This window comes from Pseudomonas sp. JH-2 (assembly GCF_036231725.1).
Taxonomy (GTDB): domain Bacteria; phylum Pseudomonadota; class Gammaproteobacteria; order Pseudomonadales; family Pseudomonadaceae; genus Pseudomonas; species Pseudomonas delhiensis.
Window position 1 is genome coordinate 57,672 of sequence record NZ_JAZAQP010000011.1, and the last position, 57,671, is coordinate 115,342.

At 70.3% G+C, this 57,671-nt stretch carries 40 protein-coding genes (3 of these 40 running past the window's edge); 29 read left to right on the top strand and 11 right to left on the bottom strand.

Annotated elements, in window-relative coordinates:
* From VV867_RS10310 to VV867_RS10350, 9 genes are all read left to right on the top strand, one after another.
* Positions 1-4,127, top strand: partial view of a VCBS domain-containing protein gene (locus VV867_RS10310; protein WP_328566297.1) — the end only. It extends 7,219 nt beyond the left edge of the window; the window shows 4,127 of its 11,346 coding nt (coding positions 7,220-11,346); its start codon lies off the left edge, out of view; its stop codon occupies positions 4,125-4,127.
* A gap of 44 nt (positions 4,128-4,171) precedes the next feature.
* Positions 4,172-5,743: a TolC family protein gene (locus VV867_RS10315; protein ID WP_328566298.1), complete on the top strand. Its 1,572-nt coding sequence runs from the start codon at positions 4,172-4,174 to the stop codon at positions 5,741-5,743.
* The gene (locus VV867_RS10320; protein ID WP_109932248.1) at positions 5,727-6,512 is read left to right on the top strand and encodes an efflux RND transporter periplasmic adaptor subunit; all 786 of its coding nucleotides are present in this window, start codon (positions 5,727-5,729) and stop codon (positions 6,510-6,512) included. The genes VV867_RS10315 and VV867_RS10320 overlap by 17 nt, the downstream gene beginning before the upstream one ends.
* A 6-nt stretch (positions 6,513-6,518) precedes the next feature.
* Positions 6,519-7,859 (top strand): efflux RND transporter periplasmic adaptor subunit, encoded by a 1,341-nt coding sequence (locus tag VV867_RS10325; RefSeq protein WP_328566299.1) that lies wholly within the window; start codon positions 6,519-6,521, stop codon positions 7,857-7,859.
* Positions 7,859-9,958: an HlyD family efflux transporter periplasmic adaptor subunit gene (locus VV867_RS10330; protein WP_328566300.1), complete on the top strand. Its 2,100-nt coding sequence runs from the start codon at positions 7,859-7,861 to the stop codon at positions 9,956-9,958. Before VV867_RS10325 ends, VV867_RS10330 begins: the two co-directional genes overlap by 1 nt.
* A 712-nt stretch (positions 9,959-10,670) precedes the next feature.
* Positions 10,671-11,204: a cytochrome b gene (locus VV867_RS10335; RefSeq protein WP_275630345.1), complete on the top strand. Its 534-nt coding sequence runs from the start codon at positions 10,671-10,673 to the stop codon at positions 11,202-11,204.
* A gap of 195 nt (positions 11,205-11,399) precedes the next feature.
* Entirely contained in the window at positions 11,400-12,167 is a 768-nt protein-coding gene (locus VV867_RS10340; RefSeq protein ID WP_328566301.1) for an SDR family oxidoreductase, read from the top strand.
* Positions 12,168-12,444: 277 nt separating this feature from the next.
* On the top strand, positions 12,445-14,262 hold the full coding sequence (locus VV867_RS10345; protein WP_328566302.1) for a DUF1302 domain-containing protein: 1,818 nt from the start codon (positions 12,445-12,447) through the stop codon (positions 14,260-14,262).
* Positions 14,263-14,279: 17 nt separating this feature from the next.
* On the top strand, positions 14,280-15,644 hold the full coding sequence (locus VV867_RS10350; RefSeq protein ID WP_109932430.1) for a DUF1329 domain-containing protein: 1,365 nt from the start codon (positions 14,280-14,282) through the stop codon (positions 15,642-15,644).
* 817 nt (positions 15,645-16,461) lie between these two features.
* Here the strand turns inward: VV867_RS10350 and VV867_RS10355 are convergent.
* The 7 genes from VV867_RS10355 to VV867_RS10385 all read right to left on the bottom strand — a co-directional run bounded on the left by VV867_RS10355 (position 16,462) and on the right by VV867_RS10385 (position 24,608).
* Positions 16,462-17,889, bottom strand: coding sequence for a DUF1254 domain-containing protein (locus tag VV867_RS10355; RefSeq protein WP_328566303.1), 1,428 nt, complete (start codon positions 17,887-17,889; stop codon positions 16,462-16,464).
* A 52-nt stretch (positions 17,890-17,941) separates the two neighbouring features.
* The gene (locus VV867_RS10360) at positions 17,942-18,892 is read right to left on the bottom strand and encodes a SphA family protein (RefSeq protein ID WP_328566304.1); all 951 of its coding nucleotides are present in this window, start codon (positions 18,890-18,892) and stop codon (positions 17,942-17,944) included.
* The gene (locus VV867_RS10365) at positions 18,889-20,421 is read right to left on the bottom strand and encodes a DUF1254 domain-containing protein (RefSeq protein WP_328566305.1); all 1,533 of its coding nucleotides are present in this window, start codon (positions 20,419-20,421) and stop codon (positions 18,889-18,891) included. The genes VV867_RS10360 and VV867_RS10365 overlap by 4 nt, the downstream gene beginning before the upstream one ends.
* Positions 20,422-20,486: 65 nt before the next feature.
* Positions 20,487-21,311 (bottom strand): SDR family NAD(P)-dependent oxidoreductase, encoded by an 825-nt coding sequence (locus tag VV867_RS10370; RefSeq protein ID WP_328566306.1) that lies wholly within the window; start codon positions 21,309-21,311, stop codon positions 20,487-20,489.
* Positions 21,308-22,348, bottom strand: coding sequence for an NAD-dependent epimerase/dehydratase family protein (locus VV867_RS10375; protein ID WP_328566307.1), 1,041 nt, complete (start codon positions 22,346-22,348; stop codon positions 21,308-21,310). Before VV867_RS10375 ends, VV867_RS10370 begins: the two co-directional genes overlap by 4 nt.
* Position 22,349: 1 nt before the next feature.
* The gene (locus VV867_RS10380; protein ID WP_328566308.1) at positions 22,350-22,883 is read right to left on the bottom strand and encodes a 2,4'-dihydroxyacetophenone dioxygenase family protein; all 534 of its coding nucleotides are present in this window, start codon (positions 22,881-22,883) and stop codon (positions 22,350-22,352) included.
* Between the two features lie 81 nt (positions 22,884-22,964).
* Entirely contained in the window at positions 22,965-24,608 is a 1,644-nt protein-coding gene (locus VV867_RS10385; RefSeq protein ID WP_328566309.1) for an arylsulfatase, read from the bottom strand.
* Positions 24,609-24,734: 126 nt separating this feature from the next.
* On the opposite strand from VV867_RS10385, the gene VV867_RS10390 reads away from it, so the two are divergent.
* The 6 genes from VV867_RS10390 (at position 24,735) to VV867_RS10415 (ending at position 35,776) form a co-directional block, all read left to right on the top strand.
* Positions 24,735-25,667, top strand: a complete 933-nt coding sequence (locus VV867_RS10390; protein ID WP_328566310.1) for an AraC family transcriptional regulator ligand-binding domain-containing protein — start codon at positions 24,735-24,737, stop codon at positions 25,665-25,667.
* Positions 25,668-25,951: 284 nt separating this feature from the next.
* Positions 25,952-29,461, top strand: a complete 3,510-nt coding sequence (locus VV867_RS10395) for an indolepyruvate ferredoxin oxidoreductase family protein (RefSeq protein ID WP_328566311.1) — start codon at positions 25,952-25,954, stop codon at positions 29,459-29,461.
* 13 nt (positions 29,462-29,474) lie between these two features.
* On the top strand, positions 29,475-30,866 hold the full coding sequence (locus VV867_RS10400; RefSeq protein WP_275630355.1) for an FAD-binding oxidoreductase: 1,392 nt from the start codon (positions 29,475-29,477) through the stop codon (positions 30,864-30,866).
* Positions 30,863-32,086: an alpha-hydroxy acid oxidase gene (locus VV867_RS10405; RefSeq protein WP_328566312.1), complete on the top strand. Its 1,224-nt coding sequence runs from the start codon at positions 30,863-30,865 to the stop codon at positions 32,084-32,086. The genes VV867_RS10400 and VV867_RS10405 overlap by 4 nt, the downstream gene beginning before the upstream one ends.
* Positions 32,083-33,531, top strand: a complete 1,449-nt coding sequence (locus VV867_RS10410; RefSeq protein ID WP_109932410.1) for an aldehyde dehydrogenase family protein — start codon at positions 32,083-32,085, stop codon at positions 33,529-33,531. The genes VV867_RS10405 and VV867_RS10410 overlap by 4 nt, the downstream gene beginning before the upstream one ends.
* A 121-nt stretch (positions 33,532-33,652) precedes the next feature.
* A complete protein-coding gene (locus VV867_RS10415; RefSeq protein ID WP_328566313.1) occupies positions 33,653-35,776 on the top strand; it encodes a PQQ-dependent dehydrogenase, methanol/ethanol family in 2,124 nt (707 codons plus the stop codon).
* A gap of 10 nt (positions 35,777-35,786) precedes the next feature.
* On the opposite strand, the gene VV867_RS10420 is transcribed toward VV867_RS10415, so the two are convergent.
* Positions 35,787-36,506, bottom strand: coding sequence for a Crp/Fnr family transcriptional regulator (locus tag VV867_RS10420; protein WP_328566314.1), 720 nt, complete (start codon positions 36,504-36,506; stop codon positions 35,787-35,789).
* Positions 36,507-36,711: 205 nt separating this feature from the next.
* Between VV867_RS10420 and VV867_RS10425 the strand changes: the two genes are divergently transcribed.
* From VV867_RS10425 to VV867_RS10485, 13 genes are all read left to right on the top strand, one after another.
* Positions 36,712-37,479: a class II aldolase/adducin family protein gene (locus tag VV867_RS10425; RefSeq protein ID WP_328566315.1), complete on the top strand. Its 768-nt coding sequence runs from the start codon at positions 36,712-36,714 to the stop codon at positions 37,477-37,479.
* 11 nt (positions 37,480-37,490) lie between these two features.
* Positions 37,491-38,468: an NAD(P)-dependent oxidoreductase gene (locus VV867_RS10430; protein WP_328566316.1), complete on the top strand. Its 978-nt coding sequence runs from the start codon at positions 37,491-37,493 to the stop codon at positions 38,466-38,468.
* Complete coding sequence (locus tag VV867_RS10435) at positions 38,465-38,767, top strand: Dabb family protein (RefSeq protein WP_328566317.1); 303 nt, start codon at positions 38,465-38,467, stop codon at positions 38,765-38,767. Before VV867_RS10430 ends, VV867_RS10435 begins: the two co-directional genes overlap by 4 nt.
* 417 nt (positions 38,768-39,184) lie before the next feature.
* On the top strand, positions 39,185-40,885 hold the full coding sequence (locus VV867_RS10440; RefSeq protein ID WP_208604365.1) for a long-chain-fatty-acid--CoA ligase: 1,701 nt from the start codon (positions 39,185-39,187) through the stop codon (positions 40,883-40,885).
* Positions 40,886-40,912: 27 nt separating this feature from the next.
* Positions 40,913-41,716 carry a lipase family alpha/beta hydrolase gene (locus tag VV867_RS10445; protein WP_328566318.1) on the top strand — a complete coding sequence of 268 codons (804 nt, stop codon included), beginning with the start codon at positions 40,913-40,915 and terminating at the stop codon, positions 41,714-41,716.
* A 128-nt stretch (positions 41,717-41,844) separates the two neighbouring features.
* Positions 41,845-43,461 carry a wax ester/triacylglycerol synthase family O-acyltransferase gene (locus tag VV867_RS10450; protein WP_328566319.1) on the top strand — a complete coding sequence of 539 codons (1,617 nt, stop codon included), beginning with the start codon at positions 41,845-41,847 and terminating at the stop codon, positions 43,459-43,461.
* Positions 43,462-43,548: 87 nt separating this feature from the next.
* Positions 43,549-44,904 (top strand): MFS transporter, encoded by a 1,356-nt coding sequence (locus VV867_RS10455; protein WP_328566320.1) that lies wholly within the window; start codon positions 43,549-43,551, stop codon positions 44,902-44,904.
* Positions 44,905-44,921: 17 nt separating this feature from the next.
* Positions 44,922-46,025: a M14 family metallopeptidase gene (locus VV867_RS10460; protein WP_328566321.1), complete on the top strand. Its 1,104-nt coding sequence runs from the start codon at positions 44,922-44,924 to the stop codon at positions 46,023-46,025.
* A complete protein-coding gene (locus tag VV867_RS10465; protein WP_328566322.1) occupies positions 46,022-47,458 on the top strand; it encodes an amidase in 1,437 nt (478 codons plus the stop codon). The genes VV867_RS10460 and VV867_RS10465 overlap by 4 nt, the downstream gene beginning before the upstream one ends.
* Before the next feature lie 58 nt (positions 47,459-47,516).
* Entirely contained in the window at positions 47,517-50,102 is a 2,586-nt protein-coding gene (locus tag VV867_RS10470; protein WP_328566323.1) for a LuxR C-terminal-related transcriptional regulator, read from the top strand.
* 687 nt (positions 50,103-50,789) lie between these two features.
* The gene (locus VV867_RS10475; protein WP_328566324.1) at positions 50,790-51,737 is read left to right on the top strand and encodes an alpha/beta hydrolase family protein; all 948 of its coding nucleotides are present in this window, start codon (positions 50,790-50,792) and stop codon (positions 51,735-51,737) included.
* Between the two features lie 151 nt (positions 51,738-51,888).
* Entirely contained in the window at positions 51,889-53,556 is a 1,668-nt protein-coding gene (locus VV867_RS10480; protein ID WP_328566325.1) for a methyl-accepting chemotaxis protein, read from the top strand.
* Positions 53,557-54,886: 1,330 nt separating this feature from the next.
* Positions 54,887-55,057 (top strand): hypothetical protein, encoded by a 171-nt coding sequence (locus tag VV867_RS10485; RefSeq protein WP_009622326.1) that lies wholly within the window; start codon positions 54,887-54,889, stop codon positions 55,055-55,057.
* On the opposite strand, the gene VV867_RS10490 is transcribed toward VV867_RS10485, so the two are convergent.
* Positions 55,033-56,247: a CynX/NimT family MFS transporter gene (locus VV867_RS10490; RefSeq protein ID WP_328566326.1), complete on the bottom strand. Its 1,215-nt coding sequence runs from the start codon at positions 56,245-56,247 to the stop codon at positions 55,033-55,035. The two genes, VV867_RS10485 and VV867_RS10490, sit on opposite strands and share 25 nt — an antisense overlap.
* Positions 56,244-56,699 (bottom strand): nucleoside deaminase, encoded by a 456-nt coding sequence (locus tag VV867_RS10495; protein WP_328566327.1) that lies wholly within the window; start codon positions 56,697-56,699, stop codon positions 56,244-56,246. The genes VV867_RS10490 and VV867_RS10495 overlap by 4 nt, the downstream gene beginning before the upstream one ends.
* 116 nt (positions 56,700-56,815) lie before the next feature.
* Between VV867_RS10495 and VV867_RS10500 the strand changes: the two genes are divergently transcribed.
* A protein-coding gene (locus tag VV867_RS10500) for a LysR family transcriptional regulator (protein ID WP_328566328.1) crosses the window boundary here: on the top strand, positions 56,816-57,671 show its 5' portion. The gene runs 8 nt beyond the window's last position; only the first 856 of its 864 coding nucleotides appear in the window; the start codon lies at positions 56,816-56,818; its stop codon lies beyond the right edge, outside the window.
* On the bottom strand, positions 57,663-57,671 hold the end of the coding sequence (locus tag VV867_RS10505) for a putative bifunctional diguanylate cyclase/phosphodiesterase (RefSeq protein ID WP_109933474.1). 2,058 nt of this gene lie beyond the right edge of the window; the window shows 9 of its 2,067 coding nt (coding positions 2,059-2,067); its start codon lies beyond the right edge, outside the window — the gene reads right to left on this strand; the stop codon is at positions 57,663-57,665. The genes VV867_RS10500 and VV867_RS10505 overlap by 17 nt on opposite strands.

Consider the following 57,671-nt stretch of genomic DNA (forward strand, 5'->3'; position numbering starts at 1 on the left):
GCGCCTACGACAACCCGGTGGCCAGCGACGACCAGGCCTCGGCCCAGGCCGCCGCCACCAACGACCCCACGCTGGAAAGCAACCCCAGCGGCAACGTCATCCTCTTCCCCAGCCGCCCGGGGCCGGCCACCCAGCCCGGCGGCAACGGCGTGGACAGCGACGTCGACCGCGTCGACCGGCCCAACACCAACCTGCACGTCACCGGCATCAGCTCGGCCACCGAGCTGTCCAACCCCGGCATGACACTGGTGGCCGCGGACAGCACCTCCACCAGCAACGGCACCGTGATCCAGGCCACCTACGCCGAGCAGAACGGCGCCCAGATCACCGACCCGGATTCCTTCGGCGCCCTCACCATAGGTGCCGACGGCTCCTTCACCTTCGACGTCAACAGCGACAACGCCACCATCCAGGGCCTGGCCGCCGGGCAGACCATCCAGGTCATCTACACCTACGAGATCACCGACACCGAGGGCCTCACCGACCGCGCCCAACTGGTCATCACCATCCGCGGGGTGAACGACCCGCCGGTAGCCCAGGTGGTGGTGGCCACCGCCGTGGAAAAAGGCGGGGTGAACAACACCTCCCCCGGCAGCGACCCCAGCGGCGACATCACCCTCAACGCCACCGACCCGGATGGCGACCCGATCAGCGTGGCCACGGTGAACGGCACCCCGCTGTCGAGCACCGGCCCCACCATCATCGACGGCACCTACGGCACCCTGACCATCAACGTCGATGGCACCTACAGCTACGCCCTGAACAACGCCAACCCCGACGTCGAGGCGCTGCGGCTGGACACCGACCGCCTGTTCGAGGGCTTCACCTACACCCTCACCGACGGCGAGGGCGGCTTCTCCGAGCCGTCCTTCCTGCTGATCGTCATCCACGGCCAGAACGACAACCCCGTGGCCCGCGACGACAGCGCCGCCGCGGTGGAGGCCGGCGGCATCAACAACAACCAGCCGGGCGTCGACCCCACCGGCAACGTGCTGCTCACCGACCCGGCCGGGCCGGGCAACGACAGCGACGTCGACGCCCCGGCCAACGGCGAGACCACCAGCGTCAGCGCCGTGCGCACCGGCGCCGAGTCCGGCAGCGGCAGCGCCGGCAGCCTGGGCGTGGAGCTGCGCGGCCAGTACGGCTGGCTGACGCTCAACGCCGACGGCAGCTACCGCTACCGCCTGGACAACAGCGACCCAAGGGTGCAGGCCCTGCGCAGCAGCGCCGACCAGCTGGTCGACACCTTCACCTACACGGTGATCGACACCGCCCAGGCCACCGACCAGGCCACCCTCACCATCACCATCAGCGGCGCCAACGACACCCCGGTGGCGCAGAACGACAGCGCCACCGCCATCGAGGCCGGCGGCCTGAACAACGGCACGCCCGGCAGCAACCCCAGCGGCAACGTGCTGGGCAACGACAGCGACGTGGACGCCGGCGACGTGCTCAGCGTGGCCGGCTTCCGCCAGGGCGTCAGCATCGGCACCGTGGGCAGCGCCTTCGCCGCCACCTACGGCACCCTGACGCTCAACGCCGACGGCAGCTTCAGCTACGTGCTGAACAACGCCGACCCGCGGGTGCAGGCCCTGCGCACCGCCGGCGACACCCTGCAGGAAGTCTTCACCTACACCCTGCGCGACCTGGCCGGCGCCACCACCACCGCCACCCTGACCATCACCATCCAGGGTCGCGACGACAACCCCCTGGCGGTGGACGACAGCGCCGAGGCCATCGAGGCCGGCGGGGTGAACAACGGCACCCCGGGCAGCAACCCCAGCGGCAACGTGCTGACCAACGACACCGACGTGGACGCCGGCGACAGCAAGACGGTCGACGGCATCCGCACCGGCACCGAGGCCGCCAACGGCACCTTCACCGCGGTCAACGGCAGCCAGGTGATCGCCGGCCAGTACGGCGTGCTGACCCTCGGCGCCAACGGCGCCTTCAGCTACGTGCTGAACAACCAGGACGCCCGGGTACAGGCGCTCAAGGCCGGCGAGACGCTGGTGGAAACCTTCAGCTACCGCATGCACGACACCGCCGGGGCCACCGACATCGCCCAGATCACCCTCACCATCCGCGGCGCCTACGACACCCCGGTGGCCAACGACGACCTGGACCTCGCCCTGGCCGCCAAGCCGGACATCAGCGACGGCTTCGACCCCAGCGGCAACGTGCTGGACAACGACACCGACGTGGACGCCGGCGACAGCAAGAACGTCAGCGGCATCCGCAGCGGCCAGGAAAGCGCCGGCGGCACCCTGCAGGCGGTGAGCGCCGGCACCAGCAACGCCAACGGCACCATCGTCAACGGCCTCTACGGGCAACTGATCATCGGCGCCGACGGCACCTACACCTACCACGTCGACAACAGCAACCCGGCCGTGCAGGAGCTGGGCCTGCTGGAAACCCTCAGCGACTACTTCACCTACGAAGTGCGCGACGGCGGCGGCCTGGTGGACCTGGCGCAACTGCACATCGTGGTGTTCGGCCTCAACTCGCCACCGGTGGCCAACCCCGACAGCGGCGACGCCACCGAGGCCGGCGGCCTGAACAACAACGTCCCCGGCGTGGACCCCGGCGGCAACGTGCTGAGCAACGACACCGACCTGGAGAACGACCCGCTGACCGTCACCGAGGTACGCACCGGCACCGACACCGGCACCCCGCCCGACGGCCTGGTGGGTGTGCCGCTGCCGGGCCGCTACGGCACCCTCACGCTCAACGCCGACGGCAGCTGGAGCTACCGGGTGGACAACGCCAACCCCGAGGTGCAGGCCCTGCGCATCGCCGGCCAGACATTGTCCGACGTGTTCACCTACACCATCGCCGACCGCTGGTTCACCACCAGCAGCACCCAGCTGGTGATCGTCATCCACGGCGCCAACGACACCCCCATCGCCCGGGACGACAGCGCCATCGCCGTGGAGGCCGGCGGGGTGAACAACGGCACCCCGGGCGTGAACCCCACCGGCAACGTGCTGGACAACGACCAGGACGTCGACGGCGTGGCCAACGGCGAGACGCGCCAGGTACTCACGGTGAGCAGCGAAACCGGCGCCGCGGCGAATGCCGGCAGCGTGCTGCAGGGCCGCTACGGCACCCTGCTGCTCAACGCCGACGGCAGCTACCGCTACGAGGTGAACAACGCCGACCCCGTGGTCCAGGCCCTGCGCACCGCAGGCCAGACGCTGCGCGAGGTCTTCACCTACCGCATGCGCGACACCGCCGGTGCCACTTCCGATGCGCGCCTGACCGTGGTCATCCAGGGCGCCGACGACAACCCGGTGGCGCGCGACGACGGCAACGTCGCCAGCGACCAGGTGGTGGCGCCCCAGGCCAGCGGCAACGTGCTGCCCAACGACAGCGACGTGGACGGCGGCGACGCCCTCACCGTGGTCGGCGTGCGCACCGGCGCGGAAAACGGCAGCGGCAGCGCCGGCGCCATCGGCCAGGTGCTCGCCGGGCGCTACGGCTTCCTGACCCTCAATGCCGACGGCAGCTACACCTACAGCATCGACATGACCAACCCCGAGGTGCTCGCCGCCGCCGGCCTGGGCCAGGTGCTGCAGGACATCTTCACCTACACCGTCGCCGACCTCGCCGGCGCCACCGACCAGGCCCAGCTGACCATCACCCTGGACATCGCCTCGCCGTACATCCAGCCACCGGCCGGCCCCTACTTCGGCGGGCGCTCCGGCGACCGCGCGCCGACGCCCGTCAACCTCGACCTGCAGCCGGCGATCTTCGTGCTGCCGGAGGTCGAGCGCATCGAACAGCGCCTCATGCAATCCATGTGGCACGTGGATGGCAACCGCGCCGACCTCTTCCTCACACCCGAGGTCGAGTCGCAGTCGGTCGGCGCGGGCCTTGGCCTGGTGCCCGGCCAGTACGTGGCCCAGGCAGTAGCCGAAAGCCGCAAGGCCAGCGAGCAGGAAATGGCCTGGATACTCGGCCGCCACGGCCGGGCCAACCTCAGCGCCGACGGCCTGCTCAGCGAGCCTTCGCTGTGGGCGCCGCGCGCCAGCGACCTGGTGCCGGCCGAGAAGCCCGCGCAGACCGCCCGCGGCTTCCGCGAGCAGCTACGCCAGGCCGCGCAACGCCGGGGCAGCGCCAACTGAATCAGGACCGACAGAGAAAACCACGCATGGATCAAGGAACGCTTATGCCGGGACATCGCCTCAAGGCCTTGAGTGCCATCATCGCCGTCAGCACTGCGCTCGCCGCCTGCTCCTCGCTGATGGAGTCCAAACCCTACGACGAACAGGAAATGCGCCAGCGCGTCATCGACGACCAGGCGCGCATGTACCGCGAGCAGGAAGCGGTGACCGCCCCCATCACCTTCTACGAGGCCGCCGCGCGGGCCCTCAAATACAACCTCGACTACCGCCTGAAGCTGCTGGAAAGCGCCCTGGCCGCCGACCTGCGCGACGTCACCGCCCACGAGATGCTGCCGCGCCTGGTGGCCTCGGCCGGCTACGCCGGGCGCAACAACGACTCCGGCGGCACCTCCATCGGCATCCAGGACCGTCAGGTCTCCCTGCGCCCGTCCACCTCCGAGGAGCGCTACCGCGACATCGACAGCCTGGGCCTGTCCTGGAGCCTGCTGGACTTCGGCGTGGCCTACTACCGCACCCAGCAGAAGGCCGACCAGATCCTCATGGCCGAGGAACGCCGCGAGCGCGTCGCCCAGAACGTCCTGCAAGACGTGCGCAACGCCTACTGGCGGGCCCTGGGCGCCCAGCGCCTGCTGCCGGAGGTGGACAACCTGCTGATGCGCACCCATCGCGCCCTGACCGCCGCCCGCGAGGCCGAGAACCAGGGCCTGCTGCCGCGCCAGGACATCCTCGCCTACCAGCGCGCCCTGCTCGACTCGGTGTACATGCTCACCGTGCGCCGCCAGGACCTGGAGTTCGCCCGCGCCGAGCTGGCCGCGCTGATGTCGCTGCCGCCGAACTCGAAGATGGTCCTGGCCGACACCCGCGAGCAGCCGCTGCCCATGGTCACCGGCAACGTCGAGAAGCTGGAGCAGCTGTCGCTGCAACACCGCCCGGAGATCATGGAGGAGTGGTACCGCAAGCGCGTCGACGAGAACGACCTGAAGATCGCCAAGGCCCAGCTGTGGCCCAACGTCAGCGTCAACTACGGCTACCAGTACGACTCCAACAAGTACCTGTACAACAACCACTGGAACGAGACCGGCGTGCAGGTCTCCATCAACCTGCTGCGCCTGCTGCAGTACCCGGCGCTGAAGACCGCCCAGCAAACCCAGGCCAAGACCGACGACATGCGCCGCACCGCGCTGTCCATGGCCATCCTCACCCAGGTCCGCGTCGGCCTGTTGCGCTACCAGCTGGCGCGCCAGGAGGTGGAGTTCGCCGACGACAGCCTGCGCGTCGACAAGAGCCTGCTGGACTACGCCCAGAAGGCCCGCAGCGCCGCCCTGGGCACGGAGCTCGAGCTGATCCGCGCCGAGGGCCGCTACCTGCTCTCGCGCTACCAGCGCGAGGCCGCCTACTCCGACGCCCAGGCCGCCTGGGGCCGGCTGTACAACTCGGTGGGGTTCTCGGTGCTGCCGGACAAGGTGGAAAACCACGACGTGAAGACCCTGGCCCGGGAAATCCAGCGCACCCTGGAGCAGGAGACCGGCAGCAACCTGCTGACCGCCAGCAACAGCACGGGCAACAGCACCCTCTCCAGCAGCAACGAAGGAAGCGCCAATGCCGCACAGCCGTAAGCCGTACCTGTCGTTCCTGCCCTGCCTGTTCCTCGCCCTGCTGCCGTCGGCGTTCGCCGCCGACGGCGACCCCGCCCTCCCGCCGCCGGCCGCCGGCGACGAACCCAACGCCATCCGCGTGCTGCTGGTGTCGGACCTGGAGACCACCCTGTCCAGCCAGATGAACGGCACCCTCGGCGAGCTCAAGGCCAGCCTTGGCCAGAAGGTCGCCAAGCAGGCCCTGCTGGCCCAGCTCGAATGCGTAGAGGTGCAGGCCCGCGCCAAGGTCGCCAGCGCCGAGCTGGGCATGGCCCGGCAGAACCTGGCGGCCAAGCGCAACCTGCAGAAGCTCGACGCCGCCGGCGAACTGGAAGTGGCCATGGCCACCACCGAGGTGAGCAAGGCCGAGGGCGCCCTCACCCTGGCCCGCGCCCAGGCCGGCTACTGCCAGATCCAGGCGCCCTTCGCCGGGCGCGTGGCCAAGGTCTACGTCAAGCCGTACCAGACCGTGCAGGCCGGCGCGCCGCTGTTCGACCTGGTCAGCGACGGCGCCCTCAAGGTGCGCCTGAACGTGCCCTCCACCCTGCTGCCGCGGCTGAAGCCGGGCATGCCCGTGGAGGTGGAGATCCACGAGACCGGCAAGCGCTACCCGGCCAAGGTCAGCGCCATCAACGCGCGGGTCGACGCCGTGGCCCAGACCGTCGAGCTGGAGGCGCGCCTGGATGCGGCCTATCCTGAACTGATCGCGGGGATGAGCGGTACCGCGCGCTTCCCCGATGCGCAAGAGTGAGCGGCCATGAGCGAGATGTTCCCGCCACCCCAGTTGCTGCTGAGCCTGGCCAACCTGCGCGACCGCGCCCTGGCCGCGGAGTCGCTGAACGCCCTGGCCTTCTCCATGGCCAACGACCTCTACGCCCTGCTGCGCTTCCACCAGGCGCTGGTGCTGGCCCAGCGCGGCCAGCAGCTGGAGCTGCTGTGCATCTCGGGCCTGGCGCGGCCCACCGAGGACTCGCCCTACCTGGTCTGGCTGCGCCGCGCCGGGCGCTGGCTGAGCGGCCAGGTGCAGGACGCCGCGCCGCGCTGGCTGCCCCGCGAGGCCCTGGAGGTGCCCGAGGACATCGCCGAAGGCTGGGCCGAATGGTGGCCCGGCGGGCTCTGGGTCATCCCCCTGCATGACCGCCACGGCCAGCGCCTGGGGCTGCTGGTGTTCCTCCTCGACGAAGCCCCGGCGCCCTCGGTGGAGAGCCTGCTGCAGGGCGTTTTCCAGACCTGGGCGCACTGCTGGGCCGCCTTCGGCAAGCCGCGCTCGCTGCGTTTCTGGCGCCCCGGCAAGCGCCAGCTGCTGCTCGCTGCGGTGGTGCTGGCGGTAATGCTGCTGGTGCCGGTGCGACAGACCGCGCTGGCCCCGGCCGAAGTGGTGTCGCGCAATGCCCAGGTGATCAGCTCGCCGATCGACGGGGTGATCGCCCGCATGCTGGTGCGGCCGAACCAGAGCGTCACGGTCGGCACCCCGCTGTTCGCCCTCGACGAGACCACCCTGCGCAGCCGCGCCGAAGTGCTGGCCAAGGAAGTCGCGGTGGCCGACGCCGAACTGCTGGCCGCCAGCCAGCGGGCCTTCGACAACCCGCAGAGCAAGGGCGAACTGGCGGTGCTCAACGGCACCGCGCGGCAGCGCCGCGCCGAGCTGGCCGCGGTGCAGGCGCAACTGGCGCGCACCACGGTGCTCTCGCCGCGCGCGGGGGTGGCGGTGTACAGCGACCCCAACGACTGGCTGGGCAAGCCGGTGGTCACCGGCGAGCGCATCCTCCAGGTCGCCGACCCCAGCCAGCCGGGCATGCGCATCCAGCTGCCGGTGGCCGACGCCATCGCCCTGGACAGCGGCGCGCCGGTCACCCTGTTCCTCACCGCCTACCCGCTGTCGCCGCTGCACGGCGAAATCCTCGAGACCAGCTACGAGGCGCGCCCCGGCGAGGACGGCGTGGCCTCCTACCGCCTGCTGGCCAGCGTCGAGGGCGCCCCGCAGCATGCCCGCCTGGGCCTGCACGGCACCGCCAAGCTCTATGGCGAGCGCGTGCCGCTGGGCTACTACCTGCTGCGCCGGCCCCTGGCCGCCGCCCGCGCCTGGACGGGCTGGTGATGGACGCCGCCCTCGAGGACCTGCCCACGCCGCCGCTGCGCGACGACCTCGACATCGCCGAGGCCGGCACCAACAGCGACGGCGAGCCGGCCTGGGTGATCCACGACAACGTCACCAACCGCTTCTTCCGCATCGGCTGGCTGGAGTTCGAATGCCTGCTGCGCTGGGAGCAGACGCCGCGGCGCATCGCCGAGGAGATCGCCGAGCAGACCGCGCTCAAGCCCGACGCCGAGCAGGTCCTGGGCTTTCGCGCGTTCCTCGAGCGCCACCAGCTGGTGCGCCCCGGCGCCCAGGCCCTGGAGCGCCTGCGCGAGGCCAGCGAGGGCAACCAGTGGTTGACCTGGAAGTGGTGGCTGCACCACTACCTGTTCTTCCGCATCCCGCTGCTGCACCCGCAGCGCCACCTGCGGCGCCTGGCCGGCGCCCTGGGCTGGCTGTTCCATCCCTTCACCGGCGTGCTGGTGGTGGGCCTGGGCCTGCTCGGCATCGTCCTGGTGGCGCACCAGTGGGACAGCTTCCGCCACGACGTGGTGGAATCCTTCTCCACCGAGGGCCTGCTCAGCTTCGCCCTGGCCCTGGTGGTGGCCAAGACCCTCCACGAGCTGGGCCACGCCCTGGTGGCCACGCGCCTGGGGCTGAAGGTGGCGCACATGGGCATCGCCTTCGTGGTGATGTGGCCGATGCTCTACACCGACACCGGCGAAAGCTGGAAGCTGCGCAGCTCGCGGCAACGCCTGGCCATCGCCAGCGCCGGCATCCTCACCGAGCTGGGCCTGGCCGGGCTCGCCACCCTGGGCTGGGCGCTGAGCGACCCGGGCCCGCTGCGCAACGCCCTGCTGTACCTGGCCACCACCAGCTGGGCGCTGTCCCTGGCGCTGAACGCCAGCCCCTTCATGCGCTTCGACGGCTACTTCATCCTCTCCGACCTGCTCGACTTCCCCAACCTGCACGAGCGCGCCACGGCCCTGGCCAAGGTCACCCTGCGGCGCAACCTGCTGGGCCTGGAGGAAGCCTGGCCGGAAGCCTTCCCGGCGCGCCAGCGGCGCCTGCTGGTGGCCTTCGCCATGGTCACCTGGGTGTACCGCCTGGTGCTGTTCCTCGGCATCGCGGTGACCGTCTACCTGTTCTTCTTCAAACTGCTCGGGATCTTTCTGTTCGCCGTGGAAATCTCCTGGTTCATCGTGCAGCCGATCTGGCGCGAACTGAAACACTGGTGGCAGCACCGCGGCGAAGTGCGCCGCGGCCGCCGCCACCTCTTCTTCCTCCTGCTGGCGGCCATCCTGCTGCTGGTGGCCATCCCCTGGCGCAGCCAGATCCACGCCGTGGGCCTGGCCCGCGCCGAGCACCAGGTGCGCCTCTACGCGCCCTTCCCGGCCCTGCTGCAGGAAGTGCGCAAGGCCGGCCAGGTGCAGGCCGGGCAGACCCTGGTAGTGCTCGACCAGCCGGACATCACTCTGCGCCTGGCCGGCAACGAGGCCAGCATGCAGGGCTACCGCGCCCGCCTGGCCGGCCTGCTGGCCGACCCCGCGGGCCTGGCCGAGGAAGCCGCCACCCGCCAGCGCTACGGCGTGCAGTTCCAGGAAGCCCGCGCCGCCCGCTCGGAAATCGCCCGGCTGAACCTGCAGGCGCCCTTCGCCGGCCAGTGGCTGGACCTCAACCCGGACTGGCACGGCGGCCAGTGGATCGGCACCCGCGAGCCCCTGGGCGTGCTCATCGACCCACGCAGCTGGCAGGTGGACGCCTACGTCGGCCCCGACGAGATCCAGCGCCTGGGCGAAGGCAGCCCGGTGCGCTTCTACCCCGAAGGCGTGCCCCGGGCGATCCCCGGCAAGGTCCTGCAGATAGGCACCACGCGCATCGGCCAGCTCGGCCAGCCGGCCCTGGCCTCCCGCCACGGCGGCCCCCTGGCGGTGCAGCCCCACGGCGACCAGCTGGTGCCCAGCAGCCCGCTGTTCCACGTGCTGGTGCAGCTCGACGAAGCCCCGCCGAACCTCCACGAGACCCGCGGCCACCTGCAGATCGAAGGCCAGCGCCGCAGCCTGCTGGCCGACGGCCTGATGCACCTGGCGGCGGTCTTCATGCGCGAAAGCGGGTTCTGAGCCGCTTTCGCTTCTCGCAGGAGCGAGGGGGACACTGTGCTCCTATCTCCCCATCGTCATTCCCGCGAACGCGGGAAACCAGTGGATTGGGGAGTGGTGTGGCGCGCCGCTCCGAGTGCGTTGATGTTTCTCGTTTCGCCCCCTCGGGCGAGTCGCTTTGGCTAGCCCATCGGGGCTCTCGCGACATCCATGTCGCATGACCTCCTGAGCGCCGGTTTCGCTCGGCCTTCTGAAGGGGCGTTCCGGTGCGCGCGGAGGTTTCTCTGGAAACCCGTAGGGCGCATAACGCCTACGGCGTTATCCGCCATCGTCGTCGGGCATCGGTGTTTGGGCTAACGGCGGATAACCGCGAACGGTTATTCGCCCTACGGACTTACCGGCTGACGCTGCGTTATCCGTGCACGCCGAACGGCCCCCTCTCCCTTCAGGGAGAGGGTTGGGGAGAGGGTGACGGACTTCGCCCACGCACCTCTGCCAACCCTGACGCCGCACCCCCTCCCCAACCCTCTCCCGCTTGCGGGGGAGGGTTGGGGAGAGGGGCTCTTGAACCCGACGCCCACGGCCGCCGACGGCCCCCTCCACAACATATTGCAACGCCTTCGCTTCGGCGGCGGCGGCCCCCTTCGGTTACCCTCCTCCATTCCCACGACGAAAAAAGACGCCGCTCGCCACCTTCCGCGAGCAGGACAACGCACGTGATGAGGAAAGCCCCGTGACCCAAGCCCGCTACACCCCCGCCCAGATCACCCTGCACTGGCTCAGCGCCCTGCTGGTGCTGGCCATCATCGCCCTGCCCTACGGCAAGGACCTGTTCGCCGGCCTGCTCGGCGGCGCCGGCGGGGTGTTCACCCTGCACAAGTCCCTGGGCCTTTCGGTCCTGCTGCTGACCGTCGCGCGGCTGCTGGTGCGCGCCCGTCATGGCGCGCCGCAGCTGCTGCCGGCCAGCGAGCGGCTCAACCTGCTGGCCGCCAAGGCCGGCCATGCCCTGCTGTATGCGCTGCTGATCCTGATGCCGCTCAGCGGCCTGCTGTTCGGCAAGCGCCCGGTGAGCCTGTTCTGGCTGGTGGAAATCCCGCCGCTGCCGCTTGCCGATGCCGTGCGCGAGGCGGCCAAGGCCTTCCACGTCACCGCCCAGTACCTGCTCTTCGCCCTGATCCTCGGCCATGCCGCCGCGGCCATCTGGCACCACCACGTGCGCCGCGACGACGTGCTGCGCGCCATGCTGCCGGCCCGCGAGCAGGCCTGAGGCGCCACCCGGGGCCGGCTCGCCACGCGCCGCCCCCATCATCCCCATTCATCATCCTGATCGCACTTCCGGGCGATATCGCCCCGCCACCCCGCTGCCTATCCTCGCCTGGCCGGCCCCGCCCCTCGACGTGCCCCCTGACCCGACCTGGGGGCGGTGGCCGGCACCTCCCGACAGCATTCCCGGAGCAGCCCAATGTCCACATCCGCCCCCTTCGACCTCGGCGGCAAGGTCGCCTTCGTCTCCGGCGCCAGCCGCGGCATCGGCGAGGCCATCGCCCACCTGCTGGCCCGCCAGGGCGCCCTGGTCATCGTCTCCAGCCGCAGGCTGGAGGGCTGCCAGGCGGTGGCCGAGGCCATCCAGGCCGCCGGCGGCAAGGCCTCTGCCGTGGCCTGCCACATCGGCGAGCCGGAGCAGGTCCGGGCCACCTTCGACTGGATCCGCGAGCGCTTCGGGCGCCTCGACATCCTGGTCAACAACGCCGCCACCAACCCGCAGTACGGCAACGTGCTGGACACCGACGTCGCCGCCTTCCAGAAGACCGTGGACGTCAACATCCGCGGCTACTTCTACATGTCGGTGGAAGCCGGCAGGCTGATGCAGGAACAGGGAAGCGGCAGCATCGTCAACGTCGCCTCGGTGAACGGCGTCAGCCCCGGCGAGCTGCAGGGCATCTACTCGGTGACCAAGGCCGCGGTGATCAGCATGACCAAGGTCTTCGCCCGCGAGTGCGCGCCCTTTGGCGTGCGCTGCAACGCGCTGCTGCCAGGGCCCACCGACACCAGGTTCGCCGCCGCCCTGGTGCAGAACCCGGCGGTGCTCGACGGCATCCTGCAGCGGGTGCCGCTCAAGCGCGTGGCCAACCCCGAGGAGATGGCCGGCGCCGTGCTCTACCTGGCCAGCGACGCCTCCAGCTACACCACCGGCATCAGCCTGGCGGTGGACGGCGGCTATCTCATCTGATCCGCGCGCCCGCGGCGCCCTCCTGACCTCCGAACGCACCGGGTACTGGCCCGGTGCGCGCGTTGCCATGGGTGAATTCCTTCGGACAATTCCCACGTCTGACCGAGCCAGTGAATGAAGGACCATTCATCGCATTGCTGAACCCCGCTGAAACCCGCGCCACAGCACGACTCATACCTTCTTCCGACACGCCACTCGTACTTTCGCGCGCTTATCCGCGCCCGGCGCTCCACATAGGTTGTGCCTGCAGTCTTCCAACCGAGCACCGGAGCACTACATGAAAACAATAACAAGACCTGGCTTCTTCCAACCGCAGCTGCTGGCCCTGGCGGTGGCCCTGGGCGTCGCGGCCCCGGCCAAGGCCGTCAACTTCAGCATCGGCGAGATCGAGGGGCAGTTCGACTCCTCCCTGTCGATCGGCGCCAGCTGGAGTACCCAGAGCCCCCACCAGGACTTCATCGGCTACAACAACGGCGGCAACACCGCCACCCACACCACCGACGACGGCCGCCTGAACTTCAAGAAGGGCGAGACCTTCTCCAAGCTGTTCAAGGGCATCCACGACCTGGAGCTGAAGTACGGCGACACCGGCCTGTTCGTCCGTGGCAAGTACTGGTACGACTTCGAACTCAAGGACGAGAGCCGGCCGTTCAAGGACATCAGCGACGAGGGCCGCGACAAGGGTGCCCGCTCCTCCGGCGCACAGCTGCTCGATGCCTTCGTCTACCACAACTACGACATTTCCAACCTGCCGGGCAGCGTGCGCCTGGGCAAGCAGGTGGTGAGCTGGGGCGAGAGCACCTTCATCCCCAACAGCATCAACAGCATCAACCCCATCGACGTTTCCGCCATCCGCCGCCCCGGTGCCGAGATCAAGGAAGCGCTGCTGCCGGTGAACATGTTCTACCTGTCGCAGAGCATCACCGACAGCTTCTCCGCCGAGGGCTTCTACCAGCTGGGCTGGGACAAGACGGTGCTGGACAACTGCGGCACCTTCTTCGGCGGCGACGTGGTACCCCACGGCTGCAACCTGAACAACGCCAACAACGCCGCGCCCGGCTTCGGCGCGCTGATGGCGCAGTTCGAGCCCATCGCCGCGGCCAACGGCCAGGGCTTCATCGCCAACGACGAAGGGGTGATCCTGCCCCGCAGCGGCGACCGCGACCCGCGCGACAGCGGCCAGTGGGGCCTGGCCCTGCGCTTCATGACCGACGACGTGGAGTACGGCGCCTATGCGATGAACTACCACAGCCGCAACCCCTACTACAGCAGCCAGACCGCCGGCGCCGACACCCTGGCCTCGCTGGGGCGCATCCTGGCCGCCACCGGCGCTGCCTGCGGCGGCCGCCCGGGCTGCTCCTCGGTGGTCCAGGGCATGGCCCTGAGCACCGTGCTGGGCAACAGCAACTACTTCATCGAGTACCCCGAGGACATCCGCCTCTACGGCCTGAGCTTCGCCACCACGCTGCCCACCGGCACCGCCTGGCAGGGCGAGGTCAGCTACCGGCCGAACATGCCGCTGCAGATCAACACCCCGGACATCTCCCTGGCGGTGCTCAACCCCATCGCGCCGACCACCTCGCCGACCATGCCCACCGCCCCCGGTGCCGACAACCATGGTTACGAGCGCAAGCCGATGACCCAGTTGCAGACCACCTTCACCCACTTCTTCGAACAGGTGATGGGCGCCGACCGCCTGACCCTGGTGGGCGAACTGGGCCTGACCCACCTGAGCGACCTGGAACCCACCAGTTCCATGCGCTACGGCCGCACCCCCGAGTACGGTCAGTGGGCGCCGGGCAACACCCACGGCTTCTACACCAACACCTCCTGGGGCTACCGCACCCGCGCCATCCTCGACTACGGCAACGCCATCGCCGGCATCAACCTCAAGCCGAACATCGCCTGGTCCCACGACGTGGAAGGCTACGGCCCGACCTTCAACGAAGGCGCCAAGGCCATCAGCCTGGGCCTGGATGCCGACTACCGCAGCACCTACACCGCCAGCCTGTCGTACACCAACTTCTTCGGTGGCGACTACAACACCCTGATCGATCGCGATTTCCTCGCGTTCAGCGTCGGCGTGAACTTCTAATCCGCGAGGACTCAACGATGAACAAAGCACTACGAGTGATCGGCGTCTTCACCCTGTCCCTGCTGGCCGGCAGCGTACTGGCCGCGGTCTCCCCGGACGAGGCCGCCAAGCTGGGCGCCAGCCTCACCCCGCTGGGCGCCGAGAAGGCCGGCAACGCCGACGGCAGCATCCCCGCCTGGACCGGCGGCCTGGCCCAGAACGCCGCCCCGGTGGACGCCAAGGGCTTCCCCGGCAACCCCTTCGCCGGCGAGAAGCCGCTGTTCACCATCACCGCGCAGAACCTCGAGCAGTACAAGGCGAAGCTGTCCGAGGGCCAGCTGGCGCTGTTCAAGCGCTACCCGGACTACAAGATGAACGTCTACCCGAGCCACCGCACCACCGTGGTCCCGGAATTCATCAACCAGGCCGCCAAAACCAGCGCCCTGAAGACCAGCCTGGTGGAAGGCGGCAACGGCCTGCAGGGTTTCGCCGACAGCCGCTGGGTGGCCTTCCCGATCCCGAAGGACGGCCTGGAGGTGGTGTGGAACCACATCACCCGCTTCCGCGGCGTGAACATCCTGCGCTCCTCGGTCACCGCGGCGCCGCAGACCAACGGCGCCTTCACCGCCATCCGCTACGAGGAGGACCTGGCGGTGCCCAAGGGCATGGCCGACCTGGACGCCAAGGACGCGGAAAACCTCCTGTACTACTACAAGTCGCGGGTCACCGAGCCGGCACGCCTGGCCGGCAACGTGCTGCTGGTGCACGACTCCCTGGACCAGGTGAAGGAACCGCGCATGGCCTGGCAGTACAACGCCGGCCAGCGCCGCGTGCGCCGCGCCCCGCAGGTGGCCTATGACAGCCCGACCACGGAAGTCGACGGCCTGCGCACCTCCGACGGCCTGGACATGTACAACGGCGCGCCCAACCGCTACGACTGGAAGCTGGTGGGCAAGAAGGAAATCTACATCCCCTACAACAACTACGAGCTGGCCTCGCCGAAGCACAAGTACGAGGACCTCCTCAAGGCCGGCCACGTCAACCAGGACCTGGCGCGCTACGAGCTGCACCGCGTCTGGGTGGTGGAAGCGAGCCTGAAGCCGGGCGAGCGGCACATCTACGCCAAGCGCCGCTTCTACGTCGACGAGGACTCCTGGAGCATCGCCCTGTCCGACCAGTACGACGGCCGCGGCCAGCTGTGGCGCGTGGGCGAGGCCATGCTGACCCAGGACTACAGGCAGCAGGTGCCCTGGTATGCCCTGGAAAGCCTGTACGACCTGATCTCCGGCCGTTACGCGGTCAGCGGCATGATGAACGAGGAGAAGAGCTGGATCCGCTTCGGCGAACCCTCCTCCGCCGCCAAATTCACCCCCGCGGCCTTGCGCAGCGACGGGGTGCGCTGAGCAGCAGCACCTGTGGTTTTGGGCGACCTTCGGGTCGCCATTTTTTTGCGCGCCGCACGCGAACGGTTATCCGCCCTACGAGTTTGCCGGCTGACGCTGCGTTATCCGCTTGCTCGGGACAGCCCCCTCTCCCTTCAGGGAGAGGGTTGGGGAGAGGGGACGGACTTCGCCCAGGCACCTCTGCCAAACCCTGACTCCGCACCCCCTCCCTAACCCTCCCCCGCAAGCGGGAGAGGGGACTGTTCGGCGTGATGCGGACCCACGAAGCTCCCGGGCTCCCCGTAGGGCGCATAACGCCTACGGCGTTATCCGCCAAATCGCGGACGGAGTCCGCTCCTACGGTTCCAGGAAGCACGGACGTAGGAGCGGACTCCGTCCGCGATTGGCATCCGCCACGCCGGACGCTCCGGTGGCACGACCAACGGCGGATAACCGCGAACGGTTATTCGCCCTACGGTCGGGCACGCGCGTGAGAGGAATTGTTGCAGCCCACGCGGACATCCTCTTCGTAGGAGCGAGCTTGCTCGCGAACCCTGATGCCGCCCCCTCCCTAACCCTCCCCCGCAAGCGGGAGAGGGGACCGTTCGGTGTGATGCGGAACTACGAAGCTCCCGGGCTCCGTAGGGCGCATAACGCCTACGGCGTTATCCGCCAAATCGCGGACAGAGTCCGCTCCTACGGTTCCGGGAAGCACCGACGTAGGAGCGGACTCCGTCCGCGATTGGCATCCGCCACGCCGGACGCTCCGGTGGCACGACCAGCGGCGGATAACCGCGAACGGTTATCCGCCCTACCCAATCGTCTGGTCCCTGCTCCGCTACTGGACGCGGCTCACCTGCGGCAGCGCGTAGCGGCCGTCGAGGATCGCGGCGTCCGGCTGGTACAGGCGCAGCAGCAGGTAGAAAGCGCCCTTGGGCGCCGGCAGCCAGTTGGCCTTGTCTTCGCTCCTGGGCTGGTCGTGCTGGATCGGGATGCTGATGGAACCATCCGCCGCCACCTGCAGGCCGGGGGTGTCCGAGCCGATCTTGTAGCGGCCGATGGGGTTGTCCACCAGCATCTTGTCGCCGGCGTTGTAGAGCGTCAGCGACCAGAAGGCCCCGACCGGCGGCGCCTTGGCGAAGGTCAGGCGGTACGGGTGCTGGCCGTCGAGCGGCCTGCCGCGGTCGTCCGTGAAGCGGATCGGGTAGACCGCCTCCTCCGCCAGGTTGCCACCCAGGTAGGCGCCGGCCATGACCGAGCGCCCGGGGTAGTCGTAGCCGAACTCGTTGACCATGGCCACGTTCCAGCCGTTGCGCAGCACGGTGGAGGTCATGGTGGCCTTGCCGGCCACCAGCGGGCCGTCCGCCAGGGCGCGCTTGAGCCCGCGCAGTTGCTCGGCGGTGAGTCTGGAACGGTCGAAGCCGTGTTCCGCGCTCAGCCCGATGCGCTGCAGTTGCCCCGCCAGCGCCGCGTCCACGGTCTTGATGCGGTTGTGCTGCATGGCGTACCCCAGGTGCGTGAAGAAGCCCAGGTCGTCGCCCTCGATCGACGGCAACGGCGGCAGCTCTTCCTTCGGCGCCTGGTAGCCGGCCTTGCCCAGCTGGCTCAGCGGGCGCAGTTCGAACCCTTCCTGCAGCGCCAGTACCGGCGCCAGGTCCTCGCCCTGGCGGATGTGCAGGCGCCCCCACAGCCAGAGCTTGTCGGTGCTCACCGGCAGGGCCTTGACGCCCTCGGGCAGGGTCCCCTGCCAGCCCGGCGGTACCAGGGCGAAGCGCCCCGCGCCGGTGCCGGTGGCGCGGCGGCCGATGTAGTGCTCCAGGTCGTGGTACATGTCGAAGACGTTGATCACGTAGTAGCGGTCGGCGGTGTCCGGCACGCTCAGCACGTAGGGCTCGTCCAGCCTGACCACCGCGCTCATGTACAGGGTGTCGTTGTTGGCCGTGGGCATGTCCTTGTCCGCCGGGGTGGACAGCGCCGTGGCCCAGCCGATGCGGTTCAGCGGCGCGCGGTAGCTGGTCGGCGGCTTGTTCGCCGGTACGTCGATGTACTCACGCAGGATCCGCTCCAGGCGCACCAGCGGGTAGCCCCAGGTGTAGGCCATCACCCCCAGGGTGTAGGCGTCGATCTCCTGGGCCTGGGCGACCTTCTGCGGCGTCATCACCAGGCTGACCTGCGGGTCGGCATAGCTCGGCGCGGCTAGGCAGTGGCCGGCGGCCAGGGCGACGGCCACGCTCAGCGCGGACAGCATCGTGCGTGTGGCTTTCATCATGAATTCCTTGTTGTTCTGGGTTGGAACTGGTGCGGCCCCCGCCCGCGCGTCAGAACGAAGACAGGGGCACGGAAAGCGTCAGGTAGGCGGCGTGGCCTTCCAGGCGGTTGTATGCGCCCTGCTCCTTGAAGGCCTTCAGCCGCAGCGACCAGGGCCGCGCACCGGGGAAGTTCCAGGCCAGGGTCGCGCCCAGGGCCCGCGTGCGCCCGCGGAACGGCCCGAGGCTGGCGCCGCGGCCGCTGTCATCGCTGACCTGGCGGTAGTGGTAGCCGAGCAGGCCGGCGGAAAAGCGCGGGCCGAAGTGCTGTTCGGCGCTCCATTCCAGGTGCGCCTCGTTGCCGCTGCGGTAATCGGTGGCCGGGTTGGCGGCGTTGAAGGTCACGCCGGCGGCCACGGACAGGTCCAGGCCGATGGCCGGGTCGAACCAGGTCAGCGCGGCGAAGGGGTCGGCGCCCCAGTGGTGGAAGGCGACGTTGGCCAGGGCGTCTTCGTCGTAGTCACCCGCCGGTACGTTCAGCGCCACCCCGCCCTGCCAGTGGAAGTTGCCGCGGTGCCAGCCGAGCATCGCCGCCAGCACCGGGTCGCCGTAGGTGTAGTTCGAGGCGTGCACGTCGGTGCCCAGACGCTGGCCATGGGGCCCGGTCAGCTCGGCGTCGACGTCCAGGGCCGGGCCGCCCAGGGGCTGGCTCCAGGACAGCCCCAGGTTGCCGCCCGCCAGTTGCCAGGGCGTGGACCAGAGCAGGGTCGGCATCGCCAGCCGGGTTTCGAGCTGGATGCCGGCCACCACCCGGCCGCCGACGGGGAAGTCCTTGGCCGCCCCGGCACTGCCCGCATAGCGGTAGAGGTCGTTCTGCAGGTACAGCCCCGGCGGCGGCAGCGCGCCGGCCATGGGGCCGCGGGAGCCCAGCAGGTAGAAGCCTACGCCGTTCTCGGCGGCCTGCGCCTGGCTGGCCGCCAGCAACAGGCAGCCGGCCAGGAGCTTGCGCCCGCCACGGTTCATGGCAGCAGGTGGCTGCCCATGGCCAGGCCCGCCGGTATGACGCCCGGCTGGTCGAGGCTAGCCGCGGCGGGCTCGTCCACCCGCTCGAAGTCGGGCATCTTGAAGCGCTTGTCGAACAGCGCGTCGGTGGCGCCGTAGAAGCGCAGGGCCGGCAGCGGGCGCTTGCCGCCGGTGGGAATCCAGTTGGCTTCCAGGCCCTTGGGCGCCTGCGGGCCGACGTAGAGGGTGACGCTGCCGTCGGCGTTCTTCTTCATCTTGTCCAGGCCGTAGGAGTCCAGCGTGGTGCGCCCCTCCCGGGTGTAGATGAAGGCCATGGTGGCGCGGTCGTAGAGGGTCAGCGACCAGAACTGCTTCACCGGCATGTCCGCCGGCACCACCAGCCTGTAGGTGTCCCCCGCCTCCAGCGGCCGCCCCTGGTTGTCGGCCATGGCCATCAGGTAGTAGGCCGCGGGCCGCTCGGGCACCTGCCGGGGCACCAGGGTGCACCAGAAGAACGCCAGGGCGCGGCCGTCGATGTCGATGCGCCCGGGGTATTCGAAGCTGAAGCCGCGGTTGGCGTCGGGCAGCAGCAGCGGCACGTACTGGCGGTCGGGCCAGTAGTAGTAATCCTTGGGCAGCTGGTCGAAGCGCTGCTGCAGGTAGAACCAGACGTCCACCACCGCCTGGCGCATGGCCCGGCGGGTCTTCTCGTCCGGCTGGTAGGGCTTGCCCTGCTCGATGCCCAGCGAGGCCAGCAGGCCGAGCATGTGCCTGTCCTGGGGGCGCGCCGGCTCGTAGGCGATGGTGTCGTGGAGCAGCCGGAAGTAGCGCTCGTCCTGGGGCAGCAGCGACGAGAAGCGCTGATCCACGGCGTCGACGAAGCGTTGCTGCGGCGGGTTGGCCGCCTGGGACAGGTAGTACATCTTCAGGCGCCTGGAATAGGCATAGGCGTCCGCGGCGCTCTTGCCCGGCGCGCGCACCGAGCGGAAGGCGAAGACGACCCGCCGGGTCGGCGACACCACCTGGCGGTAGCCGGCCGGCACCGTACCCTTGAAGTCGGGGCCGGTGAGCAGCAGCTTGCCGCCCTTGCCGGCGTCGATGCCCGAAGGCCCGATGTCGGCGATGGTCATCTGCCAGGCGTCCGTCACCTGGCCGTAGAGGCTGCCGTCGGGCCCTGCCGGCGGCACCTCCAGCACCACCGGCTCGCGCGCCAGGTCCGAGTAGGCGAAGACGTAGGGCGTGGAGCTGTTGGCGGTCCAGGTCTCGAACCTGGGCGTGGCCGGGCCGGACATGGCGACTATGTCGTTGTCCCTGGCGCCCAGGCCACCGAGGGTGGCCTCGCGGCCGCTCTGGGCCTGCACCGAGGGCAGCGACCAGAGCACCGCCTCGAAGGCGCGCTGGTACTTCACCTGGTAGTCGAAGTCGCTCACCGAGGGCCGCGCCCCCGCGGCGGGCTGCCCGCCGACCGGCTCCGCCGTGGCCGACTCCGCGGCCTGGCCCTGCAGCGCCATCGCCAGCAGCAACGGCATCATCAGTGTTCTACGTGGCATACGGGTCTCCCATGCAAATGCCTGTCGGTTTGCCGGCCGCGAGTCCCGCCGCAGCCGGCGCGGGTTCAGCGGCGCTCGGCGCGCAGCGCCTTGGCGAGGGTCTGGTCGGTGATCCAGCGCAACAGGCCGCTGGTCTTGCGCGCCATCGCCCGCAGCAGCCTGGCCCGTAGGCCCGGGGTGATCATGAACTGGCGCCGGCGCAGGCCATCGAGGATGCCGGCCACCGCCTCCTCCACCGTCAGCACCCCGGCGGTGGCATTGAGCGCCTCGGTGACCTTGCTGCCATGCTGGCGCTCGTAGGTCAGCAGGGGCGTGGCGATCTCCCCGGGGCACACCACCGACACGTCGATGCCGCGCGGCTTCTGCTCCAGGCGCAGGACCTCGGCCAGGCCCACCACGCCGAACTTGGAGGCGCTGTAGGCGGCCTGGGTGTAGCCGCCGATGATCCCGGCCAGCGAAGCCACCAGCACCAGGTGGCCGCCGCGGGGCATGTGCCGCAGCACGCCGGCGGCGAAGTTGCGGCTGCCGATCAGGTTGATGCGCACCACCAGCTCGAAGGTTTCCGCCGGCAGCTCGGTGAACAGCGCGGTGCGCAGGATGCCCGCCGAGTTGAAGGCGAAGTCCGGCACGCCCAGCCTGGCCACGGCGGCCTCCACCGCCGTGTCGACCTCCACGGCCTGGGTGATGTCGACGACGAACGTCTCCACCTGCTGCTGCGGCTGCCGGCACAGGGCGCGCAGCTCGTCGAGCACCCGCGGCTCCAGGCGCAGGTCGAACAGCGCCAGGCTCGCGCCCTCGGCCGCCAGGGCCTTGGCGATCTGCAGGCCGATGCCGCTGCCGGCGCCGGAGATGAAGGCGACCCGCGGGGCGCCGTGGTTCCACTGACTCATGCTCGACTCTCCAGCCTTGCCGTTGCGCTTGCGGCGCCCGCCGGCGCCTGTTGCTGTGTGCGGAAGTGTTCGGCCAGCTCGGCCATGGCCGCCTCGAAGCTCACCGGCGGCCGGTAGCCCAGCAGGCGCCTGGCCTTGTCGGTGGCGAACGCGTTGGGCCCGCCCATCAGGCGGAAGGTCTGGCACGTCAGGTGTGGGCGCTGCGCCTGCCTGCGCAGGTGCCCCCACCACTCCAGGGCGCTGGCCATGAAGCGCGCCAGCCAGTTCGGCAGGCTTTTCGGCGGCGGCGTGCCGGCGGCCCTGGCCAGGGCCTCCAGGTAGGTCTTCCAGGTCACGCCGAAGCCGTCGGCGGCGATGAACACCTCGCCGTGCACGTACTCCGAGCGCGCTGAAGCGACCAGGATTTCCACCAGGTTGTCGACGTGCACCAGGCCCGCGTCCCACTTGCCGGAGCCCAGCAGGCAGGGCGCGCCTTCGCGCAGCACCTGCACCAGCGAATTGACCCAGGGCAGGCTGCCGACGCCGAAGACGTTGGCCGGCCGCACGATGGTGGCCTTGAGCCCGCGCCTGACGCCCTCGCGGGTGACGCGCTCCTGTTCCTGCTTGCAGAACTCGTAGGCCGACGAGGGCACGCCCACCGGGCTGTCCTCGTCCAGCCGGCCCCTGGCCAGGGCGCTGGCGAAGGCGCAGACGCTGGTGGTCACCACGAAGTGCGCGCCCCAGCCCAGGGCCAGCTCGATGGCATGCTCGGTGCCCTTGACGGTCACCTCCACGTGGGACTGGGTGCTGCCCCAGTCGCTGACCACCGCGGCCAGGTGGAAGACGGCATCCACCGGCCCGATCTGCTCGCGCAGCGCCAGCAGCCGGCGCACGTCGCCGACCACCAGCCGCACCCTGTCGCCCCACTCCGCCGGCACCAGCTCGCCCGGCATCATCAGGGCCACCACGGCGACCTGCTCGGCCAGCAGCCGGCGCACCAGGTGGCGGCCGATGAAGCCGCCGGCGCCGGTCACGAACGCACTGTTCAGCGCAGCCATGTCACTCACCGAGGGCGATCAGCTTGTCGCAGCTTTTGCCCTCGGCCGCGCACAGGGCGCGGTAGACGGTCAGGGCCGTCTTGGCGTCGAGGATGCGCACCACGTCGCCCTTCTCGTCGATGTCGACGTTGCTGCCGAAGATGGCGAACCAGACGTCGGCGACCTCGGTGGCGTCCTCGGCCACGCACAGGGTGTGCAGCGAATGCGCCGGCTCGTAGAGGTAGGAGCCGGCCTTGTTCACCTTGTCCGGGTATTCCCGGTAGAACCATTCGCCCTGCAGGGTGACCGCGAACACCGGGCCGGTGTGGTAGTGGGTGTCGACGCCGAAGCCGGGGTTCATGCGGGTGCGGTTGATCCACAGGTTCTGGTTCAGGTCCACGTGCAGCAGCTGGATGGTGGAACCGTCGGGCAGGCTGACCCAGGGCAGGTCGTCTTCCAGCAGCAGGATCGCCTCGCGGGCATGGTCGCGGGACACCACGGGGGCGTTCTGCATGGCGGCGAAGACCTGCATCGCGGCGGGGCTGAGCTGACTCATCGGGAAACTCCAATCTTGTTGTTCTGGGCGCGGCGGGCGCGCGGGGGGATGCGGCGGCCGGGCGGCCGGCCGCCGCAGGGTTCACTTCTCGGCCTGTCTGAGGATCTGTTCCTTGAGCTGGTCGAAGCTCAGCGACACGCCCTTCTGCGCCGGCGGGAAGTCCTTGAAGGTCCGCAGGTGCGCGACTATCGCGTCGGTCATCTGGTGGAACACGTAGCTCTTCTTCTGCATCAGGTTGGCGCGCGGGCCCGGCGCCTGTTCGTAGCTCTCGAAGGGGTCCTGGCGGATGTTGAACAGCCAGGGCATCTCCAGGGTGGTGGTGGCGCCGTAGTAGCCGTCGCGGGTGTAGAAGTGGGCCTTCCACTGGTTCAGGCGCACGGCCTGCAGGCGGCTCTCGGCGTAGTAGAAGATTTCGTGGCGCGCCGACTGCCCGGCCTTGCCTTCCCAGTAGGCCAGGTTGTCGACGCCGTCGATGTAGTTCTTCTTCACCACGCCGGTGCCGAAGTCGTCGCCCTTGGCCAGGCGCTCGCGCACGTCGGTGGCGCCGGCGGCCACCGCCAGGGTGGTGAACAGGTCCTCGTGGGACTGGATGCCGTTGAGCTCCTCGCCCGCCGGGATGTGCCCCGGCCAGCGGACCATCATCGGCACGCGCACGCCGCCTTCCCAGGTGGTCATCTTGGTGCTGCGGTACGGCGTGGTGGCGCCGAAGGGATAGGTCTCGTGCTCCGGGCCGTTGTCGGTGGTGTAGATGACGATGGTGTCGTCGGCGATGCCCAGGTCGTCGAGCTTCTTCAGCACGCTGCCGACGTCCTCGTCGTGCTGCAGCATGCCGGCGCAGTGCTCGTCCTCGCCGCTGGTGAACTGCTTGCACTGCTGCAGGTATTTGTCGGGCGTGTGGGTGAACACGTGCATGCGCGTGGTGTTGATCCAGGCGAAGAACGGCTTCTTCTCGGCCACGGCCTTGTCCATGAACCTGAACGAGGCCTGGATCAGCTCCTGGTCGACGGTCTCCATGCGCTTGCGCGTCAGCGGGCCGGTGTCCTCGCAGCGCTGCCGGCCCCACTTGCCGAAGCGCGGGTCGTCGCCGGGCTGCTCGGCGTCGGTGGCAAAGCAGTGCAGCACGCCGCGCGGGCCATAGCGCTTCTTGAAGTCGGGGTCGGCGGGGTAGTCGATGTCCTCCGGCTCTTCCTCGGTGTTGAGGTGGTAGAGGTTGCCGAAGAACTCGTCGAAGCCGTGCACCGTCGGCAGGTGCTCGTTGCGGTCGCCCAGGTGGTTCTTGCCGAACTGGCCGCTGGTGTAGCCCTGGGGCTTGAGCACCTCGGCCAGGGTCACGGTCTGCGGCTTCAGGCCGAGCATGCCGCCGGGCTGGCCGACGGTGGTCATCCCCGAGCGGATCGGCAGCTGGCCGGTGATGAAGGCCGCGCGCCCGGCGGTGCAGCTGGGCTGGGCGTAGTGGTCGCTGAAGATGGCGCCGCCCTTGGCGATGCTGTCGATGTTCGGCGTGCGGTAGCCCATGGCGCCGCGGCTGTAGGCGCTGAGGTTCCACAGGCCGATGTCGTCGCCGAATATCACCACGATGTTCGGCTTGTCCGCCGCGACCGCCGGCAGCGCGGGCAGCAGCGCGGACAGCGCCAGGCCCAGCAGCGCCCGCACCAGCGGGTCGCGGCGCCTGGCCGGGGACGAGGGCGCGGCCCCCTGTTGCGGGCGAGTAGGCATCTCGGTCATTGCGTGGTTCTCGTTATATGATCGGGCGATCGACGGCGCCGCGCCTTGGCACGGCTCTGTCGGACACATGAAACGGCAACAGGGGCCAGACGAGACATGTCCGAAAGGGACAAAAATCAGACAAAAGTGGCCAGCGCTGCCGTCTGCAAACGCCACCGCGGCGCCATGGGCCGGGTGCTGGCGCGCTTTCTCGGCGAGCAATGCGACGTGCTGGAATTCGACCTGCCCGGGCTGGAACAGCTGTGGGAGCGCGCGGCCCGCATCGACCCGGCCATCGGCCTGCACCTGTTCGGCCAGTTCGCCCCCGGCGACCGCTTCGTGCTGGTCCACCTCGCCCTGTGCAGCGCCACCGTCGGCGAGGCCCTGCGCCACTGGCAGCGTTTCGCCCGGCTGGGCTCGGACCTGGACCGCCTGCACATCCGCGAGGAAGACGGCCAACTGATCCTCGAAGTGCGCATCGAGGGCTCCGAACGCCTGCGCCGGCCCTACTGCGAGCACGCCCTGGTGATGACCATGACGCAGCTGCGCGAAGGCTGCGTGGAGCCGGTGCTGCCGCTACGCGCCGAGTTCGACTACCCGCGGCCGCCCTACCACGCCGAGTACCGCGAGTGGTTCGGGCCCCACCTGCGCTTCGCCAGCGAGCACAGCCGCCTGGTGTTCGACAGGCGCGTGCTCGACATCCCCATGCGCGGCCACCACCCGGTGGTGGCGGAGCTGATCGTCAGCGGCCTGGAACAGCGCCTGGCGCGCCTGCAGCAGTTCAGCGGGCCCGCCGCCAGGGTCGCGCAGCACATCCGCCACGAGCTGGAAAGCGGCATGCCGCCCAGCCTGGAAAGCGCCGCCGCGGCCCTGCACCTGACCCCGCGGACCCTGCGCCGGCACCTGCAGGAACAGGACCTGGGCTACCGCCAGGTGCTGGCCGCGGTGCGCCTGGAACAGGAGCAGTACCTGGAGCTGCAGGGCCTGGGCCGCGAACAGATCGCCGAGCACCTGGGCTACGCCGACAGCGCCGCGTACCTGCGCGCGCGCAAGCGCTGGCAGGAACACAAGGGCAGCTGAGGCCCCGCCCCTGCCCGCCGGGCGGCGGCGCACCGATCGCCCAGCGTCAAGAGGGTTGGCCAGCGGTCCCCTGGAGCAGCCTTCCCGGTACCCCGAAAGGGGTAGCCACGCCTGCCTCTTCCGCGCCTTCGCAGCGCAAATCCCGGACAGTCCCCCACGACATCCCGCTCCACCATCTTCCGTGATCGTGACGTGAACCGGCGCCGCGCGAACGCCTTTGCAGCGGCTACGAGCAGCACCGAAACGAAAGGGAAGCGACAGAACAAGAATAAGCAGGAGTCCTGATGAACGCCCCTCTACCCCACCAGAGCGTCACGCTCGACGACAAGTTCGAAACCCGGGAAGGCTGGATCTACCTCACCGGCACCCAGGCCCTGGCCCGCCTGCCATTGCAGCAGCGCTGGCGCGACCAGGCCGCGGGCCTGAACACCGGCGGCTTCATCTCCGGCTACCGCGGCTCGCCGCTGGGCCGCTACGACATGGAGCTGTGGGCCCAGCAGGCACGCCTGGAAGCCAACGACATCCACTTCATGCCGGGGGTCAACGAGGACCTGGCGGCCACCGCGGTCTGGGGCTCGCAGTACGTGGGCCTGCTGCCCGGCTCGAAGGTGGACGGGGTGTTCGGCATCTGGTACGGCAAGGGGCCGGGCACCGACCGCAGCGCCGACGCCATGCGTCACCTGGGCAGCGCGGGCACCAACAGGCACGGCGGCGTGCTGGCCATCGCCGGCGACGACCACGGCGTCAAGTCCTCGTCGGTGATCAACTTCTCCGACCCGATCTTCATCGCCGCCGGCCTGCCGATACTCTACCCGTCCAACACCCAGGAGCTGCTCGACCTGGGCCTGCACGGCTTCGCCATGAGCCGCTTCTGTGGCTGCGCCGTGGGCTTCAAGGTGCACAACGACGTGGTCGAGGGCGGCGGCTCGGTGCGCGTCGGCCCCGACTCGCCGCGCATCGTCCTGCCCGAGCTGCAGGTCGCCCCGCACCTGGGGCCCCAGGGCCTGAACATCCGCACCTTCGACATCCCGCTGATGGGCGAGGAGCGCCTGGTCAACCACCGGCTGCCGGCGGCCGTGGCCTACGCCCGCGCCAACCGGCTCAACCATCTGCTGCAGGAGGTGCCCGGCGCCCGGCTCGGCGTGCTGTCGGCCGGCAAGTCGTACCAGGACGTGCTGCAGGCCCTGGCCGGGATGGGCCTGGACGAGGCGCGCCAGCGCGAACTGGGCCTGCGCATCGGCAAGGCCGGGCTGATCTGGCCGCTGGACCCGCAGTTCGTGCGCGAATTCGCCGACGGGCTGGACGCCATCCTGGTGGTCGAGGAAAAGCGCGGCATCCTCGAAGACCAGGTCAAGGGCATCCTCTACGACCTGGCGCTGCCCAACCACCCGCGCGTGGCCGGCAAGTACGAGGCGGCCCAGGCCTTCGCGCCCGGGCATGGCGAGGCGGTGCTGCAGGGCTGGGGCGAGCTGTCGCCGACGCAGATCATGCACGCCATCCACGCCCGGCTGCGCAAGCTGCACCCCGACCTTCCCGATATGGCGCTGCCGCCGGCCACCCACAAGCTGCCGGGCCTGCCCGAGCCGGCCTCGCCCAACCGCAACCCCGGCTTCTGCTCGGGCTGCCCGCACAACCGCTCGACCCAGGTGCCCGACGGCTCGCGGGCCATGGTCGGCATCGGCTGCCACGCCATGGCCGTGCTGCACGACCCGCACAAGACGCCGCCGATGTTCACCCAGATGGGCGGCGAAGGCATGCACTGGCTCGGCCAGCACCGCTTCACCGGGGAGAAGCACGTATTCGTCAACATCGGCGACGGCACCTACTTCCACTCGGGCTTCCTGGCCATCCGCCAGGCCATCGCGGCCAAGGCCAACATGACCTACAAGGTGCTGTTCAACGGCTTCGTCTCCATGACCGGCGGCCAGCCCATCGACGGCGAGCTATCGGTGCCGCAGGTGGTCACCGAGCTGATGGCCGAGGGCGTCCGGCACATCTTCGTGCTGACCGACGACCTGGCCAAGCACCCCGCCGGCAGCCTGCCGGCCGGCGTGCCGCTGCTGCCGCGCACCGAGCTCGACGCGGTGATGCTGCGCTGCCGCGGCATCGAAGGGGTGTCGGTGATCGTCTACGACCAGCCCTGCGCCACCGAGCGCCGGCGCCTGCGCAAGCGCGGCAAGTGGGCCGACCCGGACAAGCGCACCTTCATCAACGCGGCCGTGTGCGAGGGCTGCGGCGACTGCTCCAAGGCCTCCAACTGCCTGTCCATCGAACCGCTGGAAACCCCGTTCGGGCGCAAGCGCAGGATCAACCAGAGCTCGTGCAACAAGGACTACTCCTGCGTCGAGGGCTTCTGCCCGAGCTTCGTCACCGTGCACGGCGGCAAGCTGCGCAAGGCCAGGACCTCGGGCGTGGGCGCGGCGGACTTCCCGGCCATCCCGGACCCGGCGCTGCCGGCGCTCACCCGTGATTTCTCGCTGCTGATCACCGGCGTCGGCGGCACCGGCGTGGTCACCATCGGCCAGGTGCTCGGCATGGCCGCGCATATAGAGGGGCTGGCGGTCTCGGTGCTGGACGTCACGGGGCTGGCGCAGAAGTACGGTGCCGTGATGTCCCACGTGCGCATCGCCACCGATGCGCAGCGGCTGCATGCCACCCGCATCGCCACCGCCGAGGCCGACACCATAGTGGGCTGCGACCTGGTGGTGACCGCCGGCGACGAGGCGCTGCTGCGCATACGCCCGGGCCGCACGCGTGTGATAGTGGCGAGCGACCTGGTGCCCACCAGCGACTTCGCGCGCAACCCCGACTGGCAGATGGATGCCGGCGCGCTGCTCGAACGCATCCGCCAGCGCTGTGGCGACGGCCAGCTGCTCGCCATGGAAGGCCTGCGCATCGCCGCGCAGCTGATGGGCGACAGCATCGCCGCCAACATGTTCATGCTCGGCGCGGCCTGGCAGCTGGGCAGCGTGCCGCTGTCCCACGCGGCCATCCTGCGCGCGCTGGAACTCAACGCCGTGCAGGTCGACTTCAACAAAGCGAGCTTCCTCTGGGGCCGCCGCGCGGCGGTCGACCTGCAGGCGGTGGAAAAGGCCGCCTGCGCCGGCAGCCCGGTTGCGCCCACGCCACGCATCGACATGTCGCTCGAAGCCATCGTCCAGCGCTCCATGGCCTACTTGGTCGACTACCAGAACCAGGCCTATGCCCGCCGCTACAAGGCACTGGTGGACCGGGCCCGCGCCGCCGAGCGCGAGCGGGACCTGGGCGAGCGCTTCAGCACGGCGGTGGCGCGCTACTACTTCAAGCTGCTGGCGATCAAGGACGAATTCGAGGTCGCGCGCCTGTACGCATCCGGCAGCTTCAGGCAGGAACTCGATGCGGTGTTCGAAGGCGACTACAAGGTCCACTTCAACGTCGGCGCCTGGCCCTTCGGCGGCCTGGACAAGGACGGCAAGCCGTACAAGAAGGAAGTCGGGCCCTGGCTGTTGAAGGCCTTCGGCCTGCTCAAGCACTGCAAGGGCCTGCGCGGCACCCTTCTCGACCCCTTCCGCAACGGCGCCGAACGCCGGCTGGCGTTGCGCCTGCTGGCCGAGTACGAGCGGGAGATCGACGGGCTGATCGCCAGGCTCGACGCCGGCAACCTCGACGCCGCGGTCGCCCTGGCCTCGCTGCCGGAGAAGATCCGTGGCTATGGCCACGTGCGCCAGCGCCACGTCGAGCAGGTGGAAAAGGAACGCGCGCAGCTCGAGGCCTCGCTGCGCGACATCGCCCGAGCGCCAGCCGCTCCCCGCTAGCAGAGGATTGCATATGGACCCCATCGTCGAGGCGCTGCGCGCCATCGTCGGCGACAACGGCGTGCTCTGCGCGGCCGATCTCGCCAGCCGTTCAGCCGGCGCCTTGCGCGCCGACAACCTGCGGGCGCGGGCGCTGGTGCGCCCGGCCAGCACCGAGGAAGTCGCCGCCGTGCTGCGCTGGTGCCACCAGCGACGCCTGCCGGTGGTGCCCCAGGGTGGCCTGACCGGCCTGGTGCGCGGCGCCGATGCCGGGCCCGGCGAGATCATCCTGTCGCTGGAGCGCATGCGCGCCATCGAGGCCATCGACCCGCAACAGCGCACCGCCACGGTACAGGCCGGCGTCACCCTGCAGGCCCTGCAGGAAGCCGTGGAGGCACAGGGCCTGGTCTATCCGCTGGACCTTGGGGCGCGCGGCAGCGCCACGCTGGGCGGCACCGCTGCCACCAACGCCGGCGGCACCCGTGTGCTGCGCTACGGCATGACCCGCGACATGGTGCTGGGGCTGGAGGCCGTGCTGGCCGACGGCACCGTGGTGTCCGCCCTGCACCCGCTGATCAAGAACAACACCGGCTACGACCTCAAGCAGCTGTTCATCGGCAGCGAAGGCACCCTGGGGGTGATCACCCGCCTGGTGCTGCGCCTGCGCGAGAAGCCGCTGGCCACTCACACCGCGCTGCTGGCGGCGCCGGGCTTCGACGCCGTGGCCGGCCTGCTGCGCCACCTGGACCGCGCGCTGGGCGGCGCGCTGTCGTCGTTCGAGGTGATGTGGCAGTCCTTCTACCGGCTGGTGACCACGCCGCCGGCCAGGAGCCTGCCACCGCTGGGCCAGGAACATCCCTTCTACGTGCTGGTCGAGGCCCAGGGGGCCCACCGCGAAGCCGATGGCCAGCGCTTCGAGGCCGCGCTCGAGACGGCCCTGGCGCAAGGGCTGCTGAGCGACGCGGTGCTCGCCCGCTCCGATGCCGACGCGCAGGCTTTCTGGGCGCTGCGCGACGACGTGGAACAGGTGATGCAGCACGGCACGCCGCTGGGCTTCGACATCTCGCTGCCGATCGCCGCGATGGACGGCTACGTGCGCCAGGTGCAGCAACTGTTGCTCGCGGAAACCAGGGCGCAGCTCTACGTGTTCGGCCACCTGGGCGACGGCAACCTGCACCTGGTCGTCACCCTGCCCCACGCCGACCTGGCGCGGCTCAAGCCGCGCATCGAGGCGCTGGTCTATGCGGAACTGCGGGCGCGCGGCGGCTCGGTGTCGGCCGAGCACGGCATCGGGCTGGAGAAGAAACCCTGGCTGTCGATCACCCGCAGCCCGCAGGAACGCGCGCTGATGGGCGCGATCAAGCGCACGCTGGACCCCAGCGGCATCCTCAACCCGGGCAAGCTGCTCGATGGCGGTGCGCCATGACCTGCATCACCTGCATCGAGGACCTGCGTGCCCTGGCGCAGCGCCGCGTGCCGCGCATGTTCTACGACTACGCCGATTCGGGCTCGTGGACCGAGAGCACCTACCGCGCCAACGAGGCCGACCTGCGGCAGTTGCTGCTGCGCCAGCGCGTGGCCATCGACATCGACCGGCGCAGCACCGCCACCACGCTGCTCGGCCAGCGCCTGTCCATGCCGGTCGCGCTCGCCCCGGTGGGCGCGCTGGGCATGCAGCACGCCGACGGCGAAATCCTCGCGGCCCGTGCGGCACGCGCCTTCGGCGTGCCCTTCACGCTGTCCACCATGAGCATCTGCTCCATCGAGGACGTGGCCGAGCAGGTCGGCCAGGGCTTCTGGTTCCAGCTCTACGTGATGCGCGACCGCGCCTTCGCCCGGCGCCTGGTCGAACGCGCCCGGGCCGCCGGCTGCACGGCGCTGGTGCTGACCCTGGACCTGTCGCTGGTGGGGCAGCGCCACAAGGACCTGAAGAATGGCCTGACCGACCCCTCGCGCATGAACCTGCGCCAGTTGCTCGACGTGGCCATGCACCCGCGCTGGGCGCTGGGCATGGCCGGCACGCCGCGGCGGGCGTTCGGCAACGTGGTCGGCCACGCGCCCGGCATCGACAGCATGGCCGACATGGCGCGCTGGCGCGGCGGCGAACTCGCCCCCTCGCTGAACTGGGCCGACGTCGCCGAAATCCGTCGCTGGTGGGATGGCCCGCTGCTGCTCAAGGGCATCCAGGACGTGGACGACGCCCGCAGCGCCGTGGCCCACGGCGCCGACGCCATCGTGGTCAGCAACCACGGCGGACGCCAGCTCGACGGCACCCAGTCGAGCATCCGCGCGCTGCCGCCGATCGTCGACGCGGTCGGCGCCCAGACCGAAGTCTGGATGGACGGCGGCATCCGCAGCGGCCAGGACGTGCTCCGCGCGCGTGCCCTGGGCGCGCGCGGCTGCCTGCTCGGCCGCGCCTTCGTCTACGGCCTGGGCGCGCTCGGCGAGGCCGGCGTGACCCGCGCGCTGGAGATCATCCACAACGAACTGAGCCTGAGCATGGCCTTCTGCGGCCATACCGACATCGAATCCGTCGGCCCGAGCATATTGCTGCCCCCCTTCCCCTGGCCGGGGGCCAGCGCCCATCCGCACGGCCCGGTCCGTCCAGGGCGGGACGCGCGGCTACCCACTGGAGACCTATCATGAACACGCAAACCCCCATCCAGCGCCTGGAGCGCCTGTTCGCGCTGCAGAAGGCGGCCTTCGCCCAGGACATGTTCCCCAGCGCCGAGACGCGCATCGAGCGCATGTCGCGCATCGTGCCGATGCTGTACCAGTACCGCGCCAGGATCCACGAGGCGCTGGCGGCGGACTTCGGCAGCCATCCGGGCGCGGCGGCGGACCTCACCGAAATCCTGCCGATGATCGAGCGCGTGCGCTTCGACTGCGCCCACGTCCATGAATGGATGAAGCCCATCGCCAAGCCCGTCGACCCCGCCACCCAGGGCGAGTCGCTGGCCTACGTGCAGTACAGCCCCAAGGGCGTGGTCTGCAACATGGCGGCGTGGAACTTCCCGTTCGATGTCGGCATCGGCCCGCTCGTCGACATGCTGGGCGCCGGCAACCGGGTGATCCTCAAGCCCTCGGACCTCACGCCCCACAGCGGCGCCCTGCTGCAGGAAATGTTCGCGGCCTACTTCGCCGAGGACGAGGTCGCCGTGGTCAACGGCGACCTGGCGCTGGCCCGGCACTGCGCCACGCTGCCCTGGGACCACCTGCTGTTCACCGGCGGCACGGCGGTGGGCCGCGAGATCATGAAGCGCTGCGCCGAGAACCTGGTGCCGGTCACCCTCGAACTGGGCGGGCGCAACCCCACCATCGTCGGCCGCGACAAGCTCGACGACGCGCAGACGCTGGCGACCATCGCCGGCATCAAGGCCATCAAGCGCGGCCAGCTGTGCATCACCGTCGACCACCTGCTGGTGCCCGAGGACGGCCTGCAGGACTTCGTGAACGCCCTTGGCGAGGCGATGCACAACAGCTTCGGCCACGACAACGGCGCCAGCAGCGCCAGCGGCATCATCAGCCAGCGCCACGTCGAGCGCCTGCAACGCCTGCTGGAGGACGCGCAGGGCAAGAGCGACCGGGTGATCCGCATTGGCCGCAAGATGGATGCCGGCGCCCGCGACATGCCCTTCCACATCGTGGTCAACCCGCGCGACGACGCCCAGGTGGTGCGCGAGGAAATCTTCGGCCCGATCCTGCCGGTGCAGACCTACAGGGACACCGACGACCTGGTCGCGCGCATCAACCGGGGCGACACGCCGCTGGGCATCTACCTGTTCAGCGACGACCCGGCGCTGCGCCAGGCGATCGCCACGCGCACCCGCTCCGGCGGCGTGTGCTTCAACATCGCCGTGATGCAGGGCGCGCTGGCTTCCATGGGCTTCGGCGGGGTGGGCGCCAGCGGCATGGGCCGGCACCACGGCGAGGAAGGCTTCCGCGAGTTCTCCAACCCACGCGGCTTCTACGAGCGCCGCGTGGGCGGCAGCTTCGAGCTGATCACACCGCCCTACGGCGCCGCCACGCGCCAGTTGATCGACACGGTGGCCTACCCGCAGGTGGCGGCCGCGCTGGGGCTCGAACCCTGACCCGCGCTTCGCGCCCTGCCTGACGGCCGGTGCCCTGGCGGCCTGCCGCCGGGGCACTGTCCTGCATGGCGAGCCTCGCCCGAAACGCGCCGCCAATGGCGGCACCATGGGGGAACCAACCATGAAAGCACCTTGGAATACCGGGGCTGTGCTCCTGCTGCTCGCGGCGCCGCTGGCCTGGCCGGCCGGCCCGGCGGCGGTCGATGCCCGGCGCCTGAATGCCGCCGACAGCGAGCCCGGCAACTGGATGAGCACCGGCCGCACCTACGGCGAGCAGCGCTATTCGCCGCTGGAGCAGGTCAACGAGGGGAACGTGGGGCAGCTCGGCCTGGCCTGGGACTACGGCTTCGGGCTGGACCGCGTCGTCGAGGCCACGCCCCTGGTGGTGGACGGCGTGATGTACACCACCAGCGCCTACAGCATCGTCCACGCGCTGGACGCGCGCACCGGCGAGCTGCTGTGGAAGTACGACCCCGGGGTCTATCGCGGCATCCAGGGCTCGGGTTGCTGCGACGCGGCCAACCGCGGCGTGGCGGTGTGGAGCGGCAAGGTCTACGTGGGCGTGTACGACGGCCGGCTGGAGGCCCTGGACGCCCGCGACGGGCAACGCCTGTGGTCGGTGGACACCGTGCTCGACCACGGGCGCAACTACACCATCACCGGCGCCCCGCGCATCATCAAGGGCAAGGTGGTGATCGGCAACGGCGGCGGCGAGTTCGGCGTGCGCGGCTACGTCACCGCCTACGATGCCGAGACCGGCGCGCAGGCCTGGCGCTTCTTCACCGTGCCGGGCGACCCGGCCAAGGGCGACGAGACCGACACCATCGGCATGATCCGCAAGACCTGGTTCGGCGACCAGTACTGGAAACAGGGCGGCGGCGGCACCGTGTGGGACTCGATGGCCTACGACGCCGAGCTCGACCTGCTCTACCTCGGCGTCGGCAACGGCGCCTTCTGGAACTACGGCCAGCGCTCCCAGGGCAAGGGCGACAACCTGTTCCTCTCCTCCATCGTCGCGGTCCGCCCCGACAGCGGGCGCTACGTCTGGCACTACCAGACCACGCCGGGCGACGCCTGGGACTATACCGCCACGCAACACATCGTCGTCGCCACCCTGCCCATCGACGGCAAGCCGCGCAAGGTGGTGATGCAGGCGCCGAAGAACGGCTTCTTCTACGTGCTGGACGCGGCCACGGGCAAGCTGCTCTCGGCCGCCCAGTACGCCCCCAGGGTCAACTGGGCCAAGGGCGTGGACAGGGACAGCGGCCGGCCGATCATCGACCTGGAGGCGGCCGACTACTGGAGCAAGGGCGAGGCCAAGCTGGTGTTCCCCGGTTCCCAGGGCGGGCACAACTGGCAGCCGATGAGCTACAGCCCGAAGACCGGCCTGGTCTACATCCCCACGCAATCGACGGCCGACATCCATCACCCGAAGGCGAAGCTGGATACGCCCGCCAAGGGCCGGTGGAACACCGGCCTGGAGTTCCCGCCGATGCCCAGGGACAGCAGGAGCATCGACGAATTCGCACGGATCTACACCGGCAAGCTGCAGGCCTGGGACCCCGTGCGGCAGCAGGAAGCCTGGGCGGTGCCCTACGCGCAGATCGCCAACGGCGGCACCCTGGCCACCGCCGGCAACCTGGTGTTCCAGGGCACCCACGATGGCCGCCTGCTGGCCTACGCGGCCGACAGCGGCAAGCTGCTGTGGCAGCGCGAGGTCAGCAGCGGCGTGGTGGCCGCGCCTGTCACCTACAGCGTGGACGGCGAGCAGTACGTGACCTTCAGCAGCGGCTGGGGCGGCTCCTACCCGATCACCTTCGGCGCCCTGTCCGAACGCACGCGCACCGTGCCCGACGCCCGGGTGTTCACCTTCAGGCTCGGCGGCACCGCGCCCATGCCCCAGGTCAGGCGGCGCGCCATACAGCTGCCCGGGCCACCGCCGATGACCGCCGACGCGGCCACGGTGGCGGCCGGCGACCAGCTGTTCCGCGAACACTGCGGGGTGTGCCACGGCCTGGGCGCCTTCAGTGCGAACGTCATTCCCGACCTGCGCTACATGACGGCGCAGACGCACGAGGACTTCCAGGGCATCGTCGCCGGCGCACGGGCCGGCCGGGGCATGCCGCCGTTCGCCGGCCGGCTGACGCCGGAGCAGGTGGAGCAGATCCGCGCCTACCTGATCGAGCGCGCCCACGACCGGCGCGCCGAACTGCAGGCCGCGGGCCAGCCGCCCTCGGGCACCTAGGCTTGGTGGGCTAGCGGTCCGGCCGCTCCTGGGTCAGGGTTTGCAGGGCGTCCGGGCGCAGCAGCAGGAGCTGGCCATAGCGCTGCCGGATCAGGCCCTGCTGCTCCCACTGCTTGAGCACCTGGTTGACACGCTGGCGGGTGGCGCCGATGAGCTGCGCCATGGACTCCTGGGATAGCCGCAGGTCCAGGCTCACCCCCTCCTCCGCCTTCGCCCCGAAGGCTTCGCTCAGGCCCAGCAGGCGCCCGGCCAGGCGCTGCTCCAGCGACTGCGTGGAAAAGGCGGAGAAGGCCACCAGCATGGTGCGCAGGCGCGACACCTCCAGGTCCAGCAGCATGCGCACCAGCGCCGGGTGGCGGTCGCACAGCTCACCCAGGGCCAGCGGGCTGATGTGCAGCACCTGGGAGGGTACGTGGGCATGGGCGTCGTGCAGGCGCGTGCTGTGGTCGAGCATCGACACCTCGCCCAGCCAACTGCCCGGTTCGTAGAAGTTCAGCACCGCCTCCTGGCCGTCGCGGGTGGTGTTGCTGAGCCGGATGATGCCCTGCAGCACGATGTACAGGCCGTCCGGCGGCTCGCCGCAGCGGAACAGCTGCTGCCCGCTGTTCAGCGCGCGGACGCCGGCGCGGGCCAGCATGTCGTCGCGCACTGGCGCCGGCAGGCCGCCGAACCAGGGGCTGGCCATCAGCACGGCCAGATGCGACTCGGACAACATCGAGGGGAAGGTCACGCCTGCAGGCTCCATGGATACGGGACGGTGCCGCTCATTATTCGGCCGCCCGGCGAGCCGCACAAGGCGTGCCGGCAGCTTCCCCCGTCGACGAGTGCCTGCGGGCTAACGCCACCGTCCAGGCGTCAAATTCAGGACAGTTGCCGGGCCGCGCCAGGACGTAGCCTGCGGTGCTCCACCACAACACCGACAAGAAGGAAGCACCATGCCCCACGAACTCGCCCTCCCCCATGTGCGCGACCAGGTGAGCGACGAAGAATGGCGACTGCGCGTCGACCTGGCCGCCTGCTACCGGCTGGTGGCGCTGTACGGCTGGACCGACCTGGTCTTCACCCACATCAGCGCGCGCATCCCCGGCCCCGAGCATCACTTCCTGATCAACCCCTACGGCCTGCTGTTCGACGAGATCACCGCCTCCAACCTGGTGAAGATCGACCAGAACGGCGACAAGGTCATCGACGGCCCCTACAACGCCAACCGCGCCGGCTTCGTCATCCATAGCGCCATCCACGCCGCGCGCCATGACATCCAATGCGTGCTGCACACCCACACAAAGGCCGGCGTGGCGGTCAGCACCCAGGAATGCGGCATCCTGCCGATCAGCCAGCAGTCCACCTTCGTGCTCTCCTCGCTGGGCTACCACGACTACGAGGGCGTGGCCCTGCGCGACGACGAGAAGCCGCGCCTGCAGGCCGACCTCGGCGACAAGCTGTTCTTCATGCTGCGCAACCATGGCCTGCTCACCGTCGGCCGCAGCATCGCCGACGCCTTCCTCAACATGTACACCTTCGAGACCACCTGCCAGATCCAGCTGGCGGCCCAGGCCGGCGGCAAGCTGATCGAGGTCGACCCGCGGATCATCGAGGGCGTCGCCGACGTGGTCGACAAGCAGACCGGCGGCCAGGGCGGCGACTTCGTCTGGCCGGCGCTGCTGCGCAAGCTCGACCGCGTCGATACCAGCTATCGCGACTGAAGGAACGAGCGATGAACGAAAAACCCTGCATCGCCCTGTCGCGCCAGGTGCCCGATGTGCTGTTGGGCAACCTGCGCGCCCATGCCGAGATCCGCATGCCGGACCAGGGCATCCCCGAGGACCTCGCCGGGCTGCTGGGCGAGGCCGACTACGCCCTGGTGGTGCCCGGCGACCGCATCGACGCCGCGCTGCTGGCGCGCTGCCCGCGGCTGAAGGTGCTGAGCACCGTCAGCGCCGGCTTCGACCACATCGACGTGGCCGCCTGCACCGCCCACGGCACCCGCGTCTGCAACACGCCCAAGGCCGTCGCCGCGGCCACCGCCGACCTCGCCTTCGGCCTGCTGCTGGCCGCGGCCAGGCGCATCGTCGAGGCCGACACCTTCGTCCGCGGCGGCGGTTGGCGCGCCGACTCCTCGCCGCTGTTCGGCCAGGACGTGCACCACAAGCAGTTGGGCATCCTCGGCCTGGGCGGCATCGGCAGGGAGCTGGCCAAGCGCGCCCGCGGCTTCGACATGGACGTCACCTACTGCAACCGGCGCCGCCTGCCGGAAGCGGAGGAGGCCCGGCTGGGCGTGCGCTACCTGGACTTCGACAACCTGCTGGAACAGAGCGACGCGCTCATCCTGCAACTGCCCTACAACGCCGCCACCCACCACATCATCGACGCGAAAGCGCTGGCGCGGATGAAGCCCCAGGCCATCCTGATCAACACCGCCCGCGGCGGCCTGGTGGACGAGAACGCACTGGCCACGGCCCTGCGCGAAGGCCGCCTGGCGGCAGCCGGGCTGGACGTCGCCGAGGACGAACCGGCGGTGAACCCGGCGCTGCTGCCCCTGAGCAACCTGGTGCTGTCGCCGCACAACGGCGCCTCCACCCGCGAGACCCACCGGCGCATGACCCTCGAGGCCTTCGACAACCTGCTCGACGCCCTGCGCGGCGAACCGCTGCGCAACTGCATCAACCCCCTGCCAAAGGAACATTGCGCATGAGCGTGCAGAGCGTAGTCATCACCTGGCTGAAGGAGCCGGGCAACCTCGAACACATCGCCCGGCTGACCGCCGCCTGCGAAAACCTGCGGCAGATCCCGGGGGTGCGCGAGGTCCGCTTCGGCCCCCGCGCCAGCCTGGGCCGCAACGGGCCGGACGAGAGCTTCGACTTCGGCACCATAGTCACCTTCGAGTCACTGCAGGCGGCCCAGGACTACGGCCCCCATCCCCTGCACCTGCAGGCGGCGCAGCTCACCCTGCAACTGGCCGAGCGCTTCCAGAGCTTCTATTTCGAAACCTGAGTTGGGGCTAGAAAATCGCGGACGGAGTCCGCTCCTACGCCGCCACCGCTGTCCCACCTGTAGGAGCGCGCCCTGCGCGCGATTCGCGGGCAGGGCCCGCTCCTACCCCACGCCCGCCTCCTGCAGGTTGACGCTGAACGTCTCATTCATGCCGGGCAGCCCGCTCTTGCCTGCAGCCTGCCGCCTGCCGCCTGCAATGACGTAGGCGTAGCGCCATCAGCCCCATGAATCCCCCGCCCTCCATTCCGCTGATCACACCACAAGGCCCGTTCCAGAGCCCTTTCGGCGCTCACCCATCAGCCTTTGGTACGAATCTCCCGCACCCTCGTCGGCAGTTTTTCCAAGCCGCAAATTCCGGACAGTTCATACACCAGCCCCAGCCTCACCATGCCGGCAAACAATAAGGAGACACTTGCAGTGCAAACCCCCTGGACCCGCTCTTACCCTGCCGGCGTACGCTGGGACAACGACCTCTCCGGCCTCAGCGTGCTGGACATGCTCGACGATTCCGTGCGCCGCTGGCCGGACCGCCCGGCCATCGACTTCATGGGGCGCAAGGTCGCCTACCGCGAGTTCGCCTCGCTGATCGACCGCGCCGCCAAGGGCCTGCAGGACCTGGGGGTCGGCCCCGGCGTCCACGTCGGCCTCTACCTGCCCAACGTGCCGCAGTACGCCATCGCCTTCTTCGCCATCCTGCGCGCCGGCGGCACCGTGGTGAACTACTCGCCGCTGGATGCCGGCGACGTGCTGGCGCACAAGATCGAGGACAGCCGCACCGACATCCTCGTCACCCTCGACCTGGACAGCCTCTACCCGCTGATGGAGCGCCTGCTCCAGAGCACCCGCCTGCACACCCTGGTGGTGGGCTCGCTGGGCGACTTCGGCGCGCAGCCGCGGGAGACCCGCGCCCGCCTGCAGCAGGAGGGCCAGCTCGCCCAGGTGCTCTACAGCGAACAGTGCCTGCCCTTCGAGCAACTGCTGGACAACGACGGCGACTGGCAGCCCCACCCGCTGCCGCCGCTGGACCAGGCCCTGGCCGTGCTGCAGTACACCGGCGGCACCACCGGCCTGCCCAAGGGCGCCATGCTGACCCACGCCAACCTCGGCGCCGCCGCGGCCCAGGTGGCGATGATCAACGTCGACAACGACCAGCGCCTGTACGAGGGCCGCGAAAGCATCCTGGTGGTGCTGCCGCTGTTCCACATCTATGCCCTGGTCGGCTGCCTGCTGTTCCCGGTGGCGGTCGGCGCCGAGATGCGCCTGCACGTGCGCTTCGACGCCGGCGCGGTGCTGCGCGACATCCACGACAACCGGGTGAGCTGCTTCCCCGGCGTGCCGACCATGTTCACCGCCCTGCTCAGCCACCCGCAGGTGGGCGAATACGACCTGCGCTGCCTGAAGATCTGCGCCTCGGGCGGCGCGCCGCTGCCGGTGGAGCTGATGCAGCAGTTCAAGGCCCTGACCGGTTGCCAGATCACCGAGGGCTGGGGCATGACCGAGACCTGCACCGGCGGCACCTTCACCCCGGCCGAGCGGCCCAGGGCCGGCTCCTGCGGCATCCCGCACATCGGCGTGGACATCTGCTTCCTCGACCTCGACGCCCCCGAGCGCAAGGTGCAGTTGGGGCAGAACGGCGAGCTGGCCATCCGCGGGCCGAACATCATGCGCGGCTACTGGAACGCCCCCCAGGCCAGCGCCGAGGCCTTCACCGCCGACGGCTACTTCCGCACCGGCGACGTCGGCTACATGGACGAGGACGGCTACATCCACATCGTCGACCGCACCAAGGACATGCTCCTGTGCGGCGGCTACAACGTCTACCCGCGGGTGATCGAGGAAGCCATCTACGCCCACCCGGCGGTGGAGGAAGTCATGGTCCTGGGCATTCCCGACGCCTACCGCGGCCAGTCGCCCAAGGCCTACGTCAAGCTGCGCGCCGGCCATGCCCCCTTCGACCTCGACGGGCTCAAGGCCTTCCTCAAGGACCGCCTGGGCAAGCACGAGATGGTGCAGGCCCTGGAAATCCGCGCCGAACTGCCCAAGACCGCCGTGGGCAAGCTCTCCAAGAAGCTGCTGAAGGACGAGATCGCAGCTGCCCAATCACCCAGCAACACCTGACCCGTACCCCCGTACAAGGACACCGTCATGCCCTCGATCTTCCCCGCCTCCATCACCGCGCCCTTCCGCCGGCACCCCGTGGAGCGCCGCCCGTCCCCCCTGCTCTGGGCGCTGGAATCGCGCGCCCTGCTGGAATGGGCCTCGATCCCGGCCGCCATGCCCTGGCTGCTGCTCAACGTGCCACGCGGCGATGGCCACAGCGTGCTGGTGCTGCCCGGGCTGATGGCCAACGACTACTCCACGCTGCCGCTGCGCCGCTTCCTCGCCAGCCGCGGCTACGACGTCCATGGCTGGGGCCAGGGCCTCAACCGCGGGCCCGGCGAAGGCGTGGTGGACAGGCTGCTGGCCCAGCTGCAGCAGTTGCACGAGGATTCGGGGCGCAAGGTCAGCCTCGTCGGCTGGAGCCTGGGCGGCATCTTCGCCCGCGAGCTCGCCCGCGCCCTGCCGGGCAGCGTGCGCCAGGTGATCACCCTCGGCAGCCCGCTGTACGGCCCGCCGCAGAGCAGCACCAACGCCTGGGAGCTGTACCGCCTGGTGCGCAGCTTCAAGCGCGATGCCGAGGAACGCGGCGAAGAGGCGCCGCCGGTGCCCACCACCTCCATCTACAGCCGTGGCGACGGCATCGTCGGCTGGGGCGGCAGCGTGGAACGGCGCGGCCGCCTGACCGACAACATCGAGGTCAACTGCGCCAGCCACATCGGCCTGGGCGTGCACCCGCTGGTCTGGTACGCCATCGGCGACCGCCTGGCGCAACCGGAGGACCAGTGGCGGCAGTTCCGCCCGCGCGGCCTCAAGCGCGCCCTGTTCCCCTTCCGCGCGCCGAAACGATGAGGAACTGAACCGCCCGCCGCAACGGGCCTTGCGAGCAATTTCCCAGCAACGACAAGAACAAGGTTGGTGACGCGATGAAACATCTGAGCGGGATGGACGCCATATTCCTGCATATGGAATCGGCCGAGATGCCCACGCACATTGGTTCGCTCCATGTGCTGCAACTGCCTGAAGGCTACGAAGGCGACTTCTACGAAGAGGTCAAGCGGTACCTGGCCGGGCGCCTGCACCTGGCGACGGTCTTCACCCGCAAGCTGGCGTTCATGCCCTTCGACTTGTCGGACCCGGTCTGGGTCGAGGACGAACACCTGGACCTGGAGCACCACATCCGCCACATCACCCTGCCCAAGCCGGGCAGCAACCGCCAGTTGCAGCAGGTGGTCGCCCGCGCCCACTCGAGCCTGATGGACCGCAGCCGGCCGCTGTGGGAAATCACCATCATCGACGGCCTGCGCAGCGGCGAGGTGGCGCTGTACGCCAAGGTCCACCACGCCAACGTCGACGGCCAGGCCGGCATCGAGCTGGTCCGCGCGCTGTTCGACGACGTGCCCAGCGGCCGCGTCATCCCGCCGGCGCCGCCGCGGCTGCGGCGCAACCCGTACCAGCTCGGCGTCGCCGAACTGGCCGGGGCGGCCATCGGCAACGCCGGCCGGCAGTACGTCAAGCTGGCCCGGATGCTGCCGGACATGCTGCGCGCCGGCCGCAGCCTGCTGCCGGTGGTGGGCGACAGCAGCCTGCGCAACTGGCGCAACCTCGACCCGCGCAAGCTGCTGGCCCCGCGCACCCCGCTGAACGTGGCCATCACCAACCAGCGCAGCTTCGCCGGGCGCACCGTGCCCCTGGCGGAGATCAAGGAAATGGCGCGCCAGCTGGAGGTGAGCTTCAACGACGTGGTCATGGCCACCGTCTCCGGCGCCCTGCGCCGCTACCTCAAGGCCAGCGGCGAGCTGCCGGAGAAGCCCCTGACCGCCGCGGCGCCGGTGAGCCTGCGCGCCCCCGGCGACGACACCGCCAACAACCAGGTGAGCATGCTGGCCATCGACCTGGCCACCAACGAGGCCGACCCGCTGGAGCGCCTGCGCCGCATCAACGCCTCCTCGACGCAGCGCAAGGAGGCGATGAACCGCTTCCGCTCGGCCATCCCCATGGACTTCCCGATCTTCGCCGCGCCCTGGCTGCTCTCCGGCCTGGCCGCCATGTACGGCCGCTCGCGCCTGGCCAACTGGATGCCGCCGCCGGCCAACCTGGTGATCTCCAACGTCACCGGCATTCCCATGCAGCTGTACTTCGCCGGCGCCAAGGTGCTGTGCTACTACCCGGTGTCCATCCCCAGCCATGGCATGGCCCTGAACGTCACCGTGACCAGCTACCACGACCGCCTGGACTACGGCCTGATCGCCTGCCGCCGCGCCCTGCCCGACCTCAACGACCTGGGCGACCACCTGCTGGCCGAGCACCGCCGCCTGCTCGAACTGGCGCGCGACAAGGCCGCCGTGGCGACGCCGCAGGGCAAGGCAAGCGACACTCCCGCCGGGCCGAAACGCCCCCGCAGCGCCCCCAGGGCCGCCACCGCCAAGCAGGGCGACGCCCGGGGCAAACCGGCCGCCAAGGCCGGCCACCCCGTCAAGGCGCTGCCCAAGGCCAGGCCGGCCACCCCGCCGCGGCGCAAGGTGAACGGCGCCGCGGCGCAACAGCCCAGCCCCGCGCCGCAGCCGGCAGCGGTCGAAACCACCCAGGTCCAGTAGTCCCGGCGCCGGTCCGCCGCGCGGCGGCCCCACAAGGGCCAGACGCGGCGACCGGCACCCCGTGGTCGACCTCCCCCGGAGCCTCGCATGTCCACACTCATCAGCGCGCCCGCGGCGGCGCAAAGCGGCCTGGCGCCCCACGGCAACGTCGAAGCCGTCTACGCCAGGATCACCCGCCGCCTCATCCCCTTCCTGTTCATCTGCTACCTGCTGAACTTCATCGACCGTGCGAACATCGGCTTCGCCCAGTTGCAGATGAAGACCTCGCTGGGCTTCAGCGATGCCGTCTACGGCCTGGGCGCAGCCATGTTCTTCGTCGGCTACGTGCTCTTCGAAGTGCCCAGCAACATGCTCCTGCAGCGTATCGGCGCGCGCCTGACCATCATGCGCATCATGCTGCTCTGGGGCCTGGCCTCCAGCGCCACGCTGCTGGTCACCACGCCCACCCAGTTCTACCTGGTGCGCTTCCTGCTCGGGGTGTTCGAGGCCGGCTTCTTCCCCGGCATCGTCCTCTACCTCACCTTCTGGTACCCGCCGCAGCGCCGCGCCCGGGTGCTGGCGCTGTTCTGCATGGCCCAGGTGGCCGCGGCCTTCATCACCAGCCCGGTGTCGGGCTGGATCCTGAAGAACATGCACGGGCTGCACGGCTGGGAAGGCTGGCAGTGGATGTTCTTCATCGAAGGCATGCCCACGGTGCTGCTCGGCCTGCTGGTGCTGTGGCTGCTGCCCAACGGCCCGCAGGACGCCAGGTGGCTGAGCGCGGACGAGCGCGAGCTGCTGCGCCAGGGCCTGCAGGGCACGGCCAGCGACAGCGAGGCCAGCGGCGGCCACGGCAAGGGCGCGCTGGCCGCGGTGCTGCGCGACCCGCGCATCTACCTGCTGGCCTTCGGCGCCTTCGTCTCCGGCTGCGCCGGCTACTTCCTGGCCTTCTGGACGCCGACCATCATCCGCGAGCTGGGCGTGGCCGACCTGCAGATGGTCGGCCTGTACGCAGTCATCCCCAACGTCTTCGCGCTGTTCGCCATGTTCTGGTACGGCCGCCGCTCCGACCGCCGCAACGAACAGCGCCTGCACTGGACCGCAGCCTTCATGGCCGCAAGCGCCGGCTTCCTGCTGCTGGCCTGGGCCATCGGCAACGGCAGCCTGGCCTGGACGCTGGTCGCCATCACCGCCGGCGGCTCGGCCCTGGTGGCGGCCACCCCGGTGTTCTGGGCCATGGTCACCCGTTACCTGGAGCGCGAGCGCGCCGCCGTCGGCATCGCCCTGGTCAACACCCTGGCCAGCGTCGCCGGCATCAGCCCGGCCGTGGTCGGCGCCATCAAGGCCCGCACCGGCAGCCTGGACGACGCCATCTACCTGCTCTGCGCGCTGTTCGTGATCGCCGCCCTGGCCATGGCGCTGGGCATGCGCAAGGCCCTGGCGAACACCGAACGGCCGGCCTGAACCCCGAGGAGACACCCGTGAGCAACCCTTCCGAATACTTCGCCCAGGACTATCGCCAGGCCCGCCGGCAGTTCCTCGCCCGCGTCCGCGCCGCGGGCCTCGAGGCCAGCAGTCACGTCCACCCGCTGCCCGGCCGCGACGGCGAGCAGTTGGCCATGGACGTGGCCCGCTTCGGCGCCGCCGACGCCCAGGCCCTGCTCATCGTCAGCAGCGCCTGCCATGGCGTCGAGGGCTTCTGCGGCTCCGGCGTGCAGAACGCCCTGCTCGACGACCCGGGCTTCCACCAGCGGGCGAAGGCCGCCGGCGTGGCGGTGCTGTACATCCATGGCATCAACCCCTGGGGCTTCTCCTGGTGGCGCCGCTGGACCCACGAGAACGTCGACCTGAACCGCAACTTCCAGGACTTCGCCGGGCCCCTGCCCGCCAACCCGGGCTACGACGCACTCGCCCGGGCCCTGGTGCCGGACACCTGGCCGGCCCCCGAGGCCGACGAAGCGCTCTACGCCTACCTCGCCGAACACGGCCCGCGGGCCATACAGCAGGCCGTCAGCGGCGGCCAGTACAAGCACCCCGACGGCCTGTTCTACGGCGGCAACGCGCCAACCTGGAGCAACCTCGCCCTGCGCGCGATACTGGGTGAACACGCCAGCCGCTGCGCGCGCCTGGGCTGGATCGACCTGCACACCGCCCTGGGCCCCTGCGGCCACGGCGAGCGCATCGCCCACGCCCGCCCCGGCGACGCCGCCGGCCTGGCCCGGGCCCGCGCCTGGTGGGGCGCGGACGTGACCTCGCTGTACGAGGACGGCTGCGTGTCCGCCGAACTGGCCGGCAACATGTGGCACCTGGCCTACCAGGCATGCCCCCAGGCCGAATACACGGGCATCGGCCTGGAGTACGGCACCCTGCCGTCGGAGGACGTGCTGATGGCCCTGCGCGCCGACCAGTGGCTGAGCAACCACCCCGAAACCGACGCCGCCACCGCCGCGGCCATCAAGCAGCGCCTGCGCGACGCCTTCTACGTCGACACCGACCACTGGAAGCGGCGCGTCGTCGAACAGGCGCTGGACGCCGCCTTCCAGGCCCTGGACGGCCTGGCCGGCCAACCGGGAGCCCGCCCATGAACGATTCGCTGCACCTGCTCGACGCCACCGCCCAGGCGCAACTGGTCACCCGTGGCGAAGTCACCCCGCTGGAACTGGTGGACGCCGCCATCGCCCGCATCGAACGGCACGACCCGGCGCTCAACGCGGTGATCTGGCGCCAGTTCGAACAGGCCCGCGCACGGGCCCGCGGCCCGTTGCCCGGCGGCCCCTTCCGCGGCGTGCCCTTCCTGCTCAAGGACCTGGCCGGCGGCGCCGAGGCCGGCCAGCCGCTGTCCTACGGCAGCCGCCTGGGCGTGCACAACCGCGCCGACCACGACACCGAGCTGGTGCGCCGCTACCGCGCCGCCGGCCTGATCACCGTCGGCCGCAGCAACACCCCGGAATTCGGCATCCCCCCCACCACCGAGCCGGCGGCGTTCGGCCCCTGCCTCAACCCCTGGAACCTCGCCCTCTCCGCCGGCGGCTCCAGCGGCGGGGCCGCCGCCGCGGTGGCCGCGCGCCTGGTGCCCATGGCCCATGCCAGCGACATCGGCGGCTCCATCCGCATTCCCGCCTCGGCCTGCGGGGTGTTCGGCCTCAAGCCCAGCCGCGGGCGCAACCCGGTGGGGCCCAAGGTCGGCGAAGGCACCGGCGGCCTGCCCGCCGAGCACTGCTGCTCGATCTCGGTGCGCGACAGCGCCGCCCTGCTGGACGCCACCTCGGCGCCGGACTACGGCGCCCCCTACCTGGCCCCGCCCAGGAGCCGCCCCTACCTGCAGGAGATCGACGCCCCGCACCGCCGCCTGCGCATCGGCCTGCTGCGCACGCCGCTCACCGGCGTCGCGGTGCACCCGGACTGCCAGGCGGCGCTGGAATCGGCCGCCCGGCTCTGCCGCGAGCTGGGCCACGAGGTCAACGACGAGGCGCCGACGGTGTCCGACGTGCCCGCCCTCGGCCAGGCCTTCGCCCGCCTCTTCGTGGTCTCCGCGGCGCTGCACCTGCGCAGCCTGGAGCAACAGGTGGGGCACTCGGCCGGGCCCGACGACATCGAGCCGCTGACCCGCGCGGTGGTCGGGCTCGCCGGCCAGGTCAGCGCCACCGACTACGTCCTGGCCCAGCGCACCCTGCAACGCATGGCGCGGGAAATCGCTGCCTTCCACGAGCACTACGACCTGATCCTCAGCCCCACCCTGGCCTGCCCGCCGGGCACCATCGGCGAGCTGGCCTACCGGGAGGGCGAGCCCATCGACAGCTACTTCGGCCGTTCGGCGCCCCTTGCGGCCTTCACCTCGATCTACAACGCCACCGGCCAGCCGGCCATGAGCGTGCCGCTGTACTGGACCGAGGGCGGCATGCCCATCGGCGTGCAGTTCGCCGCGCGCCTGGGCGACGAAGGCACCCTGTTCCGCCTTGCCGCGGAACTCGAACGGGCCCGCCCCTGGGCCTCCCGCCTGCCGCCGCTGCGCGGCTGAGCCGGCCACCGTACCCGCAATGCCGCCCCGGCCAGGTCCGGGGCCAGGAGCCTCGCAGATGAACCCGCACCCCAGCGTCCACGCCATCGCCAGCCGCGCCGCCCCCCGCCCCCTGAGCGGGGCGCTGCCGCTGCTGCCGGCCCGCCACCTGGCGCGGCCGCGCCTGCTGCAGCGCCTGCTCGGCGGACGCCAGCGGGTGAACCTGCTGCACGCCCCCGCCGGCTTCGGCAAGAGCGTGCTGCTCAACGAATGCGCGCGCCAGGCCGGCCCCCGCGGGCGCGTCGCCTGGCTCGACCTGCGCGGCCGACCGCTGCGCCCGGACGACTTCCTCCGCCGCCTGGCCATAGTGCTGGACCTCGACCCCGCCGCGCGGAACTGGCAGGACGACCTGCAGCGCCTGCTGGAAGGCGGCCCGCAGCCGCTCTGGATAGTGCTGGACGACTACCCGCGCCAGGCCGACGCCGAACTGGACGCCTGCGTGGCCGGGCTGCTGGAGAACAGCGCCGCCGACATCCGCTGGTGGATCGGCGCCCGCCGCCGCCCGGACTGGAACCTGCCGCGCCTGCTGCTGCAGGGCGAGCTGCTGGAACTGGGCGCCGCCGACCTGGCGCTGGACCGCGACGAACTGGAACAGCTGCTGCGCAAGCAGCCGGCCGAAGCGGCCGAGGACGAGGCCGACGAGCTGCTCGGCCGCAGCGCCGGCTGGCCGGCCCTGCTCGGCCTGCTCGCCCTGCAGGGCCGCCTGCGCTGGCCCGAGGCCGGCGGCGGCCTGCTGCACGACTACCTGCGCCGCGAAGTGCTCGCCCCGCTGCCGGCGCCGCTGCGCGAGGCCCTGCGGGTGCTGGCCCACCTGCCCCGCTTCAAGGCCGGCCTGTGCCGGCACCTGGCGCCGGTGGGCGAAGCGGCCTTCGCCCAGCTGGAGCAGATGCAACTGCTCCGGCGCCTGGACGAAGGCAGCGGCTGGTTCGCGCTCTGGCCGCCGCTCGCCGAGCTGCTGCGCCAGGCCCACGACGAAGCGCCGCCCGCCGACGCCCTGCTGGCCGCCAGCCAGTGGTTCGCCGAGCACGGCGACCTGCGCCAGGCCACCCAGCTGGCCCTGGCCGCCGGCTCCATCGAGCGGGCCGTGGCGCTGCTGCAGGACGCCAACAGCGACCAGATGATGGTCGAGCACAGCGCCGTGCAACTGCTGCGCTGGCGCGACGAGCTGCCCGAGGGCCTGCTGCAGTCCAGCCCCAAGCTGATCCTCCTGGAAACCTGGGCGCTGATCCTCTGTGCCCGCCTGGACGAGGCCATGGCCTGCCTGCAGGGGCTCTCGCGCTTCCTGCCACGGCCGGACGCCCACCGCCAGCGGCTCTGCCTGGCGCACTACCAGGCCACCCTCGGCGTGCTGCAGCGCCAGTTCGCCCTGCCCGATGCGCGGCGCAACTGCAGCGACGCCCTGCAGCACCTGGAGGAACGCTTCTGGGGCCAGCACATCCTCTGCCACCAGGCCCTGGCCCAGCAGGCCATGGTCGAAGGCGACCTGACCGTCGCCCGCCAGCACTGCCAGGCCGGCCTGCGCCTGTCGCGGCGCCACGCCAACCTGTGCTTCGAGGCCCTGCTCAGCGTCGAGCACATCCACCTGCTGGCCCTTTCCGGCGAACACCGCCACGCCCTGGACTATGCCGAGCAGATGCTCGCCGAGTTGCGCAAGCACGCCCACGGCGGCCCCATGAGCGCCCGCCTGCACGTGCTGCGCGGCGAGCTGCTGGCCCTGCGCGGCGACGACACCGGCGCCGAGGCCGGGCTCCAGCGCGGCCTGCGCGAAGCCGAGGAAAGCCAGGACGCCTACCTGCTGTACGCCTACCACGCGCTGATCAGCCTGGCCTGCGAGCGCGGCGAGGTGGAGCGCGCCCACCAGTTGCTGCTGGCCGCCGAGCGGCGCATGCAGCGCCTGTGCATCCCCGAGATCCGCTACCGCGAAGTGCTGCGCCTGGCCCGCGCCCGGCTGTGCCTGGCCAGCGGCGAACCGGCCAGGGCCCGCGACGAACTGCTCGGCGTGCTCGCCGAACTGGGGCTCAACCCACTGCTGGCCCCCACCGGCTTCTACGACCTGCAGTACCGCGTACGCCTGCTGCTGGCCCAGGCCCACGACGAGCTGGGCGAAACCACCCGCGCCAGCCACGAACTGCAGGCCCTGCAGCGCGACTGCCAGCGCCTGGGCCTGCGCAGCCTGGCCTGCGAGACCCAGCTGCGCCTGGCCGAGACCCTCCACGCCCTGGACCAGGCGGCCGCCGAGGAACACCTGCGCGAAGCCCTGCAGGACTGCCGCAGGCTGTCCCTGCTGCGGCCCCTGGCCCGGCTGCAACGCAACGACGCCAGCTGGTCGCGGCAACTGCTGGCGCAACTCCCCGCCCTCGCCCCGGCCAACCGCGCGCCAGGCACCGCCGAAGCCCAGCCGGCGCCGGCGGAAATGCTCAGCCAGCGCGAACTGGAAGTGCTGGAACTGATCGCCCAGGGCTGCTCCAACCAGGAAATCGCCGAGCAACTGGAAATCTCGCTGCACACCGTGAAGACCCACGCCCGGCGCATCAACATCAAGCTCGAAGTGGAAAGACGCACCCAGGCGGTGGCCCGGGCCAAGGCGAGTGGGTTGTTGGCTTGATGGGGGGTCTTGGTGGGTGTTTTTCCTGTGGTATCGGTGTACTGGGGCGAGTCCGCTCCCTCTCCCCAGCCCTCTCCCTGAAGGGAGAGGGGGCTTGTCCGTGCCGAGAGAAGGAATGGTTCAGCCGGTAATCTCTGTGCTAGCCGGCTAACGCCGAAACACCAATGCACACCGAACGATCCCCTCTCCCTTCAGGGAGAGGGTTAGGGAGAGGGCGCTCTTAAACCCAACACCAAAGCCACCAACAAACTCCATCGCGGACAAAGTCCGCTCCGTTGCTCTCTGGGTTCCCGCATTCCGAAATTATTTGACCACCACATTCGCGGGAACCCAATAGACAGTTGCCCTACGGCACAACTAAGCACGGCCTCTCGTAGGAGCGAGCTTGCTCGCGAACAAACCCCGCAGCGAGGCCCATTCGCGAGCAAGCTCGCTCCTACGAAGAGCCCCGCCCCCCTCTGCACCGCTTTTTCACACCCCACCTGAACCTACCCCCCAACCCCACTCCAGCGCACACTATCAACCGGATCAGCGAGGCCAACCGCCCCGCTGCCGATCTGCAGCCTCCGCCGCCCCAACCCCGGTCGCACCCGGGATGGGTGCGGCGGTTTTTTCCCGCAACTGTACTGGTAGCGCCCCATCGCCCGGCGCTAGAGTGCCTGCTGCACAACGGGAAAAGAGAACGCCATGGGCCTGCCACTGACCTTCGACGCCGCCGACGGCTACCCGCTCCAGGGCCGCCTCTGGCGCCATGCCGACGCGGCCGCGCAGCCGCGCCCGCTGGTGATCGTCAACCCGGCCACCTCGGTGCGCGGCGACTACTACGCGCGCTTCGCCGACTACCTGCACGGCCAGGGCTTCGACGTGCTCTGCTACGACTACCGCGGCATCGGCGGCTCGCGCCCGGCCTCGCTGCGCGGCTTCTCCGCCAGCTGGCTGGACTGGGGCCGCCTGGACTTCGAGGGTGCCCTGCGCTGGGCCGCGGCCAACGCCCCGCGGCAGCCGATCCTGGTGGTGGCCCACAGCGTCGGCGGCTTCCTGGTCGGCCTGGCCCCCTCCAACCACCTCGTCCAGCGCGTGTTCAGCATGGGCGCGCAGTTCGCCCACTGGCGCGACTACGCCCCGCGGCGGCGCCTGCGCATGCTGCTCAAGTGGCACCTGGCGATGCCGGTGCTCAGCGGCCTGTTCGGCTACTTCCCGGCCAAGCGCCTGGGCTGGATGGAAGACACCCCCCACGGCGTGGTGCGTGACTGGACGCACCCCGGCCCGCGCTTCGAAGACGCCTACCGGCGCGGCCCGCAGGCCATGAGCGCGGAAGAACGATCGCGCCTGGCCGAAGGCTTCGCCGGGCTGCGCGGCGCCACCCTGGCCCTGAGCGTGACCGACGACGAATTCGGCACCGGCCCGGCTATCCAGCGCCTGCTGGCCTACTACCGCAACAGCCGCTGCCTGCACCTGCGCCTGCCGCCCCAGGCGCTGGGCCTGCAGGGCATCGGCCACTTCGCCTTCTTCCACAGCCGCTTCCAGGACAGCCTCTGGCCCATCGCCCTGCGCTGGCTGCGCGACGGCGAGCTGGACGACAGCCTCGCCGCCTACCTGGTGGCCCCCGCGCGGCAGCAGCCCGCACCGGCCTGAACGGCGTTTTTCCCAGGTGAATCAATGATCTGCCCGGTCGCAGGCAGTGATATCTCCTGGCCATTACACAAGACTGTCACACGGCTTTCATATGCTCTGCGCGTCCGAAACCCGCTCGCCAGAGCATCACAGCAGCCCGTGGTAGCCCGTGATGAAGAAACCCCAAGTCCTCCTCGGCCGATTCGCCCGCTGGGAGCCCCTGCGGCGCCTGCGCATCGGCCAGCGCACCCTGCTCTGCTTCCTGTTCAGCGCCGCGCTGCTGGGCGGCGTCGGCGCCTATTGCCTGTACCAGATGGCGGCCATCCGCGCCCAGGGCGAGGCCATCGACGGCGACCAGCTGCCGAGCATCGCCCTGGCCGACAGCATCGCCCTCAACCTCGCCCAGCTGCGCGTGCGCTCCATGCAGCAGGTGGCCAACCCCGAGCCCATGGTGCGCAGCGGCAACAAGGTGATCATCGAGCAACTGGCCCTGGACATCGAACAGGAATTCCGCGCCTACCAGGTGCTGATCAGCGACGACACCGAGCGTGGCGCCATCGAGGCGCTGCACCAGGCCTTCGGCCAGTTCATCCAGACCATCCGCGAGGAACAGCAGCTGCTGGAGCAGCAGAAGCTGGACGAGGCGCGCACCCTGCTGGTCGCCAACATCGACCAGCAGGGCGAAGCCATCGACACCCAGGTGCAACTGCTGCGCGAGCTCAACCGCCAGGCCGCGGACAGCGCCACCAGCACGGCCGCCAGCGCCTACGCCCAGGCCCTGCGCATCGTCTGGGCGGCCCTGGGCGGCGCCCTGCTGGTCACCCTGCTGCTGGCCTGGCGCCTGACACGCAGCCTGGTGCGGCCACTGGCCGAGGCGCTGCAGGTGGCCGAGCGCATCGCCGCCGGCGACCTCAGCCAGGGCGTGCACAGCCAGGGCCGCGACGAGGCGGCGATGCTGCTGGAGCGCCTGGGGCGCATGCGCGACAACCTGCAGGGCACCATTCGCCAGATCGGCGAGGCCGCCGAGCAGCTGGCCACCTCCAGCGAGCAGATGAGCGCGGTGATGGACGAAGGCAGCCGCGGCCTGCACCAGCAGCACGGCGAGATCGACGACGTCAGCCGCGCCATGAGCCAGATGAGCGCGGCGGTGGGCGACGTCGCCGAGCACGCGCAGAGCACCGCCGAGGTGGCCCGGCGCTCCAACGACGAGGCCCTGGACGGCCAGCGCCAGCTGGCCACCACCCTGGGCTCGCTGCGCGAGCTGGGCGAAGGCGTGCGCCACGCGGCGCAGCAGGCCCGCGGCCTGGCCGAGCAGACACTGAACATCAGCAAGGTGCTGGACGTGATCCGCAACGTCGCCGAGCAGACCAACCTGCTGGCGCTCAACGCCGCCATCGAGGCGGCCCGCGCCGGCGAGGCCGGGCGCGGCTTCTCGGTGGTGGCCGACGAGGTGCGCGCGCTGGCCAAGCGCACCGGCGACTCCACTCGCGAGATCGAACAGCTGATCGGCGCCATCCAGCAAGGCACCGGGCGCACCGTCGAGGCGCTGCAGCACAGCGCCGAGCAGGCCGACCACACCCAGGGCCAGGCCAGCGCCGCCGACCGCGCCCTGGCGCAGATCATCGAGGCCGCCCGCAGCATCGACGAACGCAACCGGCGCATCGCCGAGTCGGTGGAACACCAGGCCACCATGGCCCGCGACATCGAGACCAACCTGGGCAACATCCGCGACCTGTCCAACCAGAGCGCCGCCGGCTCGCAGCAGACCAGCACCGCCAGCCACGAACTGTCGCGCCTGGCCGTGGACCTCAGCGGCCTCGTGCAGCGGTTCCGCCTGTAGGATCGGGGACGGAGCGCTACAGTTGCAGGAAAAGCGCCGGCGTAGGGCGCATAACCGTTCGCGGTTATCCGCCGTTGGCCATGCCACCGGGGCGTCCGGCGTGGCCGGTGAGTACATGGGAATCCGGGAGCTTCATGGTTCCGCATCGCACCGAACGGTCCCCTCTCCCGCTTGCGGGGGAGGGTTAGGGAGGGGGTGCGGCGTCAGGGTTGGCAGAGGTGCGTGGGCGAAGTCCATCCCCTCTCCCCAACCCTCTCCCTGAAGGGAGAGGGGGCTGTCCGAGCAAGCGGATAACACAGCGTCAGCCGGCAAACTCGTAGGGCGAATAACCGTTCGCGGTTATCCGCCGTTGGCCGATGCGCGACGCAAATGGCGGATAACGCCGTAGGCGTTATGCGCCCTACGGGGAGCCCGGGAGCTTCATGGTTCCGCATCGCGCCGAACGGTCCCCTCTCCCGCTTGCGGGGGAGGGTTAGGGAGGGGGTGCGGCGTCAGGGTTGGCAGAGGTGCGTGAGCGAAGTCCGTCCCCTCTCCCCAACCCTCTCCCTGAAGGGAGAGGGGGCTGTCCGAACAGGCGGATAACACAGCGTCAGCCGGCAAACTCGTAGGGCGAATAACCGTTCGCGGTTATCCGCCGTTGACCAATGCACCGAGGTTCGACGCAAACGGCGCATAACGCCGTAGGCGTTATGCGCCCTACGAGCTATCGCGAACGCGGAAAACCAGGTTCGCGAGCAAGCTCGCTCCTACGAAGAGCAAAAGCGCTTTTGCTCTGGCGTTTGGGACTTCCAGAGAAACATCCGAGCGCACCGGAACGCCCCTTCAGAAGGCCGAGCGAAACCGGCGCTCAGGAGGTCATGCGACATGGATGTCGCTAGAGCCCCGATGGGCTACAGGGACGTACCCTCGGGGCGGGCCTCCGTGGCGGGGGAATTCGCGAGGGTAGCCCGGCTTCATCGGGCCCGTATGCGGGGCAAGCCTTCTTGGTTACTTCTTTGAGGTTCGGCTTCCCGACGTTTGAAAGAAGTGACTCGCCCGAGGGGGCGAAACAAGAAGGTCGGGCAGACTCGGAGCGGCGCAGAAATACCCAAGCCGAGGCAGCTGGGTTTCCGCATTCGCGGGAATGGCAAGGTTGAAGCGCGGGAAACCAAGGTTCGCGAGCAAGCTCGCTCCTACAAGAGCGTTTCCAGCGAAACATCGGTGCGTGTTCGCGGTTATCCGCCCCACGGGGAAAACCCCGGCCATCACGCCGATTTTGCCCCGGATCAACCCCTTTCGAGCCGTGTCTGGCCTAGACTTGCCTTATCGACAAAATGGACAAGGACCCACCATGGATTCCTTCGGCGTCACGCTCGCAGTCATCATCTTCGGCATGTTCATGCTCGGCATCGGCTTCACCATCCGCGAGCGGGGGGCGGGCGTGCTGCTCATGTGGGTCGGCGTGCTGAGCATGCTGTCGATCATCACCTACCGCATCTACCTCGCCACCTCGGCGGTCTGAGCGCCGCGCCAGCCGTGCATCGCCCGGGCGTAGCCGGCCGGGGCGAAGCGCAGGGTCACCCCCAGCATCAGCAGCACCGACAGCGCCAGCAGCGTCCAGGAGGCCTGGAAGCTGCCGGTGGTGTCGCGCAGCCAGCCGGTGACGTAGGGGATGATCCCGGTGATGATGAAGCCGATGCCCTGCACGAAGGCCGCCAGGCTCCCCGCCGGGCCGGGTTCGGCCAGGTGGTCGAGGGTCAGCGTCAGGCTCAGCGCAAAGCAGGCGCCCAGGCCGTAGCCGATCAGCGCCACCCAGGCCGCCGGCAGCCCCAGGGGCGCCAGCAGCAGGCCGGCGAAGCCGCCGAGCTGGATCAGCAGGCACAGGCACAGCCAGGGCCGGCGGTCCGCCGAGCCGCGGCTCAGGGCCGGCATGCTCAGGGCGCCGAGGACCTGGAAGATGGTCATCAGGCCGATCAACTGGCCGCTGCCCTGGGCACTCCAGCCCAGTTGCCGGTAGAACATCGGCAGCCAGGCCACCATGCTGGTGTAGCCGCCGTTGATCAGCCCGAAGTACAGCGCCAGCAGCCAGGCCCGGCGGCTGCCGAAGAAGTGTTCGCCACGCCGCGCCACGCTGGGCACCGCCGCCTCGCGCGGGCGCGCCAGGGCCCACAGCAGCAGCCCCAGCACCGCCAGCGCCACCCAGGCGCCCAGGCCCAGCTGCCAGTGGCCGGAGCCGCCGGACAACACTGGCGCCAGCACCGCCGCAGTGCCGCCGCCGGCCATCAGCGAGGCCGAGTACAGGCCCATGGCCGCCGGCACCCGCTGCGGGAACCAACGCTTGACCACCCCCGGCACCAGGGCCTGGATGATCGCCACGCCGGTGCCGGCCAGCACCGCGCTGGCGATCAGCGCCAGGCCGCTGTCCAGCAACAGGCGCCAGGCGCAGGCCACGGCGATGGCCAGCAGGCCGCCGAGCATGCCGCGGCCCTCGCCCAGGCGCGGGCCCACCCAGGGCAGCGCCAGGGCGAACAGGCCCATGCACAGCACCGGCAGCACCGTCAGCAGCGACGCGCCCTGGAAGCCCAGGCCGGTGGCCTGGCGGATCTCCGCGAGCAAGGGGCCGATGGAGGTGAGGATCGGCCGCAGGTTGATGCCCAGGGCGACGATCACCAGCAGGCCGATCCAGCCGACCCGCGCCTTGCCGGTGCTCATGGGCGGCGCTCCTGCCAGAAGCCGTACAGCCCCTCCTCGTCTTCCGGGCGCAGCGCCTGCAGGGGCAGCGACTGCCACTCCACGGGCTGCGCCATCTGCGCATAGACCGCCGCGGTGGACAGCCCGTAGGGCTCGCCGTCGGCGTTGGAATAGGCGTAGTAGGCGGCGCTGACGCCGCTCAGGTGCATGGCCGCCAGGCACATCGGGCACGGGTGGCCGCTGGCGTAGACCACGCAGCCGTCCAGGCGCGGGCTACCCAGGGCGCGGCCGGCCGCGCGCAGCGCCAGCAGTTCGGCGTGAGCGGTGGGGTCGTGGTCCAGGTGGGTGCCGTTGGCGGCGCGGGCGATGACCTCGCCGTCGCGCACCAGCACGGCGCCGAACGGGCGGCCGCCAGCCTCGACGTTGGCCCGCGCCAGGGCCAGGGCTTCGCGCATGTATGCCAGGTGTTGCATGGGGGAATCCTCTTCGGCGGGGCCCATTGCGGCGCCCCCTTCGTCGAAAGGGATTATCCCGGCGCGGCCTTCCATGGTGAAATTAAATGGAAAAATGACTTCCAGTGGATTTCCGAATGCTAGATCCGACCCTGCTGCGCAGCTTCGTCATGGTGGTGGACGCCGGCAACTTCACCCGTGCCGGCGAGTGGCTGCACCTCACCCAGTCCACCGTCAGCCAGCAGATCCTGCGCCTGGAGGAACAACTCGGCTGCCGCCTGCTGGAACGCGGCCGCCGCCAGGTGCTGCCCACCGAGGCCGGCGAGCGCCTGCTGGGCTATGCCCGGCGCATCCTCCAGCTCGGCGAGGAAGCCCGCGCCGCCCTCGGCGAGGAACACAGCGAGGGCGTGCTGCGCCTGGGCATGCCCGAGGACTTCGCCGGCGAGCGCATGATGCCGCTGCTGGCGGCCTTCGCCTCCCAGCGCCCACGCCTGCGCCTGGAGGTGGCCAGCGGGCTCAGCCACGAGTTGCTGCGCCAGTACCGCAACGGCGAGCTGGACCTGGCCCTGGTCAAGCAATGGGGCGCCGACAGCGACTGCCTGGCGCGCTGGCCGGAGCCGCTGTGCTGGCTGGACAGCGCCGCCAACCCGGCGGCCGCCCGCGAGCCGCTGCCGCTGGTGGCCTTCCCGCTCGGCGCGCTGTACCGCCAGGAGATGATCCACGCCCTGGAAGCCCAGGGCCGGCGCTGGCGCGTCGCCTACGGCAGCGCCGCCCTGGCCAGCCTGTCGGCGGCGGTGGCGGCGGGCCTGGGCGTCAGCCTGCTGCCGCAGCGCTGCCGGTTGCCGGCGCACCGAGTGCTCGGCGCTGCCGAGGGCTTCCCGGAGATCACCGGCCTGGAACTGGCGCTCTACGCCCGCGCCGACCTGCCCAGCGCCGGCCGTAGCCTGTGCGAGCGACTGCGCGAGCTGTGCGCACAACTGAGCCTCACACCGG

What these genes read in the sequence shown, in the direction of transcription:
- VV867_RS10315 (WP_328566298.1), top strand. Translation starts at nt 4,172, where the DNA reads ATGCCGGGACATCGCCTCAAGGCCTTGAGTGCCATCATCGCCGTCAGC.
- VV867_RS10320 (WP_109932248.1), top strand. Translation starts at nt 5,727, where the DNA reads ATGCCGCACAGCCGTAAGCCGTACCTGTCGTTCCTGCCCTGCCTGTTC.
- VV867_RS10325 (WP_328566299.1), top strand. Translation starts at nt 6,519, where the DNA reads ATGAGCGAGATGTTCCCGCCACCCCAGTTGCTGCTGAGCCTGGCCAAC.
- VV867_RS10330 (WP_328566300.1), top strand. Translation starts at nt 7,859, where the DNA reads ATGGACGCCGCCCTCGAGGACCTGCCCACGCCGCCGCTGCGCGACGAC.
- VV867_RS10340 (WP_328566301.1), top strand. Translation starts at nt 11,400, where the DNA reads ATGTCCACATCCGCCCCCTTCGACCTCGGCGGCAAGGTCGCCTTCGTC.
- VV867_RS10345 (WP_328566302.1), top strand. Translation starts at nt 12,445, where the DNA reads ATGAAAACAATAACAAGACCTGGCTTCTTCCAACCGCAGCTGCTGGCC.
- VV867_RS10350 (WP_109932430.1), top strand. Translation starts at nt 14,280, where the DNA reads ATGAACAAAGCACTACGAGTGATCGGCGTCTTCACCCTGTCCCTGCTG.
- VV867_RS10355 (WP_328566303.1), bottom strand. Translation starts at nt 17,889, where the DNA reads ATGAAAGCCACACGCACGATGCTGTCCGCGCTGAGCGTGGCCGTCGCC.
- VV867_RS10360 (WP_328566304.1), bottom strand. Translation starts at nt 18,892, where the DNA reads ATGAACCGTGGCGGGCGCAAGCTCCTGGCCGGCTGCCTGTTGCTGGCG.
- VV867_RS10365 (WP_328566305.1), bottom strand. Translation starts at nt 20,421, where the DNA reads ATGCCACGTAGAACACTGATGATGCCGTTGCTGCTGGCGATGGCGCTG.
- VV867_RS10370 (WP_328566306.1), bottom strand. Translation starts at nt 21,311, where the DNA reads ATGAGTCAGTGGAACCACGGCGCCCCGCGGGTCGCCTTCATCTCCGGC.
- VV867_RS10375 (WP_328566307.1), bottom strand. Translation starts at nt 22,348, where the DNA reads ATGGCTGCGCTGAACAGTGCGTTCGTGACCGGCGCCGGCGGCTTCATC.
- VV867_RS10380 (WP_328566308.1), bottom strand. Translation starts at nt 22,883, where the DNA reads ATGAGTCAGCTCAGCCCCGCCGCGATGCAGGTCTTCGCCGCCATGCAG.
- VV867_RS10385 (WP_328566309.1), bottom strand. Translation starts at nt 24,608, where the DNA reads ATGACCGAGATGCCTACTCGCCCGCAACAGGGGGCCGCGCCCTCGTCC.
- VV867_RS10395 (WP_328566311.1), top strand. Translation starts at nt 25,952, where the DNA reads ATGAACGCCCCTCTACCCCACCAGAGCGTCACGCTCGACGACAAGTTC.
- VV867_RS10400 (WP_275630355.1), top strand. Translation starts at nt 29,475, where the DNA reads ATGGACCCCATCGTCGAGGCGCTGCGCGCCATCGTCGGCGACAACGGC.
- VV867_RS10405 (WP_328566312.1), top strand. Translation starts at nt 30,863, where the DNA reads ATGACCTGCATCACCTGCATCGAGGACCTGCGTGCCCTGGCGCAGCGC.
- VV867_RS10410 (WP_109932410.1), top strand. Translation starts at nt 32,083, where the DNA reads ATGAACACGCAAACCCCCATCCAGCGCCTGGAGCGCCTGTTCGCGCTG.
- VV867_RS10415 (WP_328566313.1), top strand. Translation starts at nt 33,653, where the DNA reads ATGAAAGCACCTTGGAATACCGGGGCTGTGCTCCTGCTGCTCGCGGCG.
- VV867_RS10425 (WP_328566315.1), top strand. Translation starts at nt 36,712, where the DNA reads ATGCCCCACGAACTCGCCCTCCCCCATGTGCGCGACCAGGTGAGCGAC.
- VV867_RS10430 (WP_328566316.1), top strand. Translation starts at nt 37,491, where the DNA reads ATGAACGAAAAACCCTGCATCGCCCTGTCGCGCCAGGTGCCCGATGTG.
- VV867_RS10435 (WP_328566317.1), top strand. Translation starts at nt 38,465, where the DNA reads ATGAGCGTGCAGAGCGTAGTCATCACCTGGCTGAAGGAGCCGGGCAAC.
- VV867_RS10445 (WP_328566318.1), top strand. Translation starts at nt 40,913, where the DNA reads ATGCCCTCGATCTTCCCCGCCTCCATCACCGCGCCCTTCCGCCGGCAC.
- VV867_RS10450 (WP_328566319.1), top strand. Translation starts at nt 41,845, where the DNA reads ATGCCCACGCACATTGGTTCGCTCCATGTGCTGCAACTGCCTGAAGGC.
- VV867_RS10455 (WP_328566320.1), top strand. Translation starts at nt 43,549, where the DNA reads ATGTCCACACTCATCAGCGCGCCCGCGGCGGCGCAAAGCGGCCTGGCG.
- VV867_RS10465 (WP_328566322.1), top strand. Translation starts at nt 46,022, where the DNA reads ATGAACGATTCGCTGCACCTGCTCGACGCCACCGCCCAGGCGCAACTG.
- VV867_RS10470 (WP_328566323.1), top strand. Translation starts at nt 47,517, where the DNA reads ATGAACCCGCACCCCAGCGTCCACGCCATCGCCAGCCGCGCCGCCCCC.
- VV867_RS10475 (WP_328566324.1), top strand. Translation starts at nt 50,790, where the DNA reads ATGGGCCTGCCACTGACCTTCGACGCCGCCGACGGCTACCCGCTCCAG.
- VV867_RS10480 (WP_328566325.1), top strand. Translation starts at nt 51,889, where the DNA reads ATGAAGAAACCCCAAGTCCTCCTCGGCCGATTCGCCCGCTGGGAGCCC.
- VV867_RS10485 (WP_009622326.1), top strand. Translation starts at nt 54,887, where the DNA reads ATGGATTCCTTCGGCGTCACGCTCGCAGTCATCATCTTCGGCATGTTC.
- VV867_RS10490 (WP_328566326.1), bottom strand. Translation starts at nt 56,247, where the DNA reads ATGAGCACCGGCAAGGCGCGGGTCGGCTGGATCGGCCTGCTGGTGATC.
- VV867_RS10495 (WP_328566327.1), bottom strand. Translation starts at nt 56,699, where the DNA reads ATGCAACACCTGGCATACATGCGCGAAGCCCTGGCCCTGGCGCGGGCC.